Annotated in this window: 47 protein-coding genes (2 of these 47 cut by a window edge); 18 read left to right on the forward strand and 29 right to left on the reverse strand. The window is 65.5% G+C overall.

All coding sequences use genetic code 11. The features are described from left to right. From tal to pgi, 4 genes are all read right to left on the reverse strand, one after another. Window positions 1–457 carry the start of a transaldolase gene (tal, locus tag ACP92_RS05470; protein WP_013233125.1) on the reverse strand. It extends 479 nt beyond the left edge of the window, so the window shows 457 of its 936 coding nt (coding positions 1–457); its start codon is at window positions 455–457; its stop codon lies beyond the left edge, outside the window. Window positions 458–558: 101 nt separating this feature from the next. Further along, on the reverse strand, window positions 559–1,413 hold the full coding sequence (locus ACP92_RS05475) for an SIS domain-containing protein (RefSeq protein WP_034310514.1): 855 nt from the start codon (window positions 1,411–1,413) through the stop codon (window positions 559–561). A 43-nt stretch (window positions 1,414–1,456) separates the two neighbouring features. Next, window positions 1,457–2,923: a glucose-6-phosphate dehydrogenase gene (gene zwf / locus ACP92_RS05480; RefSeq protein WP_013233126.1), complete on the reverse strand. Its 1,467-nt coding sequence runs from the start codon at window positions 2,921–2,923 to the stop codon at window positions 1,457–1,459. Window positions 2,924–2,999: 76 nt separating this feature from the next. Beyond that, window positions 3,000–4,664 (reverse strand): glucose-6-phosphate isomerase, encoded by a 1,665-nt coding sequence (gene pgi, locus ACP92_RS05485; protein WP_013233127.1) that lies wholly within the window; start codon window positions 4,662–4,664, stop codon window positions 3,000–3,002. Between the two features lie 353 nt (window positions 4,665–5,017). On the opposite strand from pgi, the gene edd reads away from it, so the two are divergent. Next, a complete protein-coding gene (gene edd / locus ACP92_RS05490) occupies window positions 5,018–6,889 on the forward strand; it encodes a phosphogluconate dehydratase (RefSeq protein ID WP_013233128.1) in 1,872 nt (623 codons plus the stop codon). Further along, entirely contained in the window at window positions 6,886–7,515 is a 630-nt protein-coding gene (locus ACP92_RS05495) for a bifunctional 4-hydroxy-2-oxoglutarate aldolase/2-dehydro-3-deoxy-phosphogluconate aldolase (protein WP_013233129.1), read from the forward strand. Before edd ends, ACP92_RS05495 begins: the two co-directional genes overlap by 4 nt. 214 nt (window positions 7,516–7,729) lie before the next feature. On the opposite strand, the gene lgt is transcribed toward ACP92_RS05495, so the two are convergent. Together lgt and ACP92_RS05505 are read right to left on the reverse strand one after the other, a co-directional pair. Then, window positions 7,730–8,566, reverse strand: coding sequence for a prolipoprotein diacylglyceryl transferase (lgt, locus tag ACP92_RS05500; protein WP_013233130.1), 837 nt, complete (start codon window positions 8,564–8,566; stop codon window positions 7,730–7,732). Window positions 8,567–8,660: 94 nt separating this feature from the next. Next, entirely contained in the window at window positions 8,661–9,563 is a 903-nt protein-coding gene (locus tag ACP92_RS05505; RefSeq protein WP_013233131.1) for a LysR family transcriptional regulator, read from the reverse strand. Window positions 9,564–9,793: 230 nt separating this feature from the next. Here ACP92_RS05505 and ACP92_RS05510 point away from each other — a divergent pair, with 230 nt between their 5' ends. Next, complete coding sequence (locus tag ACP92_RS05510) at window positions 9,794–10,108, forward strand: c-type cytochrome (protein ID WP_013233132.1); 315 nt, start codon at window positions 9,794–9,796, stop codon at window positions 10,106–10,108. Between the two features lie 63 nt (window positions 10,109–10,171). Here ACP92_RS05510 and ACP92_RS05515 read toward each other — a convergent pair whose 3' ends face one another. From ACP92_RS05515 to ACP92_RS05535, 5 genes are all read right to left on the reverse strand, one after another. After that, window positions 10,172–11,176: a transketolase family protein gene (locus tag ACP92_RS05515; RefSeq protein ID WP_013233133.1), complete on the reverse strand. Its 1,005-nt coding sequence runs from the start codon at window positions 11,174–11,176 to the stop codon at window positions 10,172–10,174. Next, window positions 11,173–12,018: a transketolase gene (locus tag ACP92_RS05520; RefSeq protein WP_013233134.1), complete on the reverse strand. Its 846-nt coding sequence runs from the start codon at window positions 12,016–12,018 to the stop codon at window positions 11,173–11,175. The genes ACP92_RS05515 and ACP92_RS05520 overlap by 4 nt, the downstream gene beginning before the upstream one ends. 40 nt (window positions 12,019–12,058) lie before the next feature. Then, window positions 12,059–13,915 (reverse strand): TRAP transporter large permease, encoded by a 1,857-nt coding sequence (locus tag ACP92_RS05525; RefSeq protein WP_013233135.1) that lies wholly within the window; start codon window positions 13,913–13,915, stop codon window positions 12,059–12,061. Then, on the reverse strand, window positions 13,912–14,958 hold the full coding sequence (locus ACP92_RS05530; protein ID WP_013233136.1) for a TRAP transporter substrate-binding protein: 1,047 nt from the start codon (window positions 14,956–14,958) through the stop codon (window positions 13,912–13,914). The genes ACP92_RS05525 and ACP92_RS05530 overlap by 4 nt, the downstream gene beginning before the upstream one ends. Before the next feature lie 73 nt (window positions 14,959–15,031). Next, window positions 15,032–15,781, reverse strand: a complete 750-nt coding sequence (locus tag ACP92_RS05535) for an SDR family NAD(P)-dependent oxidoreductase (RefSeq protein WP_013233137.1) — start codon at window positions 15,779–15,781, stop codon at window positions 15,032–15,034. 226 nt (window positions 15,782–16,007) lie between these two features. On the opposite strand from ACP92_RS05535, the gene ACP92_RS05540 reads away from it, so the two are divergent. Further along, window positions 16,008–16,895 carry a LysR substrate-binding domain-containing protein gene (locus tag ACP92_RS05540; protein WP_013233138.1) on the forward strand — a complete coding sequence of 296 codons (888 nt, stop codon included), beginning with the start codon at window positions 16,008–16,010 and terminating at the stop codon, window positions 16,893–16,895. 309 nt (window positions 16,896–17,204) lie between these two features. On the opposite strand, the gene ACP92_RS05545 is transcribed toward ACP92_RS05540, so the two are convergent. From ACP92_RS05545 to ACP92_RS05565, 5 genes are all read right to left on the reverse strand, one after another. Beyond that, complete coding sequence (locus ACP92_RS05545; protein WP_013233139.1) at window positions 17,205–18,140, reverse strand: hypothetical protein; 936 nt, start codon at window positions 18,138–18,140, stop codon at window positions 17,205–17,207. 33 nt (window positions 18,141–18,173) lie between these two features. Then, window positions 18,174–19,592: a cardiolipin synthase gene (gene cls / locus ACP92_RS05550; protein WP_013233140.1), complete on the reverse strand. Its 1,419-nt coding sequence runs from the start codon at window positions 19,590–19,592 to the stop codon at window positions 18,174–18,176. Between the two features lie 248 nt (window positions 19,593–19,840). Continuing rightward, on the reverse strand, window positions 19,841–22,393 hold the full coding sequence (locus ACP92_RS05555; RefSeq protein WP_013233141.1) for a sulfite reductase flavoprotein subunit alpha: 2,553 nt from the start codon (window positions 22,391–22,393) through the stop codon (window positions 19,841–19,843). Window positions 22,394–22,554: 161 nt separating this feature from the next. After that, window positions 22,555–23,388: an alpha/beta hydrolase gene (locus ACP92_RS05560; protein ID WP_013233142.1), complete on the reverse strand. Its 834-nt coding sequence runs from the start codon at window positions 23,386–23,388 to the stop codon at window positions 22,555–22,557. A 23-nt stretch (window positions 23,389–23,411) separates the two neighbouring features. After that, on the reverse strand, window positions 23,412–24,332 hold the full coding sequence (locus ACP92_RS05565) for a LysR family transcriptional regulator (RefSeq protein WP_013233143.1): 921 nt from the start codon (window positions 24,330–24,332) through the stop codon (window positions 23,412–23,414). A gap of 202 nt (window positions 24,333–24,534) precedes the next feature. Between ACP92_RS05565 and ACP92_RS05570 the strand changes: the two genes are divergently transcribed. Genes ACP92_RS05570 through maiA form a run of 4 tightly spaced genes read left to right on the forward strand, consistent with a single transcriptional unit; the run spans window position 24,535 to window position 29,238 of the window. Beyond that, window positions 24,535–25,878 carry an MFS transporter gene (locus ACP92_RS05570; protein WP_013233144.1) on the forward strand — a complete coding sequence of 448 codons (1,344 nt, stop codon included), beginning with the start codon at window positions 24,535–24,537 and terminating at the stop codon, window positions 25,876–25,878. Continuing rightward, the gene (hmgA, locus tag ACP92_RS05575) at window positions 25,875–27,212 is read left to right on the forward strand and encodes a homogentisate 1,2-dioxygenase (protein WP_013233145.1); all 1,338 of its coding nucleotides are present in this window, start codon (window positions 25,875–25,877) and stop codon (window positions 27,210–27,212) included. Before ACP92_RS05570 ends, hmgA begins: the two co-directional genes overlap by 4 nt. After that, a complete protein-coding gene (fahA, locus tag ACP92_RS05580) occupies window positions 27,209–28,555 on the forward strand; it encodes a fumarylacetoacetase (RefSeq protein WP_013233146.1) in 1,347 nt (448 codons plus the stop codon). The genes hmgA and fahA overlap by 4 nt, the downstream gene beginning before the upstream one ends. Before the next feature lie 35 nt (window positions 28,556–28,590). After that, window positions 28,591–29,238 (forward strand): maleylacetoacetate isomerase, encoded by a 648-nt coding sequence (gene maiA, locus ACP92_RS05585; protein ID WP_013233147.1) that lies wholly within the window; start codon window positions 28,591–28,593, stop codon window positions 29,236–29,238. Between the two features lie 15 nt (window positions 29,239–29,253). On the opposite strand, the gene ACP92_RS05590 is transcribed toward maiA, so the two are convergent. From ACP92_RS05590 to ACP92_RS05630, 9 genes are all read right to left on the reverse strand, one after another. Further along, the gene (locus tag ACP92_RS05590; RefSeq protein WP_013233148.1) at window positions 29,254–29,766 is read right to left on the reverse strand and encodes a MaoC family dehydratase; all 513 of its coding nucleotides are present in this window, start codon (window positions 29,764–29,766) and stop codon (window positions 29,254–29,256) included. A 134-nt stretch (window positions 29,767–29,900) separates the two neighbouring features. Further along, the gene (gene fliD, locus ACP92_RS05595; protein ID WP_013233149.1) at window positions 29,901–31,931 is read right to left on the reverse strand and encodes a flagellar filament capping protein FliD; all 2,031 of its coding nucleotides are present in this window, start codon (window positions 31,929–31,931) and stop codon (window positions 29,901–29,903) included. A 328-nt stretch (window positions 31,932–32,259) separates the two neighbouring features. After that, a complete protein-coding gene (locus tag ACP92_RS05600; protein ID WP_013233150.1) occupies window positions 32,260–32,754 on the reverse strand; it encodes an Lrp/AsnC family transcriptional regulator in 495 nt (164 codons plus the stop codon). A 143-nt stretch (window positions 32,755–32,897) separates the two neighbouring features. Continuing rightward, window positions 32,898–34,274, reverse strand: a complete 1,377-nt coding sequence (locus ACP92_RS05605) for an aspartate aminotransferase family protein (RefSeq protein WP_013233151.1) — start codon at window positions 34,272–34,274, stop codon at window positions 32,898–32,900. 179 nt (window positions 34,275–34,453) lie between these two features. Next, window positions 34,454–35,356 (reverse strand): GNAT family N-acetyltransferase, encoded by a 903-nt coding sequence (locus ACP92_RS05610; RefSeq protein ID WP_013233152.1) that lies wholly within the window; start codon window positions 35,354–35,356, stop codon window positions 34,454–34,456. A 49-nt stretch (window positions 35,357–35,405) separates the two neighbouring features. After that, window positions 35,406–36,887 (reverse strand): NAD-dependent succinate-semialdehyde dehydrogenase, encoded by a 1,482-nt coding sequence (locus ACP92_RS05615; RefSeq protein WP_013233153.1) that lies wholly within the window; start codon window positions 36,885–36,887, stop codon window positions 35,406–35,408. Between the two features lie 75 nt (window positions 36,888–36,962). After that, window positions 36,963–38,255, reverse strand: a complete 1,293-nt coding sequence (locus ACP92_RS05620) for an NAD(P)/FAD-dependent oxidoreductase (RefSeq protein WP_013233154.1) — start codon at window positions 38,253–38,255, stop codon at window positions 36,963–36,965. A 214-nt stretch (window positions 38,256–38,469) separates the two neighbouring features. Then, the gene (locus ACP92_RS05625; protein ID WP_013233155.1) at window positions 38,470–39,396 is read right to left on the reverse strand and encodes a 2-hydroxyacid dehydrogenase; all 927 of its coding nucleotides are present in this window, start codon (window positions 39,394–39,396) and stop codon (window positions 38,470–38,472) included. 20 nt (window positions 39,397–39,416) lie between these two features. Beyond that, on the reverse strand, window positions 39,417–40,304 hold the full coding sequence (locus ACP92_RS05630) for a GNAT family N-acetyltransferase (protein WP_013233156.1): 888 nt from the start codon (window positions 40,302–40,304) through the stop codon (window positions 39,417–39,419). Between the two features lie 628 nt (window positions 40,305–40,932). Between ACP92_RS05630 and ACP92_RS05635 the strand changes: the two genes are divergently transcribed. The 7 genes from ACP92_RS05635 to ACP92_RS05665 all read left to right on the forward strand — a co-directional run bounded on the left by ACP92_RS05635 (window position 40,933) and on the right by ACP92_RS05665 (window position 49,650). Then, complete coding sequence (locus tag ACP92_RS05635) at window positions 40,933–41,601, forward strand: haloacid dehalogenase type II (protein ID WP_013233157.1); 669 nt, start codon at window positions 40,933–40,935, stop codon at window positions 41,599–41,601. 142 nt (window positions 41,602–41,743) lie between these two features. Further along, complete coding sequence (locus ACP92_RS05640) at window positions 41,744–43,366, forward strand: ABC transporter substrate-binding protein (protein ID WP_013233158.1); 1,623 nt, start codon at window positions 41,744–41,746, stop codon at window positions 43,364–43,366. Between the two features lie 215 nt (window positions 43,367–43,581). Continuing rightward, window positions 43,582–44,538: an ABC transporter permease gene (locus ACP92_RS05645; protein ID WP_013233159.1), complete on the forward strand. Its 957-nt coding sequence runs from the start codon at window positions 43,582–43,584 to the stop codon at window positions 44,536–44,538. Beyond that, window positions 44,535–45,416, forward strand: coding sequence for an ABC transporter permease (locus ACP92_RS05650; RefSeq protein WP_013233160.1), 882 nt, complete (start codon window positions 44,535–44,537; stop codon window positions 45,414–45,416). Before ACP92_RS05645 ends, ACP92_RS05650 begins: the two co-directional genes overlap by 4 nt. A gap of 4 nt (window positions 45,417–45,420) precedes the next feature. Continuing rightward, a complete protein-coding gene (locus tag ACP92_RS05655; RefSeq protein WP_013233161.1) occupies window positions 45,421–47,358 on the forward strand; it encodes an ABC transporter ATP-binding protein in 1,938 nt (645 codons plus the stop codon). A 230-nt stretch (window positions 47,359–47,588) separates the two neighbouring features. Beyond that, window positions 47,589–48,323, forward strand: coding sequence for a cupin domain-containing protein (locus ACP92_RS05660; RefSeq protein ID WP_013233162.1), 735 nt, complete (start codon window positions 47,589–47,591; stop codon window positions 48,321–48,323). 1 nt (window position 48,324) lies between these two features. Continuing rightward, window positions 48,325–49,650: an NAD(P)/FAD-dependent oxidoreductase gene (locus ACP92_RS05665; RefSeq protein WP_013233163.1), complete on the forward strand. Its 1,326-nt coding sequence runs from the start codon at window positions 48,325–48,327 to the stop codon at window positions 49,648–49,650. Between the two features lie 6 nt (window positions 49,651–49,656). Here ACP92_RS05665 and ACP92_RS05670 read toward each other — a convergent pair whose 3' ends face one another. Continuing rightward, the gene (locus tag ACP92_RS05670; protein ID WP_013233164.1) at window positions 49,657–50,601 is read right to left on the reverse strand and encodes a LysR family transcriptional regulator; all 945 of its coding nucleotides are present in this window, start codon (window positions 50,599–50,601) and stop codon (window positions 49,657–49,659) included. 127 nt (window positions 50,602–50,728) lie between these two features. Between ACP92_RS05670 and ACP92_RS05675 the strand changes: the two genes are divergently transcribed. The 3 genes from ACP92_RS05675 to ACP92_RS05685 are packed head-to-tail and all read left to right on the forward strand — an operon-like array spanning window position 50,729 to window position 53,910. Next, window positions 50,729–51,145 (forward strand): RidA family protein, encoded by a 417-nt coding sequence (locus ACP92_RS05675; RefSeq protein WP_013233165.1) that lies wholly within the window; start codon window positions 50,729–50,731, stop codon window positions 51,143–51,145. Between the two features lie 55 nt (window positions 51,146–51,200). Next, entirely contained in the window at window positions 51,201–52,661 is a 1,461-nt protein-coding gene (locus tag ACP92_RS05680) for an aldehyde dehydrogenase family protein (RefSeq protein WP_013233166.1), read from the forward strand. A 37-nt stretch (window positions 52,662–52,698) separates the two neighbouring features. After that, window positions 52,699–53,910: a M20 aminoacylase family protein gene (locus ACP92_RS05685; RefSeq protein WP_013233167.1), complete on the forward strand. Its 1,212-nt coding sequence runs from the start codon at window positions 52,699–52,701 to the stop codon at window positions 53,908–53,910. Here ACP92_RS05685 and ACP92_RS05690 read toward each other — a convergent pair. The 3 genes from ACP92_RS05690 to ACP92_RS05700 all read right to left on the reverse strand — a co-directional run. After that, the gene (locus ACP92_RS05690; RefSeq protein WP_013233168.1) at window positions 53,897–55,027 is read right to left on the reverse strand and encodes a DSD1 family PLP-dependent enzyme; all 1,131 of its coding nucleotides are present in this window, start codon (window positions 55,025–55,027) and stop codon (window positions 53,897–53,899) included. The two genes, ACP92_RS05685 and ACP92_RS05690, sit on opposite strands and share 14 nt — an antisense overlap. Before the next feature lie 121 nt (window positions 55,028–55,148). Continuing rightward, a complete protein-coding gene (locus ACP92_RS05695; RefSeq protein WP_013233169.1) occupies window positions 55,149–56,696 on the reverse strand; it encodes a methyl-accepting chemotaxis protein in 1,548 nt (515 codons plus the stop codon). A gap of 381 nt (window positions 56,697–57,077) precedes the next feature. Beyond that, window positions 57,078–57,671 carry the 3' end of a glucarate dehydratase family protein gene (locus tag ACP92_RS05700; protein ID WP_013233170.1) on the reverse strand. It continues 681 nt past the right edge of the window, so only the last 594 of its 1,275 coding nucleotides appear in the window; its start codon lies beyond the right edge, outside the window; it ends in the stop codon at window positions 57,078–57,080.

The raw sequence follows: 57,671 nt of genomic DNA on the forward strand, positions 1-57,671 counted from the left end.
AGAACAGCAGGGTCAGGTTGCAACGGATGCCGTCCTTTTCCAGGATCTCGGCGGCGCGGATGCCTTCCCAGGTGGAGGCGATCTTGATCAATACGCGCTCGCGGGCGATGCCGGCTTCTTCGTACAGGCGGATCAGTTCGCGGCCCTTGGCCACCGTGCCTTCGGTATCGAAGGACAGGCGCGCGTCGGTCTCGGTGGAGACACGGCCCGGGATGAGCTTGAGGATTTCCAGCCCGAAGGCGATCAGCAGGCGGTCGATGATCGCATCGGTGCTCTTGCCGGCATGGGCCTTGACGACGGACTCCAGCAGCGGCTTGTACTCGGCCTTCTGCACGGCCTTCAGGATCAGCGAGGGATTGGTGGTGGCGTCCTGCGGGGCGAAGGCCTTCATCGCCTGGAAGTCGCCGGTATCGGCCACGATGGTGGTGTATTGCTTCAACTGTTCAAGCTGGCTCATGGGAAAATCCTGTTGCTAAGTTGGAAGAATGAATGGTTCAGCATTGTACGCAATCGCGGCGGCTTGTCTGTCGGGCAATGGCTGACAGTTGAGCTGGCGCATCAGCGGAAGAAGGAATCGAACTGCATGTCGAATTTCTGCAGCGACTTCTGCGCGTTCTGCATCTTCTTGCGGAATTCCGGCCCGCGTCGCAGGGCTAGTCCCACCGCCAGGATGTCGATCACCACCAGGTGCGCCAGGCGCGCCGAGATGGGGGTATAGGGGTCGATGTTGAAGGACAGGTCGATGGGCACCAGCACCGTGGCCAGTTCGGCCAGGGGAGTACCCGACGGACCCAGCACGATGATGTCGGCGCCGCCCTTGCGGGCCAGCTGGATCGAGCGCAGCAGGGCGGCATTGCCGCCGCGCTGCGAGATGGCCACCACGCAGTCGCCAGCTTTCAACAGCGAGGCGGCAATGCTGTGGATGTGCGGGTCGGAATAGGCCACCGTGGGCACGCCCGAGCGGAAGAACTTGTGCTGGGCGTCGTTGGCCACGATACCGGAGGTGCCTTGGCCGTAGAACTCGATCTTGTTGGCCCGCGCCAGCACGTCCAGGGCCAGCTGGATGGCGTCCGGATTGAGGTGGTTGCGCAGGTCCAGCAGGGTATTGATGGAGCGGCTGCAGATCTTGTTGACCAGGTCGGCGGCCAGGTCGTCCTGGGCCAGCGTCTCGTCGGCGCCGGGCAGGGCCAGGGCCAGGCTCTGCGCCAGTTTCAGCTTGAAGTCATGCCAGCCCTCATAGCCGATGGCGCGGCAGAAGCGGATCACGGTCGGTTCCGACACTTCCGCATTCTTGGCCAGCGCCGTCAGGTTCTCCGCCAGCGCCAACTGCGGATTGGCGAGGATGGTCGCCGCCACCTTCTTCTCCGACTTGGAGAGGGAGTTGATGTGGGTGCGGATGGAGTCGAGCAGCATGGACATGATGGTCTATCGGTCTAGCGGTCTGGCGCAGCCGGCCTCAGACTTCCGGCAGCGCTTCTTCGCGCCATTGCAGGCCGTCGCGGCCGATCAGGGCGCTGGCCGCCGCCGGGCCCCAGGTGCCGGCGTTGTAGGGGACCGGATCGGCCTCCTGCTGGTCCCAGTGGTTGAGGATGGGCTCGACCCATTCCCAGGCGGCTTCCAGCTCGTCGCTGCGCATGAACAGGGTCAGGTGGCCGCGCAGCACGTCCAGCAGCAGGCGCTCATAGGCATCCATGCGCGGGGTCTTGAATTTCTCGCGGAAGTCCAGTTCCAGCTCTACCGGACGCAGGCGCATGCCGTCGCCGGGCTGCTTGGCCATCAGGTTCATGTGCAGGCCTTCATCGGGCTGCAGGCGGATCACCAGGCAGTTGGGCGTATCGTTCTGGTGCGCGAAGATGGAGTGCGGCACGCTCTTGAAACGCACCACGATCTCGGCCAGCGAATCGGCCATGCGCTTGCCGGTGCGCAGGTAGAAGGGCACGCCGGCCCAGCGCCAGGTGTCGATCTCGGCCTTGACCGCGACATAGGTCTCGGTGCGCGAGTCGGGATTGGCGTCGGCTTCCTTGCGGTAGCCCGGCACGGCCACGCCATTGACGTGGCCGGCGCGGTACTGGCCGCGCACCACGTTCATGGCCAGCGTGGTGGGGGTAAAGCGCTTGAGCGAACGCAGCACCTTGAGCTTTTCGTCACGCACGGCGTCGGCCGAGTTCGATACCGGAGGCTCCATGGCGACGATACACAGCAGTTGCAGCAGGTGGTTCTGCAGCATGTCGCGCAGCGCGCCGGAGGTGTCGTAGTAGTCGAAGCGGCCACCCACGCCGAGCTCTTCGGCGATGGTGATCTGCACATCCGAAATCCACTCACGGCGCCATAGCGGTTCGAACAGCACATTGCCAAAGCGCAGCGCCAGCAGGTTCTGCACCGCTTCCTTGCCGAGGTAGTGGTCGATACGGAAGATCTGCGATTCCTGGAAGTAACGGCCAACCTGGGCGTTGATGTCGCGCGCGCTGGCGAGGTCGCGGCCCAGCGGCTTTTCCAGCACCACGCGCGAAGCGGGCGTCACCAGGCCGCCCTTGGAGAGGTTCTCGCAGATGGAGGCGAACAGGCTGGGCGGTGTGGCCAGGTAGAACACGCGCGCCAGGCCTTCGGTGTCGCGCAGCGCTTCCTTGAGGTGGACAAAGCTGGCGCCATCCTTGGCATTGACCGAGGCGTATTGCAGGCGGTTGCAGAAGCGTTCCCAGACCGCCTTGTCCAGATTGGCCGCCGGCACGTGGGGTTTGGAATCCTTCTCGACGATCTGGATGAATTCCTCGCGGGTCTTTTCATCGCGGCCCAGGCAGACGATGCGCGCCTCAGGCGGCAGGTCGCGTGCGCGGTCGCGGGCGTACAGGGCGGGCAGCAGCTTGCGCATCGACAAGTCGCCGGTGCCGCCAAACAAAACCAGATCGAAATCGGAAATAGCCATGGTGTGGATTCTCTTGTCTCTTGTGCGTCGTCTTCGTTGATCAAGGCGCGGCGTGCCGCTGCGCTCTGCTACGTGTTCAGTGCTGCTGGTCTGCTTGCCTTGCCTGCCGCGCCAGCGCGATCAAGGCGTTGGTGGAGGCGTCGTGCAAGGCTGGGTTGGGTTCGCTGCGCAACTCGCCGTGGATGGTCTTGGCCAGCACCTTGCCCAGCTCCACGCCCCATTGGTCGAAACTGTTGATGCCCCAGATGGCGCCTTGCACGAAGGTCTTGTGCTCATAGAGCGCAATCATCGCACCCAGCGCATGCGGGCTCAGTTCCGGCAGCAACAGGGTATTGCTGGGACGGTTGCCGTCGAAGGTTTTGTGCGGCAACAGCGCGGCGAGTTCCGCAGCGTCCACGCCCTGGCGTTCCAGGTCGGCGCGCACCTCATCGGCCTGTTTGCCGCGCATGAAGGCTTCGGACTGGGCGAAGCAGTTGGCCAGCAGCACATCCTGGTGCTCATCAATGCCGTGCGAGGGCTTGAGCACGGCAATGAAATCGATGGGCGTCACATTGGTGCCCTGGTGCAGCAACTGGAAGAAGGCGTGCTGGCCGTTGGTGCCGACATCGCCCCAGATGAAGGGGCAGGTGGCTACACCCACCGGCGTGCCGTCGCGGGTGATGCGCTTGCCGTTGCTCTCCATGTCCAGCTGTTGCAGGTAGGCCGGGAAATAGCGCAGCCATTGGTGGTAAGGGGCTACCGACAGCGATTCGCTGTTGAAGAAGTTGCGGTTCCAGATGCCGATCAGGGCCTGGATGACGGGCATGTTGGCTTCCAGCGGCGCGTCGCGGAAATGGCGGTCCATCGCATGGGCGCCGGCCAGGAAGGCTGAAAAATGCTCAAAGCCGATCAGCAGCGCAATGGGCAGGCCAATAGCCGACCACACCGAATAGCGTCCGCCGACCCAATCCCAGAAGGGGAACATGTTGTCGGGGTCGATGCCGAAGGATTCCACCTCGGCGGCATTGGTGGACACGGCCACGAAGTGACGCGCCAGATCGGCTTGCTGGCCATGGCGCAGGAACCAGGCCCGCGCCGACTTGGCGTTGAGCATGGTCTCCTGCGTGGTGAAGGTCTTGGAGGCGACGATGAAGAGAGTGGTCTCGGGATCGACGCGGGAGAGCACCTCATCGAGGTCATGGCCGTCCACGTTGGAGACGAAATGCGTAGTCAGCCGTGCGTGGCGGTAGTTGCGCAGGGCCGTGCAGACCATCTGCGGGCCCAGGAAGGAACCGCCGATGCCGATGTTGACGATGTCGGTGATCTCGCGTCCGGTGTAGCCGCGCCAGGCGCCGCTGCGCACGCGCTCGGAAAAATCGCGGATATGATCCAGCACCGCATGAACCTCCTGGCTCACAGGCTGTCCGTCCACTTGTGCATCACAGGCCTGGGCCGGTGCGCGCAAGGCCGTGTGCAGCACGGCGCGATGTTCGGTAAAGTTGATCTTCTCGCCCCGGAACATGGCCTCGCGTAGCGCTTCCACGCCGCGCTCGCGCGCCAGGCTCATCAGCAGCGCCAGGGTCTCGGACTCGATGCGGTTCTTGGAATAGTCCAGCAGCAGGCCGGCAGCGCGTACATGCATGCGCTCGAAACGGTCGGGCTGTTGCGCGAAGAGTTCGCGCATGTGCCAGGTGACGGCCTTGGCATGATGGTGTTGCAAGGCCTTGAAGGCGGCCGTGTCGGTCAGTGCAGTGGTATGCATGGTCTGGTGTCGGTTGGCGGTCGGGCCGGGCCTGCGGACCAGGCAGCAGCTTGCTGGCTGGCAAGGATGGGCGGGCGGCCGCGAGTCTTGGTCTTTCTTGGTGCAACGATTGGACTATACATCATTTTCGACAAAATGGTAATTTCACTACAGTTTATGACGTCGTCGTTACATCGTTGCGCCAGCACCGTCGCCGCCCGGTAATCCAGACTGATACGGCTTTTTGCGCAGATTTTGTAAGGCCAATGAAAAAACGCATGGTTGCGGCATGTTGCAGTGCTCTAAGTGTATGATTTCATTCGTTGAAAATTGTGTAGTAAAATTACATTGTTAACGCTAACAGGAACCCGACAATGCCTCTCAACGCTACCTTAGCCAGCGTCACCCAACGCATCGCCGAACGTAGCCGTCCCTACCGGACCGCTTACCTCGAACGTCTGGAAGCGGCCCGCCGCAAGGGCGCACAGCGCGGCGCGCTGGCCTGCACCAACCTGGCCCACGGCTTCGCCGCCTTCCCCGCCAACGACAAGCTCAAGCTCAAGGAAGACAAGGCGCCTTCGCTGGCCATCGTCTCGGCCTACAACGACATGCTCTCGGCGCACCAGCCGTTCGAGCGCTTCCCCCAGATCATCAAGGACGCCGCCCGTGAAGCCGGTGCGGTGGCCCAGTTCGCCGGCGGCTCGCCGGCCATGTGCGATGGCGTCACCCAGGGCCAGGCCGGCATGGAACTGTCGCTGTTCTCGCGCGACGCCATTGCCATGGCCACCGCCATCGCGCTGTCGCACAACATGTTCGACGCTGCGCTCTACCTGGGCGTGTGCGACAAGATCGTGCCGGGCCTGCTGATCGGCGCGCTGCACTTCGGCCACCTGCCGGCCGTGTTCGTGCCGGCAGGTCCCATGACCAGCGGCATGAGCAACAGCGACAAGGTCAAGATCCGCCAGCTCTACACTGCCGGCAAGATCGGCCGCGCCGAGCTGCTGGAAGCCGAATCCAAGTCCTACCACGGCGCTGGCACCTGCACCTTCTACGGCACCGCCAACAGCAACCAGATGCTGATGGAAGCCATGGGCCTGCACCTGCCGGGCGCGGCCTTCATCACCCCCAATACCCCGCTGCGCGATGCGCTGACCGCAGCGGCCGCCAAGCAGGCCGCCAAGATCACCGACCTCGGTACGCAATACACCCCGGTGGGCCGCATGATCGACGAAAAGTCCATCGTCAACGCCATCGTCGCGCTGCACGCCACCGGCGGCTCCACCAACCACACCCTGCATCTGGTCGCCATCGCCAAGGCGGCCGGCATCGTGATCGACTGGGACGACTTCGACAAGCTCTCGGCCGTGGTGCCGCTGATCACCAAGATCTATCCCAACGGTACGGCTGACGTGAACCACTTCCATGCTGCCGGCGGCACCGGCTTCGTGCTGCGCGAGCTGATCGATGCCGGCCTCATGCATGACGACGTCACCACCATCCTCGGCCAGGGCCTGCGCCAGCACTGCAAGGAGCCGATGCTGGCCGCCGAGGGCGAGAATGGCCGCCCCGGCATCGTCACCTGGCACGACGCCCCCGCGCAGAGCGGCGACGAGGGCGTGCTCGGCACGGTGGCCAAGCCTTTCGCCGCCGACGGTGGCTTGAAGCTGCTGCAGGGCAACCTGGGCCGCGCCGTCATCAAGATCTCGGCAGTCAAGCCCGAGCATCGCGTGGTGGAAGCGCCCGCCGTGGTATTCCATTCGCAGGAGGCTTTCATGGCCGCCTTCAAGGCTGGCCAGCTGGACCGCGACTTCGTCGCCGTAATCACCTTCCAGGGCCCGCGCGCCAACGGCATGCCCGAGCTGCATGCGCTCACGCCAGCGCTGGGCATCCTGCAGGACAAGGGCCGTCACGTAGCGCTGGTTACCGATGGCCGCATGTCGGGTGCATCGGGTAAAGTACCGGCAGCCATCCATGTCACACCGGAAGTGCTGGGTGGAGGTCCACTGGGCCGGGTGCGCGACGGCGACATCATCCGCCTCGATGCCGAGGCCGGTACGCTCGAAGCCAAGGTCGACGCCACCGAATGGGCGGCACGCAGCCAGGACAGCAGCGACCTGTCGGGCAACCAGCATGGCATGGGCCGCGAATTGTTCAGCCTGTTCCGCAACGCGGTGGGAACCGCAGAAGAGGGCGGCGCCACCTTCGGCCTGCCGCCGATTTTTGAGAAAGAGAAAGTCACGGTATGAAGACCACACTGGAAATCATGCGCGCCTCGCCGGTCATCCCGGTGATCGCCATCGACAAGTTCGAACACGCCGTGCCGCTGGCGCGCGCCCTGGTCGCAGGCGGTATCCGCGTGCTGGAAATCACCCTGCGCACCGAACATGGCCTGCCGGCCATCCGTGCCATTGCCGAGTCGGTGCCGGACGCCATCGTCGGCGTGGGCACGCTGACCTCGCCCGAAGAGTTCACCGCTTCGCGTGATGCGGGCGCGGTCTTTGGCGTCTCGCCGGGCCTCACGCCCGCGCTGATCGAAGCCGCCAAGCGCAGCGGCCTGCCCTTGCTGCCGGGCGTGATGACGCCCTCCGAAGTGATGGCCGCGCGCGAAGCGGGTTTCCGTCAGTTGAAGCTGTTCCCGGCCGTGCCGGCCGGCGGCGTGGGCATGCTCAACGGCATCGCCGGTCCCTTGGCCGACGTGTCCTTCTGCCCGACCGGCGGCATCACGCAAGAGACCGCGCCGCAGTTCCTCGCCTGCAAGAACGTGGTCTGCGTGGGCGGCTCCTGGCTGACCCCCAAGGCGGCCATCGAGGCGGGTGACTGGGACAAGATCACCGAGATTGCCAAGGCGGCCAGTGCGTTGAAGAAGGTTTGACGGCTGCCTGACGACTGCTTAACGGTTGCGTAACGGTTAATTACGCAGATGCAATGACTACCGTTCGCACTGAGTAGCGGCATCGCCGCGTATCGAAGGCGCGCTTTCGATACGCTGCTTGCGCGGCGACTCAATCCGAACGGGCGGTGGATGCAGAAAAGAAAAGGGCGGTACCGAATCATCGGTACCGCCCTTTTTCATGCGCAAGACGGGATTACTTCTTGCCCGCCAAGGCTGGTTCCGCAGGCGCCTGCGCCTGCTGCCTGAGCCTGTAGGCCAGCACCAGCAAGATGATCCCCAGCACGATCATCGGCACCGACAGCATCTGCCCGGCCGAGATGGTGATGCCGCCGAAGTGCACCTCATAGTCCGGCACGCGGAAATACTCGGTGAAGAAGCGCGCGCAGCCATACAGCAGCGAGAACATGCCCGCCACCGCCATGCGCGGCCGGGAGTGGCGCGAGAAGATCCACAGGATGATGAACAGCAGGATGCCATCGACCAGCATCTGGTAGATGGGCGAGGGATGGCGCGGGATGTTGTCCACATTGGGCCAGATCATGGCCCAGGGCAGCGAGGGATCGGCAGGACGGCCCGGCAGTTCGGCATTGATGAAATTGCCCAGGCGGCCCGCGGCGTAGCCCAGCGGCACCATCGGGGCGATGAAATCCATGATGTCCATCAGGTTGCGACCACGCTTGCGGCCCCACAGGTACATCGCCAGCATCACGCCCAGGAAGCCGCCGTGGAAGGACATGCCACCCTTCCAGACCGCGATCATGTCGGCCGGATGGGCAAAGTAATAGGCCGGGTTGTAGAACAGGATCTCGCCCAGCCGCCCGCCCAGCACCACTCCGAGCACGCCATAGAAGAGCATGTCGTCCAGGTCTTCCTTCTTCCAGCCGACGGCGGCGATGTGCGGTTGCTTGATGCGCAGGCGGCCCAGCGCGATGAATTGGGCGAAGGCCAGCAGGTACATCAGGCCATACCAGTGGACGGCCAGTGGCCCGATGTGGACGGCGATCGGGTCGGGCATGGGGTGGACGAGCATGAGTTTGATCTTTCTGTTGTTGGGCGGGACGGCGATTGGAACGCGGTGGGCAGCGCAAGTTCGCACAGGGCTTCCCGGCGCGCGGGAGGAGCGCTCAGGCCGGCTCGTCCAGCAGTTCCAGCAGCGCCCGCAGGACGCTGGAGGGACTGTCGCGCCGCCAGGCCAGGCTGGTCTGGATGGCCGGGGCCGGGTCGCTCAGCCGTCGGTAGTCCACACCCGGGCGTTTCAGGTTCGACACGGATTGTGGCACAAGCGCCATTCCCATGCCAGCCGACACCAGACCGACGATGGTCTGCATCTGGATGGCTTCCTGGCCGATATGGGGCGTCACCCCGGCATCGCGGAAGCACGACAGGATGGTGTCATGGAAGGCCGGCGCGATGCGGCGCGGGAAGATGATCAGCGGCAGCTCGCGCAGGCTCTTGAGTGACACCGGTCCGCGCTTCCTGACCGCGCCCTCGGGCAGCGCTGCAATCAGCGGTTCGGACAGCACCGGCCGCACCTCCAGCAGGGCGGCCGCCTTTTCGGGCAGCGGCGGCAGCAGCAGGCCGGCGTCGATCTTGCCTTGCAGGAGGTCTTCCAGCTGGACGTCGGTGGTGGCTTCGCGCAGTTCGATCTGCACTTGCGGGTAGTGGGCGCGGAAACGCTGCAGCAGCGGCGGCAGGATGCTGTAGTCGGCGCTGGAGATGAAGGACAGGGACAACAGCCCCGACGCCCCGCTGGCGGCGCGCCGCACCAGGTCGGGCAGGGCGGCGGCCTGCTGCAGCAGGCGCTGGGCTTCCGGCAGCAGGGCTGCGCCCGCCGCGGTCAGCGCCACGCTGCGCTTGGTGCGCTGGAACAGCGGCGTGCCCAGCAGTTCTTCCAGCGCAGCGATGGTCTGCGACAGCGGTGGCTGGGTCATGTGCAGGCGGGCGGCGGCGCGGCCGAAGTGCATCTCTTCGGCGACGGCGGCAAAGTAGCGCAGCTGGCGCAGTTCCAGGCGGGGCAGGTCGGACATGGCTGATATCGGATCCGAATCAATCGGGCCCTCATGATATCCCCGCGCGATATCAAGCGACAAGCCGCCGCGCTGGGGGGACGATCGCGCAGGAGATTTGATCTATGACAGATATACGTCCGGGCAGATAGTGGCGGTCCGGGGAAGCCGGGTAGAATAGCCCCGCCTGCGAAAGCGGCGGCTAGACCCTTGCCGCAGGCCCGTCGTTCACCGCTAGCTGAGGAGCCTCCATGAAATACCTGTTGTTGATCGCCACCCTGGTGGCCGGTTCGGCCATTTCCGCCGAAGCCATGGCCAATGCCCAACTGGCCAAGTCCAAGAATTGCATGGCTTGCCACTCGGTGGACGCCAAGATCGTCGGTCCCGCCTTCAAGGAAGTGGCCAAGAAATACGCCGGCCAGAAGGATGCCGAAGCCAAGCTGACCCAGAAGGTGCTCAACGGCGGCGGCGGCGTCTGGGGCGCAGTGCCGATGCCGGCCAACAAGGGCCAGGTCAGCGAGGCCGAAGCGCGTGAGCTGGTGAAGTGGGTGTTGACGCTGAAGTAAGTGATCGGCGCTGTGAGGTAAGACGAAAAGGAGACCTAGGTCTCCTTTTTTTGTGCACAGAGCTTACTTCAACCACTCCTTGATCCGCCTTCCCAACACCTCGCAACTGATCCCATAACGATCATGCAAGGTCGGCAGCGCGCCGGCGTCCAGGAAGGCGTCCGGCAGGCCGGCCAGCTGGAAGCCGGCCGGCTGCACGCGGTGGCGCATCAGCGTGGTGGCGACGATCTCGCCCAGGCCGCCGACCACCGAATGGTTCTCGGCCACCACCACCAGACGGTTCTTCTTCTTGACCTGCGCCACTACCGTGGCTTCGTCGAAGGGCTTGATGGTCGGGCAGTGCAGCACGGCCACGCTCACCTTGTCGGCTTCCAGCGCCTTGGCCACTTCCAGCGCGCGCATGGTCATGAAGCCGCTGGAGATGATCAGCACATCATTGCCGTCGCGGATTTCCTTGGCGCGACCCAGCTCGAACCGGTAGTCGTATTCATCCAGCACCAGCGGCACATTGCCGCGCGCCAGGCGCATGTAGACCGGACCCTGGTGCGCGGCGATCTGCGGCACGGCCTGTTCCAGGTCCAGCGCATCGCAGGGGTCGACGATGGTCATGCCGGGGATGGCGCGCATCATCGCCAGGTCTTCGGTGGCCTGGTGGCTGGGGCCGTAGCCGGTGGTCAGGCCCGGCAGGGCGCAGCAGATCTTCACGTTCAGGTTTTCTTCGGCAATCACCTGGTGGATGAAGTCATAGGCGCGCCGGGTGGCGAAGACCGCATAGGTGGTGGCGAAAGGCACCAGCCCTTCCTTGGCCATGCCGCCGGCGGCGGCCATGAGCAACTGTTCGGCCATGCCCATCTGGAAGAAGCGCTCGGGATAGGCCTTCTGGAACAGGTGCAGGTCGGTGTACTTGGCCAGGTCGGCGGTCAGGCCGACGATCTCGGGACGGTCGGCGGCATAGTCCACCAGCGCCTTGCCGAACGGGGCCGCCTGCACGCGCTGCCCCTCGGCGGCGATGGAGGCGATCATGGCCGAGGTGGTCAGGCGCGGTTTCTTGTCTGCGACGGTGTTCATGCTTGGCTTCCTTGTTGATAAGACTGGTCGAGGATGGACAGCGCCTGCTGCCATTCGGGCGGATCGACACGGATGAAGTGGTTCTTCTCGCGCTGCTCCAGGAAAGGCACCCCCTTGCCCATCAGGGTGTCGAACAGGATCACGCGCGGCTTGGCGTCCTTCAGGTTGCGGGCGTTGTCGAAGGCCTGCACTACGGCGGCCAGGTCGTTGCCATCGACGCGCTGCACATACCAGCCAAAGGCCGCCCATTTGTCGGCCAGCGGCTCGAAGCCCATGATCTTGCCGGAGGGGCCATCGGCCTGCTGGTTGTTGATATCGACCAGGCAGATCAGATTGCCCAGCTGGTGATGCGCCGCGCCCATGGCGGCTTCCCAGGTCGAGCCTTCATCCAGCTCGCCATCGGACATGGAGTTGTACACAAAGGCCGGGTTGTTGTTGTAACGCAGGCCCAGCGCCATGCCCACGCCGATGGCCAGGCCCTGGCCCAGCGAGCCGCCGGAGATTTCCATGCCCGGCGTATAGGTGGCCATGCCCGACATGGGCAGGCGGCTGTCATCGCTGCCATAGGAGTCCAGCTCTTCGTCGGGGACGATGCCGGCTTCGATCAGCGCGGCATACAAGGCGATGGCGTAGTGGCCGTGCGAGAGCAGGAAGCGGTCGCGGCCGCTCCACTGCGGGTCGTCCGGGCGCAGGCTCATGGCGTGCTTGTAGGCCACGGCCAGCACGTCGGCCCAGCCCAGCGCCTGGCCGATGTAGCCCTGGCCCTGGACCTCGCCCATGCGCACGGCATTGCGGCGGATGCGGTATGCGCTGGCGCGCAGGTTTGCCAAATTGTCAGACATTGCGAATCCTTGCTTGTGGATGAGTGTGTTCGGAAAAAGATCAGAGGAAACCGATAGAGAACCAAGGCACGAAGGCCACGATCAGCAGGCCCACCACCAGCGCACCCAGGTAAGGCCAGATGCGCTTGACCGCCACGTCCGGATGCACGCGGCCGATGGTGCAGGCGGCGTAGTAGCCCAGACCGAAGGGCGGCGCGAACAGGCCCACGCCCATGGAAAGGATGATGACCATCGCGTAATGCACCTCATGCACGCCAATGGCCTTGGCCACCGGGAAGAGCAGCGGCGCGAACAGCACCATGGCGGGGATACCCTCCAGCACGCTGCCCAGCACGATGAAGGCCGCGATGGACACCAGCAGGAAACCATACTTGCCGCCCGGCACGCTGGTCATGGCTTCGGCCAGCGCATGCGAGAAGCCCGACTGCGTCAGCGCCCACGACATGCCGGTGGCCGTGCCGATGATGAAGAGGATCGCGCCCGACAGGGCTGCGGTATCGACCAGCATCGGATAGAGCCGCTTCCAGTCGAACTTGCGGTAGACCAGCAGACCCGCCACCACCGAATAGGCGATGCCGATGGTGGAGACTTCGGTGGCGGTGGCGACGCCTTCGACCACCGCTGTGCGGATCAGGATGGGCAGCAGCAGCGCCGGCAGGGCGATGATGAGCGTACGCAGCACCACGCGGCCCGGGGCGCGCTGGATGCCTTCCATGATCTCGGCGCTGCGCCAGCGCGCCAGGATCGCCAGCAGCACGGCCAGCACGATGCCCGGCATGATGCCGCCGGTGAAGAGCGCCGCAATCGACACGCCCGCCACCGACCCGATGGTGATCAACACCAGCGAGGGCGGAATGGTCTCGGCCATGGCGCCGGAAGCGGCCAGCAGCGAAATGAGCTCCCCCTCGTGATTGCCACGGCGCTTCATCTCCGGCAGCAGCACCGGCGCCACGGCCGCCATGTCGGCGGTCTTGGCGCCGGAGATGCCCGACACCAGCAGCATCGCGCCCAGCAACACATAGTTGAGGCCACCGCGCACATGGCCCAGGAGCGAGGCCAGGAAGTCCACCATGGCCTTGGCCATGCCGGTCATCTCCACCAGATGGCCCAGCAGGATGAACAGCGGCACCGCCAGCAGGATCAGCGAAGACATGCCTTCATCGAAACGTCCGGCCACCACCGCCAGCGGGCTGGTGGTCACGGTCAGCATGAAGGCCACTGTCGCCAGGCCAAAGCAAAAGGCGATGGGAATGCCCAGCAGCACCGACACCGCCAGCACCAGGCCGAAGAACACCACCAGGTTCCAGTTGCCGATGGCCTGCAGCCAAGCCGCGCCGAGGTACATCGCCCCGGCCACCACCGCCAGCAGGGCCAGCACGCCGACCAGGTCCACCAGCTTCTGGCGCGAGATGCGCAGCAGTGAGAGGGCGATCATCAGCGCCGCACCGACAGCCACGGCGGCGGCGCGTACGGTATTGGGCCAGCCCAGGGCAGGGGTCTGCACGAACATTTCGTCTTCGGCGTATTCCCACATCGGATGCATCAGGATCAGCAGCATCACGCACGGTGCGATGATGGCCAGGGCTTCGGCCCACGCCTTGCCGCGTTCGCTCATGAAGCCCACCAGCACCGTGGTGCGCATGTGGGTACCGCGGCGCAGGGCCACGGCGGCGCCGAGATTGGCCAGCCAGAGGAAGAGGATGGAGGCCAGTTCATCGGCCCAGGGGATGGGGTTGTTGAAGATGAAGCGCATGATCACGCCCGCCAGCAGCACCGCTACCTCGCCCACCACCAGCGCCGCGGCGGGGATCTCGATGGCCAGGCCCAGCCAGTGTTCCAGGCGCGCAGCCAGCGAGCGCTCATCCGCCACCGGCTGCTCCAGCGACAGGGCGCTCATCCCAGGCTCCCTACGCTGTTCTGCAACAGCTTCCAGGCGTCATCGCCGAACTTGGCGCGCAGGTCCTTGTAGAAGCTGCCACGGGCCAGCGCTTCCTTGAAGGAATTCTTGTCGGCTTCGATGATCTGCACGCCCTTGCCCTGCAGATCGTTGCGGGCAAAACCGGACAGCGAGGCAATGTCGGCGCGTTCGTCGGTGGCGGCCTTGTCCAGTTCGCGGCGCACGATTTCCTGGATGTCCTTGGGCAGTTTTTCGAAGGCGCGGCGGTTGCCCAGGATCCAGTAGGCGTCCCAGACGTGGTTGGAGATGGTGCAGAACTTCTGCACCTCGTACAGGCGCGCCGTGCTGATGATGGCCAGCGGGTTTTCCTGGCCTTCGACCAGCTTGGTCTGCAGCGAGGAATAGACCTCGTTGAAGTTGATCGGCGTCGGGCTCGCGCCCAATGCGCTGAAGAGCGAAGTCAGCATCGGTGCGGCCGGTACGCGCAGCTTCAGGCCCTTGAGGTCGGCGGCGGTCTTGATCGGCTTGGTCGAGGTGGTGATCTGGCGGAAGCCGTTATCCCAGGGCTTGGACATGGTCAACAGGCCGACCTTCTCGATCTGCGCGCGCACATAGGCGCCCAGCGGGCCATCCATGGCTTGCCAGACTTCCTTGTAGTCGTGGAAGGCGAAGCCGGTGTTGACGATGCCGGCCGCCGGCACCAGGGTGGAGAGCACCACGCTGGCCTGGTTGAAGAATTCCACGCCGCCATTGCGGATCTGCGACATCAGGTCGGTATCCGAACCGAGCTGGTTGGCCGGGAACAGCTTGATGTCCAGCCGGCCGCCGGTGGCTTCGCGGATGCGATCGATGGCCTGCTGCGCACGCTTGTTGACCGGGTGCGACGGATCCTGGCCGGTGGCAAACTTGTAGTTGAACTCGGCCGCATTGGCCGGACGGCTCATGATGGAAAACAGCGGCAGCGCCGCGCCCACGGCGCCGGCCTTGAGCAGCTGGCGGCGGCTCACGCTGGTCTTGCCGGGTTTGCTGTTGTCTTGGTTCATGTCTGGTCTCCTGTTTGTTCTGATGTCGGGAAAGAGGCCGGCCAGGCCGGCGTGTGCGAGCATTAAGCTGCGTTTAATGAATCAGCATTCCACCATTAACGTCCAGCGTGATGCCGGTGCAGTATTGTGAGAGGTCGCTGCCCAGAAAGACGCAGGCGCCGCCGATGTCGTCGGCACGGCCCAGGCGCGCCAGCGGAATGGTCTCGGCGATCTCGGCCTTCTTTTCTTCGGTGAGCTTGCCCTTGATGATGTCGGTGCCGATCAGGCCCGGGGTGATGCTGTTGACGCGGATGCCTTCCGGACCGAACTCGCGCGCCATGGCGCGGGCCAGGCCGAGCACGCCGGCCTTGGCCGCCGAGTAGTGCGGACCGCCCAGGATGCCGCCGCCGCGCTGGGCCGACACCGAGGAGATGCAGATGATGGAACCGTTCTGCTGCGCGCGCATGGCCGGCAGCACCGCCTGCGACATGTAGAGCGTGCCGCGCAGGCTGACGTCGAGGATGCGGTCGTAGTCGGCGCCGGTGATCTCCAGCGTCTTGACCGGCTGGGTGATGCCGGCATTGTTGACCAGGATGTCGATGCGGCCGAACTGCTGGAGGATGGCCGCCGCTGCCGTTTCGCAGGAAGCCTTGTCGGTCACGTCGGCCACCAGGCCCAGATGCTGGCTGCCGATGCGCGCAGCGGCCGCCGCCGGATCGGCCTGGGCCAGGTCCAGCACCACCACGCGGGCGCCTTGCTCGGCCATCAGGCGCGCCGTGGCGTAACCCAGACCATTGATTCCTGCACCGCCGGTGATGACGGCAACCTTGTCCTTGAGCAGCATGTCGTGTTCTCCAGATGTTTGCGTTGATGTGCGGAACACCGGAGACAAAGCGGGTGCGTGTCTGCGCCAGGCGCAGCATGCGTAGGGGGCGATGCAGCCGCCAGGCTGTGCACCGTTGTCTCCGTTTTTGTTCTGATGCGCATGGTCGGACTTTCCTCGCCTGACGACAAGCGAAGTCTCGTCATGTTAAAGTGACGGATCATCATCTTAGCTGCAGAGCCCGCCCATGGCCGTTCTCCCGCCCTTGCCCAACCTCCAGGCCTTCGAAGCGGTGGCCCGGCGCAAGAGTTTTGCGCTGGCCGCTGCCGAACTGCATCTGACCGCCTCGGCGGTGAGCCACCAGGTGGCGCGGCTGGAGTCTTACCTGGGCATCCGGCTGTTCGAGCGCAGCGCCCATGGCGTGCGCATCACCACGGCAGGGGAGGCCTACCTGGCGCGCATCCAGGGCGCGATCTCGGCCATCACGGCGGCGTCCATGGATGTGCGCCAGGGCGTCAGCAACACGCTCTACATCCATTCCGCGCCCAGCATCGCCAGTCTGTGGCTGATGGCGCGGCTCAATGATTTTGCGCGCAGCTATCCGGAAATCACCTTCAATCTGTCGGCGGCGCATTCGCAGAGCAATTTCGAGCTGGGCGAGGTGGATATCGATATCCGCTATGGCATTCCCAACTGGCCGGGGCTGGTGGTGGAGCCCTTGTTCGAAGAGCGCATCGTGCCCCTGGCCAGCCCCGCCTTCATCCGTGAATACCGGCTCAGGAAGCCGGCTGACCTGCTGGGCGTGAAACTCATCCGCAGCAATGTCAGCGTGGTGCAGTGGGCCGACTGGTTCGGGGAATTTGCGGACGTGCGGGCGCCCGAGCAGTTCGCGGTGCGGTTCGACCGGGCGCAGATGTCACTGGATGCGGCCACGCAGGGACTGGGCGTGGCGCTGGAGAGCGCCACTGTGGCGGCGCGCCACCTCGAGGAAAAGAAACTGAAACCCATCTTCGGGCTGGAGCGCGCCATCAAGGTCAAGGCGCACTTCGCCGTCTATCCCGCCCACCATGCGCGGCGGCCGGCGGTGGCGGCGTTCCTGGAATGGCTGCGGGAGCAGGCGGATGGGCAGGGGTGAGTGGCTCATGCAATCCGCATAACGTTCGACCTGATCCATCCTTTGGCGCTGTATCGAAGTCTGTCCTGAGGCTGTTGATCGGGGGGGGGGCGGACGGCGCGCCTTCGATACGGCCCCTGCGGGGCCTACTCAGGTCGAACGGTGGTCGGGGTGATTGCGTAAACGGCTCCTTGACGCCAACGCTGGTCATTTGCCGGATGACTCGACTCCCGTTCGGCCTGAGTAGCGGCGCAGCCGCGTATCGAAGGTTCACCGGCGGCGCAGCCCTTCGACAGGCGCAGGGCGAACGGTCGTTGGCAATCGTGGACATTAACTCCCCGGCTTTTGCTGCCGTGCGACTTCCTTGCGCTTCATCGATAGATACTCTTCCCGCGTGAGCTCATGTAACTGCCGGGGATATTGCTCGGTCGCGCCATACCAGGCTGCCAGGCGCTTCTCCAGCCGCTCGCCGGCGGGCGCCTCTAGTGCGGCCAGGTAGGCATCGATGGCCAGGTAGTAGCGCATGGTGTTGCGCTCCACCGTGGCGCGGCTGCCCGAGACATACTGCGCCTGGCCGTTGGCGTCACGCTTGACGACGCTGAAGCCGACCTTGTCGCGTCCCACCGTCATCAGGTAGGCGCGCAGGGCCAGCCTGCTGGCCATGCCATAGGAATAGGCATAGCTGAAATGCAGGAAGGAACGGCGCTCGTCCAGCGGGATGGCTTCGATCTCGATGCGATAGTTGGAGGTGTCCAGCGGCCCCTTGTCCGCCAGCATCGAGGAGGAGAAATACTCCGCCGCGCTGCTCCCGCCGTGGTAGCGCAGATCGACCCGGTAGGTGTCGTTGAGGTCCTGCTCGGTCTTCTTGCCGACCTGCATGCGCAGGGTGGTCTTGCCGCCTTCGCGCAGCAGCCGGCAGTACTTGGTGTTGAGGTGCAGGATCAGGATGTCGCACCAGTGTTCGGGACCGTCCAGCGCCTCGCGCACCTGGGCAAAGGGATAGGCCAGCACGGCGTAGATATCGCCCTTGACGGTGCTGTCCTGCTCACGCGAATTGAGATACAGCGGGCGCTGGTAGGCATTGTTGCTCAGTTCGCCCTGCAGCTCTTCATAACGGCTCTTCATGGCCGCCATACCGGCCTGGGTCTGATTCTGGGCCTGGGCCTGCGCAGCACCGCAGAGGACCAGCGCCAGTGCGGCGCAGGCCATCAGGGGCCGTGACAGACGGGACAACGTGGATCGCAAACGGGACTCCTCTCTCTCCATTCAAGCCTGCCAATTCAGCCAATTGGCGGGCGGTTACAGCAGCCGCGCCCAGACGCTGGCGCCGAATTCCTTCATGCGCTCGCTGATGGGACGCTGCTCCCATTGTTCCTTTGTGATCTCCTTGGACGCGCCAAGATCCCGGTCGAACATGCTTTTCATCTGCACACCGAATTGCGGGCTCAGGATCACCGCGTTGATTTCCTGGTTGTAGACGAAGCTGCGCCAGTCCAGGTTGGTCGATCCGATGGTGGACCAGACGCCATCGATGAGTGCGGTCTTGGAGTGCAGCAGCGCATCCTGGCGCTCGTAGATGCGGATGCCTGCCTCCAGCAGTTCCTGGTAGAAGGAGCGCGAGGCGTACAGCACCAAGGACGAGTCGCTGTGCGAGGGCAGGATCAGGCGCACATCGACACCGCGCCTGGCCGCGTCCTTGAGCGAATCGCGCAATTGCGGGTCCGGCACGAAGTAGGCATTGGTGAGGTAGATGGCCTTTTCCGCATGCTGGATGGCGGAGATGAAGGTGGCGTAGATGACACTGTAGGGGTCATCGGGAGAACTGCCGATGGCGCGCACGATCTCGTTGCCAGCCGGCGCCACCGTCGGGAAGTAGCGATGATCGCCCAAGGCGGGACCGCGCTGCTTGTTCCAGGTATCGACAAAGAGCTTCTGGAATTCCAGCGCCACCGGACCATCGATGCGCACCTGGGTGTCGCGCCAGGGAATCTGTTCACCCTCGGCATTGACACGCGGCTTCTTCTTGCGCGTGCTGAAGGAACCGCTGGAATAGACGCTGCTGATGTTGATGCCGCCCACGAAGGCGGTCTTGCCATCGACCACCAGCAGCTTGCGGTGGTCGCGCTGGTTGACTTCCCAGTCCTTGCGCAGCTGGGTCGGGTTCAGCGGGTTGTATTCCAGCACCTGGATGCCGGCATCGATCATGGGCTGGAAGAAGGTGCGCGGCGTATTGAGCGCGCCCACGCTGTCATACATCAGGTTGACCTGCACGCCCTTGTTCTGCATGGCGATTAGCAGGTCGGCGAACTGGCGGCCGACCTCGTCGTCTTCCATGATGTAGGTTTCCATGTTGATGTGGTAGCGCGCCGCCTGGATAGCCTGCTGCATGGAGGCATAGGTGGCCGGCCCGTCGATGAGCAGGGTCACCTTGTTGCCCGTGACCAGGGGCGAGCCGGTGATGGCGCCTTCGATGGCCACGTGCCGGTCCAGCAGGGTGTTGTCGGCGTTCTGGGCGCGCAGCTTCTCCAGCACAGCCTTGGACTGCGCCTCCGAGAGCACGCCGCGGCCACCCTTCATCTGGATGGTGCGCGCCGACTGCGTGTCCATGTCGGGCACGATGGTGGGCAGCGAGCTGCACGACGAGAGCAGCGCCGACAGGCCGGCCAGCACGAGCAGGGTGGCGCACCAGCGCCTGGGCTTGATGTTCTTGTTGGTCATGGAAGGTTCCCGGTTCTACGCCGCCATCGACCGTGACGCTGTCTCGCAGGGGGAGTAAGGCAACGCAGTGTCGATGAGTATATGCCGCAGCCTGGCGCCACGGCACAGCCAGAGCGGCGAATCGGCACTGTCCTACAACGGAAAGCGGGAGCTGCCTACAGGAAAGCCGGCGCGCTGTGGCGCCTGGGCCCGAGGTGGAAAGGAGAAGGGAAGCGAGGGCGGGAAGGGGCGGGCCCCTCCCGGGGGATTCAGTAGACGTCGCGGCGATAGCGGTTCTGTTCGATCAGGTCTTGCAGACCCGTCTCGCCGAGGAGGCTGGTCAGCACCGCGTCCACGCCGGCGGCCATGCCATCGAGGCTGCCGCAGACATACAGCACCGCACCCTGGTCCAGCCAGTGGCGCAATTCGCCAGCGGCCTCGCGCAGGCGATCCTGAACGTAGATGCGGGCTTCCTGGTCACGCGAGAAGGCCAGGTCCAGGCGCGCCAGCTGGCCCTGCTGCAGCCAGGCTTGCAGTTCCTCGCGATAGAGGAAATCGTAACGTTCGTTACGTTCGCCGAACAGCAGCCAGTTGCGCGTGCCGCCGGCGTGGATGCGCTGGCGCAGATGGCCGCGCAGGCCGGCCATGCCCGAGCCGTTGCCGATGAAGATGGCGGGCGTGTCGGCGGACACCGGGGCAAAGCCAGCATTGTCCACCAGTCTTGCCTGCAGGCGCGCGCCGAGGGGGGCGTATTCGGTCAGCCAGCCGGAGGCCAGTCCCAGGCCGTCTTCGTGCCGCTGCTGGCGCACCAGCAGTTGCACCGTGCCATCCTGCATGGCCGAGGCCACCGAATAGGAGCGCGCTGTGAGCGGCTGCAACTGTTGCGCCAGTGTCTGCGCATCGGCCGCTGCCTGCATCGGCAGCACGCTGCAGGCCAGTGCATCGGCCAGGCTGCAGCGCATGCCACGGCAGTGGACTTCGGTCGCACCATCCAGCCCCAGCCGCTGCAGCACCAGGGCCACACGATCCGGCGCATGGCGCGGCATCACTTCCAGCAAGGCGCCGGCTTGCCAGGCCGGCGCCGGCTGGCTGCTGTCGGCGCTCTGCAAGACCAGATGGAAGAGCGGCTCGCCCTGGCTGCCGGCATTGAGATGGTGGCGCTCCACCAGCACCCATGAGGGCCAGGTCGGGCTGCTGGTGGGCAGGAGATCGCTCACGGCGGCGTCCAGGCCATGGCTGGCCAGTTCGCTCTCCCACTTGCGCAGGGCCGCGGCGTCCATGCGGTCCACTTCCACCAGCGGGAACATCGGCTTGGCCCCGCACTGGCGCAGGCCATGGTCGAGTGTATGGCCGAAGCCGCAGAAGCTGGTGTAGTGGCGATCGCCCAGCGCCAGCACGGCATAGTGCAGATGCGCCAGCGACTGGCCGGCGGCCTGGCGCAGGCGGCGTTCGAAGCCGCGCGCACTGTCGGGCGCGTCGCCCTCGCCGAAGGTGCTGGCGATGAGCAGCAGGCGGGGATGGTGGCGCAGCGTTTCGGCAGTGGTCTGGGCCAGCGCCTGCAGGGTCACGGCCACGCCGCTGCGGCGCAGGCGCGCTGCGGTATGCAGGGCGATGCGTTCGGCCTGGCCGGTCTGCGAGGCATAGGCCACCAGCAACTGGCCGCCGGCTTGCTGCTGCGGCTCTCCCAGGGCGGCGCGTTCGGCGCGCAGGGCGGCCTTCTTGCGGCGGCGGTCGAGGTAGAGCATCCAGCCGGTGATGCCGAAGAGCGGCATCATCAGGCTGGCGATGGCCATGATGATGCGTCCGGGCAGGCCGAAGTAGGTCCCCATGTGCAGCGGATAGATGGCGGCGATGAACCTGCCGCCGGTGCTCTTGTCTTCGTAGCGTTCCAGCTGTTTGATCTCGCCGCTCTGTGGCAGCACCACCATACGGCTGCGGGCGCGCTCATGCGGCGCGTCGTGGCCGAGGAAGAAGATCTGCAGCGGCTGCGTACCTTGTTCGGGCAGGCGCAGCTGTGCGCTCTGGTAGTCCGGCGCCTTGGTCAGGAAGGCGTTCCAGGCCTGGGTCAGGTCCAGGGCGACCGGGGTCTGGTTGTTGGGGCCGTCCTTTTTCTTGCCCTCGCCGCGCGCCATGGGGGCGCGACGGGTTTCGCCGGCCAGCGTGTTGACGCCGTCCTTGAACCAGTCCAGCGCCCAGTAGGCGCCGGTGGTGGCGAAGATCACGTACATCACCAGCGACCAGGTGCCGATGACCGAATGCAGGTTCCACAGCAGGGAGCGGCCCTGCAGCTGGAAATCCAGACGCAGCCAGGCGCGCAGCGACAGCGCCCGGCGCGGCCAGCGCAGGTACAGCCCCGACAGCGCCAGCATCAGCAGGCACAGCGCCAGCGTCCCCAGGACGATCTTGCCGATCTCGGTGGGCAGCAGCAGCCAGCGGTGGAAGCGCTCGGTGAACTCGAAGAATTCCATGCCCGTCACCGGCGGCAGCAGAGCGCCGGTGTAGGGATCGACATAACGCGCCTGGCCGCGCCGCTCGCCCGGAGGCGGCGCGAACACCACGCGCACCGAATCCCCCGGCTCGGCCGACAAGGTCATGGTGGTGATGCGGCGTTGCGGCTCTTCCTGGCGCAGTTTCTCCAGCACTTGCTGCGGCGTGAGCGTGGCTTGCTGGCGCACCTGGACGTGCATCACCCCGGGGCTGAGCAGATCCATGATTTCTTCACGGAAAGCCAGCAAGGCGCCGGTCACGCCGATGGTCATCAATACGGTGCCGGCGGTGATGCCGATGAACCAGTGGAGTTGGAACCAGATCTTCTTGAACATGCGATGGCTTGGCGGATGGCGGGCGTGGGGCCCTGTTGTTGTTCGGGGCCGGGCCGCAGCAGAGCGACCGGGGCTGGGTAAGCCCGGTATTATAAAGCAAATGAAAATGATTCCCATTGGTATTCAGAGTCTTGCCATCACAGGGAATCGGAAGGATGCATTCAGTCCTGCATCATCCTCAACACCGTCCGCGTGAACGCACTTTGCCCGTCGGCCGCCACGTCGATGATGCTGAGGTGATGGGCCTGCGCGGCCTCGACCACTTCGACCTGGTGTCCGGATTGGCGCAGGTTGGCGGCGTACACGTCACGCTGGCGCAGGAATTCCTCGCTCTCCTGGCCGCCCGCGCACAGCACGGCGCGCACGCCGTCCGGCATGGCCAGCAACAGGGGGCTGGCCTGCTGGACGTCCGCGGGCGACAGGTGCAGGGCTTCGTTGAGATAGCTCAGCCGTATGGGCTCCAGGTCGTACAGCCCCGACAGTGCGCAGACGCCGCGCACCGGCGCGGCGCGCAGCGCGGCGATCACGCAGGCCAGATGGGCGCCGGCGGAATGGCCCATGAGCCAGATGGCGTTGGCGTCCACGCGCAGGGCAGGGGCCTTGGCGTGCAGCAGGCGCAGCGCCCGGCCGCAGTCAGCGGCGATGTCGCCCATCCTGACCTGGGGCGCGAGGCGGTAATTGATCAACGCCACATTGATGTCCTGCTCCAGGTAGGGCAGGGCCAGATGGCTGAACTGGTGCTTGTCCAGCGAGCGCCAGTAGCCGCCGTGGATGAAGACCAGCAAGGGCCTTCCATTGCTATGGGCAGGAAAGAAGTCGATGCTCTGCAGCGTCTCTTCCCCGTAAGGCAGGTCGGCCAGGTGCGGATGGGCCTGGCGGGCGGCCTCGCCCTGCCGGGCGAAGCGGTCGAAGTAGTCCTGGAAATCCGGTACCCGGGCGCGTACGTTGTACTGCGCATCCAGTTCTTCAGACGTGTAGTCGCGGTAGATCTTCATGGTCTCTCCTCCCCGGCGGGTTCTTATTCGGCGAAATGTTCCGAGATGAATCCACGCAGCCAGACATTGCCTTCATCCTGGTTGTAGCGGCGGTGCCAGAACATATTGGTCTGCAACGAAGGCAGTCGCAGCGGCGGCTTGATGTAGCGCAGCCCGAACGGGGCGGCGGCGCTCTCGGCGAGCTTGCGCGGCACCGTCACGACCAGGGCGGTGCTGCTGACAATATACGGCACGGCGGTGAAATGCGGCACACGAAAACGCACGCTGGGCAATATACCGGCCTTCTCCAGATTCTGGTTGATGCGGTCGTAAGGGCTCTCCTGGGAAGACACCATCAGATGCTCGGCGGCAAGAAATTCCTTCAGGCTGACCTCGCCCCGCCCCGGCTTGTCCAGCGCATGGCCGATGCGGAACATGCTCACGTATTCCTGCCGGAACAGCCGGCGCTGGTACAGCGCTTCGGAAAGATTGTCGAAGGCGCCGATGGCCAGGTCCACCCGGCCCGATTCCATTTCACTCTTGAGGTCGATGGCGCCGGCGCGCACCGTACTGATGCTCACGCCCGGCGCACAGCGCGCGCAGGCTTCGATCAGGGCCGGCATGAAATACACCTCGCCCACATCGGTCATGGCGATGGTGAAGCGGCGCGCGCTGGTCTGGGGCGCAAAGCCTTCCTGCAGGTTCAGCGCCCGCGCCACCTGCTGCAATGCCGCAGCCACCGGCTCGGCCAGTTGCTCGGCAAAGGGCGTGGGCTGCATCCCCTGCGCAGTGCGCACGAACAGCTCATCCTCGAAGCTGCGCCGCAGCCGCGCCAGGGCATTGCTCACGGCGGGCTGCGACAGGCCCAGGCGGCGCGCCACGGAAGAGATCTGGCGTTCCTGGAAGACTTCCTGGAAGACCACCAGCAGATTGAGGTCGATATCGCGCGGTTCGATCAGGGGCATGGTGCGATGCGCAATGCTGCGCCAGGGTGGGCATTATTCATGAAATGAATGGATCGTATTTTTGCATTTATATCGTAAAAGAAGGGCGATTGCACTACAGTGTGACCGCAACAAGAACAATATCGCGAGACGGCCCGCCCCCACATTGCTGGTGCGGCGACGGCCCAGATAAAAAAACGTAAAGACAGACGAGGAGAAGACAATGAGCATCCACACCAGTGGCGCTCTCCCCACGGTCCATGTGGACCAGGTGGTGGAGCAGGGCCGTTTTGGCGCTTTCCAGTTCGGCCTGCTGCTGCTGTGCGGCCTGTGCCTGATCATTGATGGCTTCGATGTGCAGGCCATGGGCTATGTCGCGCCGGCCATCATCGCCGACTGGGGCGTGAGCAAGGCCAGCCTGGGGCCGGTGTTCGGCGCGGGCCTGTTCGGCATGCTGCTGGGCTCGCTGGTGCTGACCCCGGTGGGCGACCGTTATGGTCGGCGTCCGGTGCTGATCCTCTCCACCCTGTTCTTTGCCCTGTGCATGCTGGCCACGCCCATGGTGACCACGCTGGACCAGTTGCTGGTGCTGCGTTTCATCACCGGCTTCGGCCTGGGCAGCATCATGCCCAACGCCATGGCGCTGGTGGGTGAATTCAGTCCCTCGTCCTCACGGGTCACGCGCATGATGCTGGTGTCCTGCGGCTTCACCGTGGGCGCGGCCGCAGGCGGCTTCGTCAGCGCCGCGCTGATCCCGGCCTATGGCTGGCATGCGGTGTTCTGGGTCGGCGGCGCGGTGCCGCTGGTGCTGGGATTGGCCATGCTGGTCTGGCTGCCGGAGTCGATCCAGTTCCTGGTGCTGCATCGCCGCCCGCGCACACAGGTGGCGCGCTGGCTGCGCAAGCTCGACCCGAACATCGTCATCGATGACAAGACCGAGGTGGTGGTCAAGGAAACCAAGGCCGAAGGCATGCCGGTGGCAGCGCTGTTCCGCGATGGTCGGGCTGGCGTGACGGTGCTGCTGTGGCTGATCAGCTTCATGAACCTGATCAACCTGTACTTCCTGTCCAATTGGCTGCCTACGCTGATCCGCGATGCCGGCTACTCCACCAGCATGGCCGTGTTGATCGGTACCTCGCTGCAGGTCGGCGGCGTGATCGGCACGCTGTCGCTGGGCCGCTTCATCCAGCGCTTCGGCTTCACCCGCGTGCTGGGCAGCTGCTTCCTGCTGGCCTGCCTGTCCATCGCCTTGATCGGCAAGCTCGCCACCGTGCCGGCCTTGCTGTTTGTGGCCGTGATCGTCGCCGGATTCTGCATTGTCGGTGGACAGCCGGCGGTCAATGCGCTGGCCGGCACCTTCTATCCGACCACGCTGCGTTCCACCGGCATCGGGTGGGCGCTGGGCATCGGCCGCATCGGTTCGGTGGTGGGCCCGGTGATCGGCGGCCAGTTGATTGCCCTGCAGTGGACCAATGCCTCGCTGTTCCTGGCCGCCGCTGTGCCGGCGCTGATTTCCGCGCTCACCATTGCGCGACTGCATCGTACTGCCCAAGGAGTGTCTGCATGAATACCGCTACCGATTTTTCCGTCAGCCACCACGTGCATACCCGTGGCTACCAGTCCGGCTTCGGCAATGAGTTCGCCACCGAGGCCTTGCCGAGCGCCTTGCCGGCGCATCAGAATTCCCCCCAGCGCGTGGCCTACGGGCTCTATGCCGAGCAGATCTCCGGCACCGCCTTCACCGCTCCACGCGGCCACAATCGGCGTTCCTGGCTCTATCGCATCCGCCCGGCGGCCATGCATCATCCCTTCGAGGCCATGTCGCAAGGCCTGCTGGTGAGCCGCTTCGATGATGTTGCCCCGCCTCCCAACCAGTTGCGCTGGGATCCGTTGCCCATGCCGACCACGCCCACCGATTTCATCGACGGCCTGGTGACCATGGCCGGCAATGGCTCACCGCAGGCGCAGAGCGGTTGCGCCATCCACCTGTATGCGGCCAATTGCTCCATGACCGACCGCTTCTTCTATTCGGCCGATGGCGAACTGCTGATCGTGCCGCAGATGGGCCGCCTGCAATTGCGCACCGAGATGGGCGTGATCGATATCGAACCGCAGGAGATCGCCGTCATCCCGCGCGGCGTGCGCTTCCAGGTGCGCCTGCCCGGTGGTGAAGCGCGCGGCTATATCTGCGAGAACTTCGGTGCGCTGCTGCGCCTGCCGGACCTGGGCCCGCTGGGTTCCAATGGCCTGGCCAACCCGCGTGATTTCGCCACGCCCCATGCCTGGTACGAAGACCGCGAGGGCGACTTCCAGCTCATCGCCAAGTTCGGCGGCCAGCTCTGGCAAGCCAGGATCGGCCATTCTCCGCTGGATGTAGTGGCCTGGCATGGCAACTACGCCCCCTACAAGTACGACCTGCGGCACTTCAACACCATCGGCTCGATCAGCTACGACCACCCCGATCCGTCCATCTTCCTGGTGCTGCAATCGCAGAGCGATACGCCCGGCGTGGATACCATCGACTTCGTGATCTTCCCGCCGCGCTGGCTGGCCGCCGAAAACACCTTCCGCCCGCCCTGGTTCCATCGCAACGTGGCCAGCGAATACATGGGCCTGATCACTGGCCAGTACGACGCCAAGGAAGGCGGCGGCTTTGTGCCGGGCGGTGGCAGCCTGCATAATTGCATGAGCGGCCATGGACCGGACGCCGCCACCTTCGAGAAGGCCAGCCGCATCGATACCAGCACACCGAACAAGGTCGATCACACCATGGCCTTCATGTTCGAGACCCGCAACATCCTTTGCCCGACCCGCCATGCGCTGGCGTCGCCCGCCTTGCAGCGCGACTACCAGGATTGCTGGCTGGGCATCCAGAAGAACTTCAACCCGGAGCACCCATGAGCCTGTCTAGCCTGACCCTGAACGAAACCCACGACACCGAACTGCGCAGCTGGGTGCCCAGCGCCAATGCCGACGGCTGCCCCTTCCCGATCCAGAACCTGCCCTATGGCGTGTTCCGCCGCGCCGGTAGCGAGGAGGATTTCCGCGTGGGCGTGGCCATCGGCGACCAGATCCTGGACTTGCCCGCCGCGCAGTCCGCGGGCGCCTTCTCGGGCTTTGACGAAGCCACCCGCCAGGCCGCCCACGCGGCCTGCAGCGGCTCCCGGCTCAATGCCCTGATGGCGCTCACGCCTGCGTCCTGGTCGGCGCTGCGGCTGGCCCTGTCGCACCTGCTGCGCACCGCTTCGCCGCACCAGACCGAGCTGGCCGCCTGCCTGGTGCCGCAGGCCCAGGCCGAGTACGATGTCCCGGCCGCCATCGGCGACTACACCGACTTCTACACTTCCATCCATCACGCCACCACGGTGGGCAAGCTGTTCCGCCCGGACAATCCGCTGCTGCCCAACTACAAGTGGGTCCCCATCGGCTATCACGGACGGGTCTCTTCCATCGCCGTCTCGGGCCAGCAGTTCCGCCGCCCGCTCGGCCAGACCAAGGCCCCGGATGCGGATGCGCCCACCTTCGGCCCCTGCAAGCGGCTGGACTATGAACTGGAAATCGGCATCTTCATCGGCGGCGGCAACGCCATGGGCGAGCCAGTGCCCATGGAAGAGGCCGAAGACAAGGTGTTCGGCCTGTGCCTCTTGAACGACTGGTCCGCGCGCGATGTGCAAGCCTGGGAATACCAGCCGCTGGGGCCCTTCCTGTCCAAGAGCTTTGCCTCCACCATCTCGCCCTGGATCGTGACCCTGGAAGCGCTGGCGCCCTACCGTTGCAGCTGGAGCCGCCCCGACGGCGATCCGCAGCCGCTGCCTTACCTGGACGCGCCGACGCTGCGCACGCAGGGCGCCTTCGACGTGCAGCTGGAAGTGCTGATCCAGACCGCCGCCATGCGCCAGGCCGGACAGCCGCCGCAGCGCCTGTCGCTGTCCAATTACCGTGATGCCTACTGGACCGTGGCGCAACTGGTGACGCATCACACCGTCAATGGCTGCAACCTGCGGCCGGGCGATTTCCTGGGCTCGGGCACCCTGTCCGGTCCCGCCCCGGACGAGGCCGGGTCGCTGCTGGAGCTGACCACCGGCGGCAAGTCGCCGTTGACGCTGGCCAGCGGCGAGAAGCGCGTGTTCCTGGAAGATGGCGACACCATCATCCTGCGCGCTGTGGCCCGTCGCGACGGCCTGCCGCTGATCGGTTTTGGCGAGTCGGCAGGAACCGTGCTGCCGGCGCGCAGTCAGGGATAAGGGATAAGACAACAGCTCCAGGAGAAAGCCCGATCATGACGACGCTCTACAGCTATTTCCGCAGTTCAGCCTCCTACCGCGTGCGCATCGCCTTGCATCTCAAGGACCTGCCCTACGAGACCGTGCCGGTGCATCTGCTCAACCAGGGTGGGGAGCAGTTGCTGCCAGCCTTCACCGAGATCAATCCGCACGCCCTGGTCCCGGTGCTGGCCGAGGAGGGGCATTACGTGAGCCAGTCGCTGGCGATGCTGGAGCTGCTGGAGGAGCGTCACCCGACGCCCTCGCTCTTGCCCGGGGACGCCTTCCAGCGCGCCCACATCCGCGCGCTGTCGCTGGCCATCGCCTGCGATATCCATCCGCTGAACAACCTGCGGGTGCTGAAGTATCTCAAGCGCGAGCTGGGGATGGATGACGAGCGCAAGAACGCCTGGATCGCGCACTGGATCAATCTGGGCTTCACCGCGCTGGAGCGGCAACTGGCCGCCGATACCACGCGCGGGCATTTCTGCGTCGGTGATGCGCCGACCATGGCCGATTGCTGCCTGGTGCCGCAGATCTTCAACGCCCGCCGTTTCGAGGTGGACATGGCGCCGTATCCGACGCTGTGCGCCATCGAGCAGGCCTGCCATGCCTTGCCGGCGTTCCAGCAGGCCCATCCGGCGCAACAGCCGGACGCGGCCTGAACAGCGCCAGGGCGCTCAGCCCTGGCTGCGGCGCGGCACCAGCAGATTGCCGGTCATGATCAGGACCGGCTCGTCGTGCTGGTTGTAGGTGGTCACGCGGTGATGGAGGAAGCCTTGCAGCGGCTTGGATTGCGAGGTCTTGATGCCCAGCACCTCGGCGTCGAGGCGCAGCGTATCGCCGGGGCGGGTCGGGCGCGGCCAGCGGAATTCATCGAAGCCCGCGCCGATCAGTCCGCCTTCGATGTTGAGCGTGTCCACCAGCAGGCGCATGGTCAGCGCCGCCGTATGCCAGCCGCTGGCGGCCAGTCCCTTGAAGAAGGTCTGCTGCGCGGCGGCCTCGTCGAGATGGAAGGGCTGGGGGTCGAACTGCGCGGCAAAGGCCTTGATGTCGGCGCTGTGCACGGTGAGGCTGCCCGGTGAACGGAACACCTGGCCGGGCTGGAAATCATCGAGATACTTGGGCTGCTCCACGTGTTCTCCCTGGTCACTGTTGTCGATACCGGATCGGTGTGCAACGATGGGCTGCATGCTGTCCAGTATAGCCAGAGAGTGGCCCTGCTGACGAGCAGGGCGGTGACGATCTTGCGTACGACAGCCCTTGCAATGACCACCCCGCACCGGCGGGGTTTTTCATTGGCGGCCCGGAAAGACCGCCAGAGCGCTCAGGAAGACTTGGACAGCTTGGCCAATTGTTGCGTCAGGTAGCTTTGGCGCGACTGCATGGTGGCCAGCGTGACGTTGAGGCGGTTGAACTGGTTGGTGTAGGTGTCCTTGAGATCCTGCAGACGTGCATTGGCCGCAGTCTGCTGGTCGGTCACGATCTTCAGGCTGTCCTGCAGACCCTTGGTCTTGGACGCCAGCACGCCCGACTCGCCCAGGATGCCATCCATGAGCTTCTGCAGCTTGGGCACCACGCCATTGGTGGCGGAGGTGAAGAGCTGGGTGATCCCGTCGAAGTCCTTGTTGGCGGCATTGGTGAGCTTGGTGGCGTCCAGCGCCAGGGTGCCGTCCTTCTGGAAGCTGATGCCGATCTGCGACAGATTGGTCGCGCCGTTATCGCCCAGTGCGCCCAGCATGGTGTTGCGCACCTGGCCCATCAAGGCCAGCACCGACGATTCCGAGGCCAGCGGCGAACCTGTGCTGGCCTGGCCCTTGGTGGTGGACGGGGTTTGCTTGGTCAGGTTGGCCACGGCCTTGGCCAGCGTGTTGTAGGCGGTGACGAAGGTGTTGGCGGCCGTGGAAAGGCCGCTGGTGTCATTGTTGATCGACAGCGAGAAATTGTCGGCGCTGGTAGTGACCTTGCTCAGGTTCAGGGTCACGCCGGAGATCACGTTGGTGACCTTGTTGCTGGTGCTGGTCACAGTCACGCCGTCCACGGTCAGCTTGGCGTCTTGCGCCTTGGCCAGCTGGCCCATGGAGCTGCCGGCCAGGTCGCTGTAGTCGCCAGCGCCAGTCAGCTTGACTGCGTCCGTGCCGCTGGGGGTGAGCACCAGATGGTCCTTGGAACCATCGTTGGTGATGGAGGCGGTCACGCCGGTGTTGGCGTCATTGATGGCCTTCATCACATCGTTGAGGCCGATGGCGCCGCTGCCGTCGAGGTCGGTGGGGTTGATGGTGAAGGATTTGCTGCCCACCTGCAGCGCCAGGCTGCCGCTGGAGTAGGTCTGGTTGGTCGCCACGCCCGTGGTGGTGATCGTGCCGCTGGGGTCGAAATTGAAGGCCGCGAAGTTGCCCGTGCCGGTCACGCGCAGGGTGTTGGCCGAGCCGGCGTCCTTGGCGGTGAGCACCAGGTGGTCATTGGTGCCATCGTTGACGATGGAGGCGTTGACCCCGGCGTCGCTGGCATTGATGGCGTCGCGCACGCCGGCCAGGGAGTTGGTCTTGGGCTGGATGATGGCCGTGGAGCCATTGCCGGTCTTGATGGCCAGCACGCCGTTGTCGAAGGTGCTGCCCGGGGCGATGCCGGCCGAGCTGACCTTGACCGCCTGCGCCAGCTGGTTCACCGCGATGTTGTACTTGCCCGCCGCCGCCTTGCTGGCGTCGCGCGGAGCCTGGATCTGCGTGACCGTGCTGGAGACATTGGAAGAGGGATCATAGGCCAGGCTGGAGAGGCTGTTGTTGGCCGTGATCTTGATGGTATTGGCGGTGCCGCCGGTGTTCGATTCCAGTACCAGGTGGTCGCCGCTGCCGTCGGTGGTGATGGAGGCCGTCACGCCGGCCTTGGCGGCATTGATGGCGTCACGCACCCCGGCCAGGGTGGCGTTGGCCTGCAGGGTGATGAAGGTGGGCTGGTTGGTGCCGACCTTGATGGCCACCGAGTCGCCCGCGTTGAAGGTCTGGCCGGCCGTGAAACCCGCCGATTGCAGCTTCTGGGCCAGCACCTTGGTCGATTCATCGGTGTTGGTATCGGCCGTGAAGGGATCGGTGGTCAGGTTGGTCCCGGTGCCGGCGTTGCTCAGCGTGGTCTTCTGGGCGCTGAAGCTGGCCGCGGTCAGGGTCTTGAGCGCGCTCTGGTAGCTGGTGAAGGCATTCTTGAGGCTGCCATAGGCCGAGATCAGCGTATTGAAGCTGCTCTCCTTGTTCTTCAAGGGCGTGAGCCGCGACTTGCTCTCGACCGAGATCAACTGGTTGACCAGCGTCGCAACGTCCAGCGGACCTGCCGACGTCGAAATGGTGCCTGTGGAAGTAGCCATGGTAGAGCCCCTGATGATGTTTTTATGATATGAAGCGCTGAGCTTGCCTCAGCATACCGCCGTTATCGGCAGGTCTTTGCAAAAGTAAAGGGTGATTTTGCTGACCAATACTGACGTTTGTCTGGTCTTTTTGTGGAGAATCGATGGAGATGCGGGAATTTGTGCGTTCAACGCCGCCGACTACCCGCCCGGATAATCCTGTGCAGTGAGACAGTGTGGTCGATCTTGAGAAAGCCGGAAGGTGGGATGGGCGGGACGGGAAGGAAGCGCAGCAAGGCAATGTGCGCCAGAGGCGGCGCGCCGGGCGTCCGGCGGGCCGTTGCCAGCCTCAGCTCTGGATGAACTTTTCCAGCGGGTAGTGATGCTTGACGAAGGGCGACTTGATGACGATGTAGCTGAAGTATTTCTCGATGCGCAGGTTCTGCTCCAGCAGCGATTCGATCACGCTCTGGTAATGCACCACGCTACGGGTCATGAACTTGAGCAGGTAGTCATAGCCGCCGCTGACCAGATGGCATTCGATGATCTCATCGACATTGCGGATGGTGGACTCGAACTTGGCGAAGTCTTCGCGTCGATGGTCCGACAGCGTCACTTCGGTGAACACGATCTGCACATCGGCCAGTTTCTCCAGCCGGATGTAGGCGCCATAGCCGCTGATGTAGCCGGCCTTCTCCAGGCGCTTGACGCGGATCAGGCAGGGGCTGGGCGAGAGGCCCACCGCGTCGGCCAGGATCACATTGGTGATGCGGCTATTCTGCTGCAGGTGACACAAAATCCTCAGATCGATCCGGTCCAGTTTCAACGCGCCGTTAGTCATCATGTTGCCTCGGGTTATTCGACTCAGCCTGCCGGCCTTGCCCGCGTATGGCACGCAGGCAAGGCCGGCAGGAGGTTGCAGGGCATTTTAACCCCTCCAGCCACGATTTCCCCATCGGGATGGAGGCGATACTCGCATTGGCCTGCTCAGCGCACGGCCTGGCGCACTTCGGGTTGGGCCAGTACTTCGTCGAGGATGGCCTTCAGACGCGCAAACATCAGCGCAAAGTCCTCTTGCGTGTAGCACAGCGCAGGCGCAAAGCCGAGGATGTTGTCGCCGAAGGCGCGGAACACCAGCCCATGACGATAGGCCGCCTGGAAGATGCGATCATGCAGCTTCAGTTCCGGCGCGAAGCGCGCTTTCGTCTGCTTGTCAGCCACCAGCTCCAGCGCGCCCAGGAGGCCACGGCTGCGGGCGTCGCCCACCAGCGGATGCGCCAGCAGGGCGCGCAGGCCGCCGGCGAAGACCGGCTCCAGCCGACGACCGTTGTCGAGCAGACCGCCTTCCTCATAGAGCCGCAGGACTTCCAGCGCCACCGCCGCACTGACCGGGTGGGCCGAGTAGGTCTGGCCATGGCCGACCACGGTGCTCATCGGCGCGCCATCGGCAATGCCGTTGTAGACGCGGTCCGACATCATCACCGCACCCATCGGCGCATAGCCGGCGGTCAGCCCCTTGGCCATGGTCATCAGGTCGGGCTGCACGTCTTCGTCCAGGCAGGCGAACATCGGGCCGGTGCGGCCAAAGCCGGTGATGACCTCGTCCACCACGAAGAGGATGTCCAGTTCGTTGCAGGCCAACTGCATGGCCTTCAGCCAGCCCTTGGGCGGCACCACCACGCCCCCCGAGCCCTGGATGGGCTCGCAGAAGAAGGCCGCCACATTGTCCGCACCCAGTTCGGCGACCTTGTCGCGCAGCGCCTGCACCGAGGCCGCGATGATGGCCTCGTCACCTTGCAGCTCGCTGCGATAAGGATAGGGCGAAGGCAGGTAATGCTGGGTCGGCAGCGGCAGGTTGAAGTGGTAATGGAAGTTGGGCAGTGCGGTCAGGCCCGCGCCCACCGAGGACGAACCGTGATAGCCGCGCTGCAGCGAGATGAAATGCTGCTTGCCCGGCTTGCCGATGGAATGGTGATAGTGCGTGATGTAGCGGATGGCTGCATCCACCGCATCCGAACCGCCGAGGGTGAAATAGACGTGTTGCAACGAGGCCGGGCTGATGTCCACCAGCTTCTTGGCCAGCAGGATGGCCGGTTCCGAGGCGAAGTGGAAATAGCCGGTGGCGTAGGGCAGGCGCTGCATCTGCTCGGTGGCGGCGCGGATCACGCTCTCCTGGCCATAGCCGGTGTTGACGCACCACAGGCCCGAGAAGGCGTCCAGCAACTGCTTGTCCTGGTGATCGGTCAGGTAGGCGCCCTGGCCGGACTTGAGGATGAGGGGGCCCAGCTCTTCATGCTCGCGCAGGCTGGTGACGGGATGGATAAGGTGGCGGCGGTCGAGCGCGGCCAGGGCGGAAGTTTGCATAGAGAGGGGCTCGCTGAAGATGCGTTGAACAAGGCCGTGCAGGCAAACGGCACAACCGGCATGGCTTCTATGCTAGGTCCACGCCCGCGCAGGCGATGCGCGAGATGCAGGCTTGAAAAAGCATCTTCATGGGTTTTGCGGGCGGCTTTGGCATTTTCTGCGGTCGCGTGCGGCGCCGTTCAGCCCAGCGCCTGGTTGACGATGGAGAACAGCTGCATGCCAGGGTCGCGCACCGGCGGCTCGCCCTTGCACATGCGCGTGACATGGTCCACGCAGGTCAGGCCCAGCTTGTCCAGCCAGGAGGGCAGGCCGGTCGATTCGAAGACATCGAGGCGGATGAAGGAATCCGAATAGGTATTGATCCAATGCGCGATCAAGCCCTTGGCGCGCTCGGCGTCGGGTGCGACCACCGGTCCGATCACGCGGCCATGGCCGAAGCGGCGCACCAGCGCAAAGCCCAGCATCTCGCCATCGCGGTCCAGCGCCACGGCTTCGGACATGTCCAGCAGCGCCAGCAAGAGCTTGCTGCGATCCATGCCGGTGGCTTGCGCATCCAGCGCCAACAGCCGCGGCACATCATTCTTGCCCATCGGGCGCACGCGCTCGCCCGGCGGCAGCGACACCAGCACCGGCTGCGCCGAGCTGCCCTGGAACTGGTGCAGCACATCCTGCTGCACGAAACCCAGCTGCTTGTAGAGCGGCATGCCGGCGGCCGTGGCGTTGACGATCAGGCTGTGCCCCTGGACCGCGCTGGCCGCCTGCTGCATCAGTCGCCGCCCCAGGCCGCGTCGCTGCAATTCGGCCTGCACCAGCAGCATGCCGATGACCGCGTGGTGTGCGCCATAAGGAGTGCAGACCACGCTGCCGACCACCCGTAGCGGCGCCTCCGCGTCCGTGTTTTCCAGCAGGTAGCCTTGTCCCCGCTGCAGCAGGAAATTCCAGTCTTCCAGCCGGTGCGGCCACTTGAAGCGCAGCGAGAGCCGGTGGCAGTGAGCCAGGTCATCCGCTTCCATGGGGCGCAACAGCAGGTCGGGCAAGGGCGCGCGGACAGTCTGGGGGTCATGGGTGGACGGCGCGGGCATGGGAGCTCCTGTTCGTTTCAATGAAAGGGACGGCGACAGCCAGGACCACTCAGAGCTGGCCCTGGCAAACGTATTTGGTATGCAGGTAATCGTCCAGGCCATGTACCGAGCCTTCGCGGCCGTAGCCCGATTCCTTCACGCCGCCAAAGGGCGCGGCCTCGGCCGCCAGGGCGCCTTCGTTGACGCCCACGATACCGCTTTCCAGCGCATCGGTGACGCGATGGATGCGCCGCACATCGGTGGAGTAGAAGTAGGCCGCCAGGCCGAAGGGCGTGGCATTGGCGGCGGCAATCACTTCGTCTTCGGTGGCGAAGCGGGTGATCGGGGCGACCGGGCCGAAGGTCTCTTCGCAGCTGCATTGCATCGCGCCGGTCACGTCGGCCAGCACGGTCGGGGCATAGTAGTTGTCGCTGCCGAAACCGGGACCCTGCAGCCGTTTGCCGCCGGTGATCACGCGCGCGCCGCGTGCGATGGCATCGCGCACGTGCTGGTCGATCTTGGCGATGGCGCGGGCATTGATCATGGGGCCGATCTGCGAGGCCGGATCGGTGGCCGGGCCGACCTTCAAGGCGGCCACGCGCGCGCCCAGCTTGTCCACGAAGGCGTCGTACACCTTCTCCTGCACGTAGATGCGGTTGGGACTCACGCAGGTCTGGCCACCGTTGCGGAACTTGGCCGCCATCACGCCATCGATGGCGGCGTCCACGTCCGCATCGTCAAACACGATGAAGGGCGCATTGCCGCCCAGTTCCAGCGAGAGCTTCTTGAGGGTGTCGGCCGAATGGCGCGCCAGGTGCTTGCCCACGGCGGTCGATCCGGTGAAGCTGATCTTGCGTACCCGTCCATCGGCCAGCCACACGTCCACCACCTCGGGCGTGCGTTCGCGCGAGGCGGTGACGATGTTGATGACGCCAACGGGCACCCCCGCTTCCTGCGCCAGGCGGACCAGCGCCAGCGACGTCAGCGGCGTATCCTCGGCCGGCTTGCACACCACCGTGCAGCCTGCGGCCAGGGCTGGAGCGATCTTGCGGGCGATCATCGCCGCCGGGAAATTCCACGGCGTGATGGCGGCCACGACACCGACCGGTTCCTTCAGGGCCATCATGCGGCGGCCCGTGACGGGTGCGGGAATGATGTCGCCGTTGGCGCGCGTGGCTTCTTCGCCAAACCATTCCACGTAACTGGCGGCATAGGCCACTTCCCCCTTGGCTTCGGCCAGGGGTTTGCCTTGCTCGCGCGAGATCAGGCGGCCCAGGTCGTCCTGATGCGCCAGCAGCAGATCGTTCCAGCGCTTGATGATGCCGGCGCGCTGCTTGGCCGGCGTGGCGCGCCAGGCCGCAAAGGCGGCCACGGCCGCCTCCACGGCGGCGCGGGCATCGGCCGCGCCGCCATCGGGCACCGAGGCGAACACCTGGCCGGTGGCCGGGTCGCTCACGTCGAGCTGGCGGCCATCGGCCGCGCCGCGCCAGTCGGCGCCGATCAGTTGGGCGCCGGGCATGAGGTCCTGGCGTTGCAAGGTAAGAGAGGTCATGGTGAGCATTCAGCAAAAGTTAATGCAACTGGCAACAGACATTCATGGATATTTAATGCAGCAAGCCGGACATGGTCACGCCAGCTTGTCCTTGAGCCGGTAGTACAGGCCGACTAACGGCAGGAACCAGGGCGCCCCGAAGTGACCGGGGATGGCCGGCCACTCGCGTTCGCGCCAGGGGTTGGCCAGGGCGTCGCCGGCCATCACCTTGGCCATGCACTGGCCCATGTGCACCGACATCTGGGTGCCATGGCCGCTATAGCCCATCGAGTAATACAGGCCGTCGCGCTCGCCGGCCTGGGGCAGGCGGTCGCGCGTGACGTCCACCAGTCCGCCCCAGCAGTAGTCCAGGCGCACCTGGCCCAGTTGCGGGAAGGTCTCGTGCAGGCCGCGGCGCAGCACCTCGCCGCTGGCCGCATCGGACTGCGGACTGGAAATGGCAAAGCGCGCGCGCCCGCCGAAGACCAGGCGGGTGTCCGGCGTCATGCGGAAATAGTGATGGATGTTGGCCACCGTGGTGTAGGTGCGCTGGTGCTTCAGCAGCGTGGCCGCGCGCTGCGCGCCCAGCGGTTCGGTGACCACGATGAAGCTGCCGATGGGCACGATGCGCCGACGCAGCCAGCCGAAGCTGCCATAGGCGCCGTGGCGGCTGGCCCCCGTGGCCAGCAGCACCTGCCGCGCCAGCACCGCGCCGCGCGTGGTGTGCAGGCGATGGCCGTGGGTCTGGCCGATGCGTTCCAGGCGTCGCACCTCCGTGCCGGTATGGATGGCCGCGCCCTGGCGTTCGGCCGCCATGGCCAGGCCGTAGGCGAAGCGACCCATGTGCATCTGGCCGCTGCGCTTGTAGAGCAGTCCGCCGTGGAAGCGCTCGCTTTGGACTTCGGCCTGCACGCGCTGGGCGTCGAGGATCTCCACATCCAGGTCCACCCCATCGGCGATGAGCCGGTCCGCGCTGCGCTGCAGGGCGTCCATCTGATAGGGCCGGGTGGCCATCTTGAGCTTGCCGTGGCGCAGGAAATCGCAGTCGATCTGCTCTTCCTGCACCAGCCGCGCCACCGTATCGACCGCATCGTCATACGCGTGATACCAGGCCCGCGCGCGTTCCACGCCGACCTTGGCGGCGAGCTCGGCATAGTCCACCGCCAGGCCGTTGTTGACGTGGCCGCCGTTGCGACCCGAGGCTTCCGCGGCCACATGCGGGCCGGCTTCCAGCACGACCACCGAGGCCCCGCGCCTGGCCAGCGCCAGCGCCGCCGACAGGCCCGTGAAGCCGCCGCCGACGATGGCCACGTCGACCTGGGCGGGCAGATCGCGCGTGGGGGAAATGTAGAGCGGGGCAGAATCGGTCCAGTAGGATTCCAGCTTCATGGTCGGGGCTTCAGGCAAGTGGATGGGGCAGGGCGCGGTCGTCTGAGCCGGCCCAGGGCCTGACGCAGTTCGCCATGTCATCAAGGATAGAACGCATCGGCCAGGCCGGTGACGCGAACTGCCCGTCGCCAGCGGCATGGCATGCCGTTGTGGCGGGGGCGTTCGGCATTTTGTTTGCCATGCGGCATCTCCGGGACGGTGGAGGGGAGGCGGATCAGTAGCCGCGCTGCCGGTCGATCAGGCCCAGCAAGGGCAGGCCTTCGCGATAGCGGCGCAGGTTCTCCAGCACCGCATCGACCGCGCCATCCGGCTGGGTCATGCTGGCGATGTGGGGCGTGAGCACGATGTCCGGATGCGTCCAGAACGGGTGCCCCGGCGGCAAGGGTTCGACCTCGCACACATCCAGGACGGCGGCGCTGAGCTGGCCATCGTTGAGGGCGGCCAGCAGATCGTCTTCCACCAGGTGGCCGCCGCGCCCGACGTTGATCAACGCCGCACCGCGCGGCAACTGCGCAAACAGGTCGCGGCACAGCAGGCCGCGCGTCTCTTCGGTCAGCGGCACCAGGCACACCAGCACATCGGTGCGCGCCAGGAAGGCGCGCAGACCTGCGCTGCCGCTGTAGCAGTCGATGCCGTCCATCTGGTGCGCCGAACGGCTCCAGCCGGCGCAGGGAAAGCCCAGGCCGTGCAGCTGTTGCAGCACGGCCCGTCCGAGCATGCCCAGTCCCAGCACACCCACGCGGCAGGCCGAGGCTGGCCGCACGCGGTGCGCGCGCCAGACCTGGTCGCGCTGCTGGCGCGCATAGACGCGGCTGTCGCGATGCAGGCCCAGCACGGCATGCGTGACGTACTGCACCATGCCGGCGGCGATGCCCGGTTCGGTCATGCGCACCACCGGCAGCGCCGGCGGCAGGGTAGACATGTCGAACTGGTCGATGCCGGCACCCACCGAGAACAGGATTTCCAGCTTGGGGAAGCGCTCTGCGATATCGTCCGGCGGCGTCCATGCCGCCAGGTAGCGCACGCTGGCGCCGTCGCCGTCATGCGGCCAGATCTGGAAGGGGAGTTCGGGCGCCTTTTGCGCAAACAGTTGCGCCCATTCGGCCCCGCGCACCGGGTCGGCCTTGTAGAGAAAAGTCATAGTGGGTGTGGGCCGGCGGGTCAGCCAAGCGCCTGGTTGATCATGGAATAGGTGCGCCACGGCGTGGCGGGCGAGGGCGGTGTGCCACGACACATGCTGACCACGTTGTCCACGCAGGTCAGGCCGATCTCCTCCAGCCAGGGCTTGAGGCCCGTGCGGCCGGGCACGTCGATACGCAGATAGGCGCCAGGATAGGCATGGACCCAATGCGCGATGAGCGCCTTGGCGTCTTCGACCTGGCTGGCGATCACCGGCCCGATCACCCGGCCCCGACCGAATTCGCGCAGCATGGCCACGCCCTTGACCTGGCCGGCCTGTTCCAGCACGGCCACCTCGGCCGTGGCCAGCAGCGGCTGCAGTAGCGTACTGCGGTCCATGCCGCTGGCCTGGCGATCCAGCGCCAGGAAGGCCGGCGCTTCTTCCTTGCGCAGCGGGCGGATGCGGGCGTCGGCCGCCAGCACTGGCTGGGCGCGGGCAGTGGTGCTCTGGTGCTGGCTCAGGGTATCGGTGACGGCAAAGCCCAGCTTTTCATAGAGCGGGCGGCCGGCGTCGGTGGCGTTGAGGATGACGTTGCGCGACCCCGCGTCCTGCAGCAGGCGCTGCATCATGGCCCGGCCCAGGCCACGGCCCTGCAGGGCATCGGCAATGATGACCAGGCCCAGCGAGGCGTAATCCTCGCCCAGCGGGCAGAGCATGCCGCTGCCGGCCACGCTGCGCGCGCCATCGGGCTGTTCCAGCTCGACCGCCCAGCTGCTGCTGACCTGGTGGTGGAACTGCCAGTCCGCCAGGCGATGCGGCCAGTGCAGATGAAGGCTCATGGCGTGGCAGCTGGCCAGGTCCTCGGGGCGCATGGGGCGCAGCGTGGTCTGGGCGGCCTGCCCGGCCGTGAGGGTGCTGTCGGTATGCATGAAGCGTGTCCTTGTCAATACGATGGTGACGGCGATGAAGCCGATGAAGCCGATGAAATCAAACGGCAGCCAAGACCTGCTGCCGGTAAATCATATAAAACGTTTAGATCATTGCGCCTTCGCGACGCGCTGCGCTGCGCTGGCCAGGTACGCCAGCCGACCGCAGCGCTACCCCAGCGATGATGCACGCGGTGCGACGCAGAACGGCAGTCTTCCCATGCGTGAATTCGCAATCTTATGGCGATCTGCCCCCTCTTCTCGGCACAAAATTGGGCGGCGTCGGCATTAGCATGGAGCAGCCCCGCAGACGCTGGTCCGGCAGTGCGGCGAGGTGGCGCAAGCCGGTAGCCATGGGGCCTTGCCGGCGCAGACGATCCGCACCAAGTTGGTGAAATTGCCCCAAAGCAGCGCACCCGGATCGCATTGCTGCACTGCTCGGCAAGCTATGCTGATTGGGCCGTCCAAAACACATATTTCTGTTTCGCGGCCCGGTCAAAAAGGAATAAATCGCAAGTTTCGCTATGTTGTAATCCTCCTCATGCACTGAACCGCAATCACGCAAACGAGCAGCATCCAGCGCAGGGCCGACAGGTGATGCGCCTCCCTTTTTTTGACAGGACGACTTTCCATGAGCACTTTCAAGCCCAAGTTCATTACCTTCGATTGCTACGGCACCCTGACCCGCTTCCAGATGTCGGAAACCGCACAGAAGATCTACGCCGACCGTGTCTCTGCCGAAGACATGCCCTTCTTCCTGCGCCAGTTCGCTGCCTATCGCCTCGATGAAGTGCTGGACCAGTGGAAGCCCTACGAGCAGGTCTGCAAGAACGCCATCACCCGCACCTGCGCACGCTGGGGCATCCAGACCAACGACGAGGAAACCGGCGCCTTCTACAAGGCCGTGCCGACCTGGGGGCCGCATGCCGACGTGCCGGCGGGCCTGTCCAAGGTGGCCAAGGAATTCCCGCTGGTGATCTTCTCCAATGCCGACGACAGCCAGATCATGCACAACGTCGAACAGCTGGGCGCTGCCTTCCACAAGGTCTTCACGGCCCAGCAGGCCCAGGCCTACAAGCCGCGCCTGCGCGCCTTCGAATACATGCTCGACAACCTGAACTGCAATCCGGAAGACGTGCTGCACGTCTCCTCCAGCCTGCGTTACGACCTCATGCCGGCCGCCGACATGGGGATCAAGAACAAGGTCTTCGTCGCGCGCGGCCATGAACCTTCCACACCCTTCTACGGCTACACCGAGATCAAGGATATCTCTGGCCTGCCGGGCGTGCTCGGTCTGTAAGTGTAAGGGGCTGTCGCTGCCGTCAGCACTCGCCGTCCCTCCTTGCCTGCTGGTATCAAGCTTGCAAGGAGGTGATGCCCGAGCAATGGGCGGCGGCGCAGCCGGTGGTCTTCGTGGTTGAACTTTTATCGTGAGGCATTTCATGAGCAAGCAGGAAAACGGACGTCACCCCCAAGAGGGTTCCATCATTACCAGCCACACGCTGGAACACGCCCAAGGCGGCTTCAGCCGCCGCGACATGATGCGCACCCTGCTGGCCGGCAGCCTCATGACGGTAGGCGGCACGGGTCTGCTCACGGCCAGCGGCAGCGTCATGGCCCAGACCGGCAAGCGCGGCGGCAAGATGCGCATCGCCACCCAGACCAGTTCCACCGCCGATACCCTGGACCCGGCCAAGACTGCGCATTCCACCGACTACACGCGTGTGCACATGTTCTACAACGGCCTGACCAAGCTCGATGGCAAGCTCGGGCCGCAGATGGTGCTGGCCGAGGAAATGCTGACCAACGACGCCGTCACCTGGACCGTCAAGCTGAGAAAGGGCGTGAACTTCCACGACGGCAAGCCGCTCACGCCAGCCGACGTGGTCTATTCGATCATGCGCCACAAGGATCCGGCCACTGCGTCCAAGGTCAAGGTCGTGGCCGACCAGTTCGAATCGGTCAAGGCCACCGGCCCCAACGAAGTCCAGATCAAGCTCACCAGCGCCAATGCCGACCTCCCGGTGATCCTGGCCACGGCGCAGTTCCTCATCATCCGTGACGGCACCACCAATTTCAGCACGCCCAATGGCACCGGCGCGTTCAAGCTCAAGGAGTTCACTCCGGGCGTGCGTACCATCGGCGTGCGCAACGAGAATTACTGGAAGCCGGGGCTGCCCTACCTGGACGAGGTGGAACTGTTCGGCATTCCCGACGAAGCTGCGCGCGTCAATGCGCTGCTCTCCGGCGATGTGCACTGGATCAACGACGTCAATTCCCGCTCCACCGGCCGCGTCAAGAACACGCCGGGCTACACCGTCATGGAAACCAAGTCCGGCCAGTACACCGACCTGGTGATGCGCCAGGACGTGGCGCCAGGCAACAGCATGGATTTCACGCTGGGCATGAAGTACCTGCTGGACCGCGAGCAGATCAAGATGGCCGCCTTCCGTGGCTACGCCGTCATCGCCAACGACCAGCCCATCGATCCCACCAACCGCTTCTACTTCGCCGGCCTGCCGCAGCGTCCCTATGATCCGGACAAGGCCAAGTTCCACCTGGGCAAGGCTGGCGTGCTGGGCAGCACCATCCCCATCGTGGCCTCGGTGGCCGCGACCGGCTCGGTAGACATGGCCGTGCTGATGCAGCAGAGCGCCGCCAAGATCGGCCTGAAGCTGGATGTGAAGCGCGTGCCGGCGGACGGTTACTGGTCCAACCAGTGGATGAAGGTGCCGGTCGGCTTTGGCAACATCAACCCGCGCCCCAGCGCCGACATCCTGCTGACCCAGTTCTTCAAGTCGGATGCGCAGTGGAACGAATCGGGCTGGAAGAACCCGCAGTTCGACCAGCTGGTGGTGGCGGCGCGCGGCGAGACCGACTTCACCAAGCGCAAGGCTATGTACGCGGACCTGCAGACCATGATCCACGAGAAGTGCGGACTGGGCATCCCGGTCTTCATCATCAACCTGGAAGGCATCAGCACCAAGGTCAAGGGCATCGACCCGGTGCCGCTGGGGGCTTTCATGAACTACACCTGTGCGGAGTACGTCTGGCTGGACGCGTGAGTGCGGGAATTGGCTTGCCTTTGCGATTCGTTCACCGTTCGTACTGAGTAGGCCCGAAAGGGCCGTATCGAAGGCGCGACGTCGGTGCGCCTTCGATACGCGGCGATGCCGCTACTCAGTCCGAACGGGATGAGAGGGGGGCAATCGTGTATGTACATTCGGACGTGTCGTTCAGTGCAAGCGCAAGTCCCAGTAGTCTGTTACCGAGGAAAGCTATGAATGGAATGGTCCTGCGTCTGATCGCGCGCCGCCTCCTGCAGGCGGTGCTGACGCTGCTGCTGGTGTCGGCCGGCGTGTTCTTCATCACCAACCTGCTGCCGGGCGATGCCGCCCAGACCGCCCTGGGCCAGGCCGCCACGCCCGAGACTGTGGCCGCGCTGCGCCTGCAGTACGGGCTGGACCTGCCGGCGCCGCTGCGCTACGCCCACTGGCTGGGCAACCTGCTCTCGGGCAATCCCGGCATGTCGCTGGTCAACAATGTGCCGGTGGCGCAGATGATAGGCGGCCGCTTGCCGGCCTCGCTCATGCTGGCCGCCGTCACCGCCCTGGTGTCGGTGCCGCTGGCGCTGTTCCTGGGCATCTTCTCGGCCATGTATCGCGGCTCCTTCTTTGACCGCGCCGTCAACGTCAGTGCGGTGTCGATGGTGTCGGTGCCGGAATTCCTGGTGGCGACGGTGGCCGTGATGATCTTTGCGGTCAAGCTGCGCTGGCTGTCGGCGCTATCGCATGCGGGTGACGCCGCCACCCTGGGCGCCTTCATCAAGGCCTATGCCATGCCGGTGCTGACCCTGTGCTGCGTGATCGTGGCCCAGATGACGCGCATGACGCGCGCAGCCGTGATCGACCAGCTGCGCTCTTCCTATGCCGAAATGGCCCTGCTCAAAGGCGTCAAGCGCACCCGCATCGTGCTGCGCCACGCCTTGCCCAACGCCATCGGCCCGATTGCCAATGCGGTGGCGCTGAGCCTGTCCTACCTGCTGGGCGGCGTCATCATCGTCGAGAGCATCTTCAATTACCCCGGCATCGCCACCTTGATGATCGACGCCGTGACCACCCGCGACATGCCGCTGGTGCAAGCCTGTTCCATGATCTTCTGCGCCGGCTATCTGCTGCTGGTGCTCACCGCCGATGTGCTGGCCATTGTTTCCAATCCAAGGTTGAAGACCCGATGAAAGCCCTCCACGACTCCACCGGCAGCCAGGCGGGCGCGCCCGCACCCGCAGCCAGCGCACCCGCCAAGCGTGTGCGCCGCCATTCGACCATGGCCTGGATCGGCATGGCCATCGTCGGCTTCTGGATCCTCATGGCCATCCTCGGGCCCAGCATCTCGCCCTATGACGCCACGGCCATCGTCGACACCGACGTGTTCTCCGGCATGAGCCACAAGTTCCTGCTGGGCAGCGACTACCTGGGCCGCGACATGTTGAGCCGCATCCTCTTCGGCACCCGCGCCACCATCGGCCTGGCGCTGGCCGCCACCGTCCTGGCCAGCGCCACGGGCACGGCCATCGCACTCTTCGCAGCCTTCTCGGGCGGCTGGCGCGACGCCGTCATCAGCCGCGCACTCGACGCCCTGATCTCCATTCCCAGCAAGATGTTCGCGCTGATGATGGTGGCCACCTTCGGTTCATCCATGCTGCTGCTGGTGCTCACCGCGGCCATCACCTACATGCCCGGCGCCTACCGCATTGCGCGCTCGCTGGCGGTCAACGTGCAGGCCATGGAATACGTGCAGGCCGCACGCGCTCGCGGCGAGGGCGTGTGGTACATCATGACCGTGGAAATGCTGCCCAACATGATCCGCCCGGTGCTGGCCGATTTCGGCCTGCGCTTCGTCTACGTGGTGCTGCTGCTGTCGGGCCTGAGTTTCCTCTCGCTGGGCGTGCAGCCGCCGGACGCCGACTGGGGCTCGCTGGTGCGGGAAAACATTTCCGGCCTGGGCGAGGGTGCGCTGGCGGTGATCATGCCGGCCCTGGCCATTGCCTCGCTGACCATCGGCGTGAACCTCTTGATCGACAACCTGCGCAGCAAGCGCGCTGCCAAGGAGTAAGCCTGTGAAGCAATTCGATATCTTCCTCGGCAAGGAAAGCGGCGCTGGGGCCGGAGGCGCCGGCAGTGGCGCGGCATTGCGACCACTGGTGGAGGTGCAGGGCCTGCGCGTGAATGCGCGCAAGGAAGACGGCAGCCAGGTCGAGATCGTCAAGAACGTCAACTTCACCGTCGCACGGGGCGAGGTGCTGGCCCTGATCGGCGAATCCGGTTCCGGCAAGACCACCATCGCGCTCTCGCTGCTGGGCTATGCCCGTGCCGGCTGCCATATCGCCGGCGGCCAGGTGCGCATCGGCGAGCGCCAGATCGACCAGATGGATGAAAAGGCGCTCCTGGCCATGCGCGGCCACCACGTGGCCTACATCGCCCAGAGTGCGGCAGCGGCCTTCAACCCGGCGCGCACGCTGATGGACCAGGTGATCGAGAGCGCCCTGCAGCACGGCGTGATGGACAAGGCCAGCGCCATGCGCAAGGCCGTCGAGCTGTTCCGCGCGCTGGCGCTGCCCAACCCCGACAAGATCGGCGAACGTTATCCCCACCAGGTCTCGGGCGGACAGTTGCAGCGCGTGATGGCGGCCATGGCCTTGGTCACTGGCCCGGAACTGGTGATCCTGGACGAACCCACCACGGCCCTGGACGTGACCACCCAGATCGAAGTGCTGCGCGCCTTCAAGAACGTGGTCAAGGAACTCGGCACCACCGCCGTCTATGTTTCGCACGACCTGGCGGTGGTGGCGCAGATGGCCGACCGCATCATCGTGCTGCGCGATGGCGCGGTGCGCGAAACCGGTTCGACCAGCCAGGTATTGCACGCGCCCGCCGACAGCTATACCCAATGCCTGCTGGCCGCCGCTTCGCCGGCTGCGCGCGTGGTGCAACTGCGCGAGATCCTGCCCGCGACCCTGCCGGCCGAAGCGCGTGCGCCGCTGCTGCGCATCAGCGGACTGGTGGCGGGCTATGGCGCACCGGACCGGCTGGGCCTGCCGGGCGTACGTATCCTGGACGACATCAACCTCACCATCCAGCGCGGCAGCACCGTGGGCATCATCGGCGAATCCGGTTCCGGCAAGACCACGCTGGCGCGCGCCGTGGCCGGCATGATCGCGCCGGCGCGCGGCAGCATCCAGCTCGATGGCGAAACGCTCTCGCCCACGCTCGAAGGCCGCACCCGCGAACAGTTCCGCCGCGTGCAGATCGTGTTCCAGAACGCCGATACGGCGCTCAATCCCTCCCACAGCATTGGCCGCATCCTGAACCGGCCGCTGTCCTTCTATCACGGCTTGAAGGGTGAGGCCATGCGGCGTCGCACGGCTGAACTGCTGGACCTGGTCCAGCTGCCCGCGACCGTGATCGACCGCCTGCCAGCCGAACTCTCAGGCGGCCAGAAGCAGCGCGTGAACCTGGCCCGCGCACTGGCGGCCAAGCCCGACCTGATCCTGTGCGACGAGGTGACCTCGGCCCTGGATACGGTGGTGGCCGCCGCCATCCTGGAGTTGCTGGCCGAACTGCGGCGCGAGCTGCAGGTGTCCTACATGTTCATCAGCCACGACATCAGCACGGTGCGCGCCATCTGCGATGACATCGTGGTGCTCTACGCCGGCCGCATGGTGGCCAACCGCCCGCGTGAGGCGATGATGGCGCCGCCCTATCACCCGTATTCGCACCTGCTGCTGTCGTCGGTGCCGGCCATGCAGCAGGGCTGGCTGGAACAGGTGGCCGGGGCAGGGCAGCACAAGCTGCCGCCCATCGGTGCTGTCGATCCCTCGCCGGACATCTGCGCCTTCCTGCCGCGTTGCGCGCAGCGCGTCGATGGCGTGTGCAACGTGGTGCCGCCGCGCCGCCGCAACATGGAACATGGCGGCGAGATCCTCTGCCATCGCTCGGATGCCGATCTGCAGCAGTCGCAGACGCCGCTGGTGCCGGTGGAGGGTGTGACGGTCTGAATACGATGCTGCAGGGTGACGGCAGCCCAAGCAGGAACGGAGCATTAAGCCAGATTTAATGCCGGATTCCATGAGTATTAACCACAGCGTCCGACGCGGGACCTAGCATCGTCAGGCATGGCGTGCTGGCCGCCAGCGGTCGGACCAGGAAGAAAAGATCCGGGCAGGACGGGAACAGGTAAATCGCACTGACTCCGTCGTCCTCCCACCCCAAGGAAACAGGAGAAAAAATGACTGCAGCGTTGGTGTTGTACCGTGCCTCTGGCGACCCCGTATCCACCGCATTCCGCCCCGGCGCGCTGGGCGCCGCCGATCCCTTTGCGGCCTTGCGCGAGATCGCCTGGCAAGGCATCGGCGGCATGAGTGCAGGCCGCCTGCGCTTCGATGGCGCTCTCGAGATCGCCCGCTTCCCGCACCAGGAAACCCTGGTCGTGGTGCAAGGTGAACTGATCCTTGAAACCGAAGGCGCAGCACCCCTGGTGCTCAAGCCCGACAGTGGCGTGGTGATCGCCACGGGCGCGGCGCTGCGCATCTCTGCCACGCAGCCGACCCTGGCCGTGTTCTGCGCCGCCGACTGCCCGCAGCCGGTGCAGCCGGGCGTGTTCCCGCTGGTGGCCGAGGCCGACTTCAAGCCCTCGCTCAATGCGCTGCCCAAGGAAATCCTGCTGGGCGATGCGCCCCAATGCCGCAGCGACAACGTCGTCGATGAAAGCTCCATCGGCTGCAAGATCGGCACCTGGGATTCCACCCCTTACCACCGCATCGTGCGCGCCCATCCGGTCAATGAGTTCATGCACATCCTCGATGGCGGCGTGCGCTTTGCCCAGACCGATGGCAGCGTGGTGACGGTGGAAAAGGGCGATGCCCTGTTTGTGCCCAAGGGCGAGGCTGTCGGCTGGGAGAGCAGTGAGCGGGTGGCCAAGTTCTACGTGGTGCAGACCGTGCCGGCCGAAGGAGGCAAGTAAGATGTCGCCTCCGCTCGTCCAGGTCCAGAGTCCTACCATTCCCCCGGCGTCGGCCGATGTGGTCGTCATCGGCGGCGGCATCATCGGCATCTTCACCGCCTACTTCCTGGCCAAGCGCGGCATCTCGGTGGCGGTGGTCGAGAAGGGTCGCATCGGCGCCGAACAATCCAGCCGCAACTGGGGCTGGTGCCGCCAGCAGAACCGCGATGCGCGTGAACTGCCGATGGCCACCAAGAGCATCGACCTGTGGGAACAGTTCTCCGCCGAGACCGGCGAAGACACCGGCTTCAACCGCTGCGGCCTGCTCTATCTGTCCAACGACGAGGAAGAGATCGCCCGCTGGGCCGCCTGGGGCGACTTCGCCAAGACCGCCGGGGTGACCACCTACATGCTCGATTCCAAACAGGCTGCCGAACGTGGCCATGCCACCGGACGCGCCTGGAAGGGCGGCGTCTTCTCGCCCACCGACGGCACTGCCGACCCGGGCAAGGCGGCACCCGCCGTGGCGCGCGCCATCATGAAGCTGGGTGGCCACGTGATCCAGCAATGCGCCGCACGCGGCATCGACACCGAAGGCGGCCGTGTCTCGGGCGTCATCACCGAAGCCGGCGTCATCAAGACCAAGGTCGCGGTCATGGCTGGCGGCGCCTGGGCCTCGTCGTTCTGTCATCAACTGGGCATCCGCTTCCCGCAGGCCTCGGTGCGGCAATCCATCATGAGCGTGGCGCCCATGGAGGCGCCCTTGCCGGGTGCGCTGTACACCTCCGGCGTGGCCGTCACGCGACGCAGCGACGGTTCCTATGCATTGGCCATCAGCGGCCGCGCCCGGGTCGATCCGACCATGCAGTTCCTGCGCTTTTCGCCGCAGTTCCTGCCGATGTTCGCCAAGCGCTGGCGCAGCCTGTCGCCGGGCGGGCTGGAAGCCTGGCGCAGCGGCCACGAGACCCTGTCGCGCTGGCGCATGGATGCGCCCACGCCGATGGAACGCATGCGCATCCTGGACGCCTCGGCCGATCCGGCATCGATACGCGCCACCCATCGCCGTGCGGTCGAGTTGTTGCCACAGCTGGCCCAGGCCAAGGTCACCCACACCTGGGCCGGCTATGTGGACAGCACGCCTGATGGCGTGCCGGGCATCGGCGAATTGCCGCAGACACCAGGACTGATCCTGGCCGCCGGTTTCTCCGGTCACGGCTTCGGCATCGGGCCGGGCGCCGGTCACCTGATCGCCGACCTGGCCAGCGGCGCTGCGCCCATCGTCGATCCGCGGCCCTATCACCCGAATCGATTCAGCGATTCGTCCTGGGGCAAGGTGGCCGATTTCTGAAGCAGGTCAACGCCGCCAGGGGATAGGCTGGAAAGCCCGCTTGGCGGCCTCGAGGAAGACGCGCTGGCGCAGCGTCAAGCCCTGGCGGCCAGGCAGCAGGGCCATGATGGGCGCGGGATCGAGCTGCCAGCCGGGCAGCACGCGCTTGAGGCTGCCGTCGGTCAGCAGGTGGGCGCAATCCCATTCGGAACGCGCCACGAAGCCTTCGCCATCCAGCGCCCAGTCGCGCGTGATGGTGCCGTCGTTGGAGGAGAGCGCGCCGTTGAGCTTGACGGTCAGCGCCTTGCCGGTGCGGCGGCCGGCGCTATCGACGGGGGTGAAGCGCAGGCGGCTGAGGTCGTCGTCGTTTTCGCGCAGGCTCAGGTAGGGATAGTCGGCCAGCTCGGAAGGGTGCCGGGCGCGGTTCATGCGCCGCGCCAGCGCCGGACTGGCGCACAGGAAACGCTCATTGGGCGCGAGGAAGTGTCCGACCCAGGACGAACCCTTGACGCGTCCGATGGAAATGATGGCGTCAGCCCCGCTGGCGGCGGCCAGCGGACTCTCGGCCAGCAGCAGCGAGATCGCCAGGCGCGGATGGTTGCGATGCAGGTCGCGCACCAGCGGGGCGACGTAGCGGCGGCCGAAGCCGAAGGGCGCCACCACCCGCAGCGAACCGCTGACGTTGGCCAGGCTGGCGTGCTCGCCGCGGTCCGATTCACGCGAGACGCTGGCGGTGATGGCCTCGATGCGTTCGAGGATGTCAGTGGCTTCCTGCACCAGGCGCTGGCCCTCATCGGTGAGCGCGAAACCGCGCGCGGCACGGTTGGCCAGGCGCACGCCGATGCGGTCTTCGATGCGCTGCAGGCGCACCGTCACGGCCGGCGGCGTCAGGTCGAGCAGGCGGGCCGCGCCCGCCAGCGAGGCGGACGAACCCAGCGCACGCAGCAGTTGCATGTCATCGAGTTGCAGCATTAAAGACCTCTTAATGGTGGATTGAACGAACATTAAACATCGCTGACCGCATTTTGGCTACAGTCCATCCGGGGAATTGCGCGGCTCCTCACGCTCCCTAGTCCCGCTCATCACACACCGACACGCCATGAACCACGACCAACATCACGCCGACCCTGCCGCTACGTATCCAGTCACCCACAACCCCGCCGGTCTGGCCACGCCCGGCGGCCACTACAGCCATGTCGCCACCGGCAATGGCATGGCCTTCATCTCCGGCCAGCTTCCCATCGACGCGCACGGCAACAAGCTTGCCGAGGCCTCCTTCGACGTGCAGGCCCGGCAGGTGCTGGCCAATGTCGAGGCCGCCCTGGCCGGCGTCGGCAGCGAGATCGGCAAGCTCTTGCAGGTGCGCGTGTACCTGACCGACGTGGCGCACTGGCCGGCCTTCAACGACCTCTATGCCGCCTGGGCCGGCAGCGCCCGTCCGGCGCGCGCCGTGGTGCCGGTGCCGGCGCTGCACTTCGGCCTGCAGATCGAGGTCGAGGCCACGGCGCTGCTGTGACCCTTCGCGGCACGCGAGACCAACTAAGACACAAGGACAGGAAGGACACCCCGACATGACCAGTTCCCCTCTGACGCATTTGACGCGCAACGCCCGCCTGGACCACTTCTACATCGATGGCAAGTGGCAGCCTCCGCAGGGCAGCGAGCGGGCTGCCGTGGTCGCGCCCGCCACCGAAGAGCGCGTCTGCGAGATCGCACTGGGCAATGCCGCCGATGTGGATCAGGCGGTACAGGCCGCGCGCCGGGCGATTCCGGCCTGGGCCGCGACCTCGCCGCTGGAACGCGCCGCGCTGCTGGGCCGTGTGCATGCGCTGCTGCTGGAGCGCAGCGAACTGTTCGCCCAGGCGCTGACGCTAGAGATGGGCGCACCCATCAGCTATGCGCGCACGGCCCATGTGCCGCTGGCCGCCGAACACCTGCGGGTGGCGCGCGACAATCTGGCCGACTACCCCTTCATCCGTCCACGCGGCACCACCGCCATCGTGCGCGAGCCGATCGGCGTGTGTGCGCTCATCACGCCCTGGAACTGGCCGATCTACCAGATCACCGCCAAGGTCGGCCCGGCGCTGGCGGCCGGTTGCACCGTGGTGTTGAAGCCGAGCGAGCTCTCGCCGCTGTCGGCCCTGCTCTTTGCCGAGATCGTCCATGAGGCGGGTGTCCCGGCCGGGGTCTTCAACCTGGTCAATGGCAGTGGCGCCGAGGTCGGTGCGGCCCTGTCTGCGCACCCGCAGGTGGACATGATTTCCATCACCGGTTCCACCCGCGCCGGCGTGCTGGTGGCGCAGGCAGCCGCCGTCACCGTCAAGCGCGTGGCCCAGGAGCTGGGCGGCAAGTCGCCCAACCTGGTGCTGCCCGATGCCGATCTCGAACGCGCCATCCCGCCCGGGGTGGCCGCCGCCTTGCGCAACATGGGCCAGTCCTGCAGTGCGCCCACGCGCCTGATCGTGCCGCGCGCGGCGCTGGCGCGGGTGCATGAACTGGCGCTGGCGACGCTGGCGCAGATGAAGGTGGGCGACCCGAACGATGCGGCCACCACCCACGGCCCGCTGGCCAATCGTGCGCAATTCCTGCGCGTGCAGCAGATGATCGAAGCGGGGCTGCAGGATGGCGCGCGCCTGCTGGCCGGCGGCCCCGGACGTCCGGATGGCCTGGCGCAGGGCTACTATGCGCGACCCACGATCTTCTCGGAGGTGCACACCGACATGGTGATCGCCCAGGAAGAGATCTTCGGACCGGTGCTGGCCATCCTGCCCTATGACACCGTGGAAGAAGCCATTGCCATCGCCAACGACACCGTCTATGGCCTGGGCGCGCATGTGCAGGGCCGCGACAAGGACCAGGTGCGGGCGGTAGCGGCGCGCATCCAGTCCGGCCAGGTCCACCTGAACTATCCGGCCTGGGACCCGCAAGCCCCCTTCGGCGGCTACAAGCAATCCGGCAACGGGCGCGAGTATGGCGTGGAAGGGATGGAAGAATACATGGAAGTCAAAGCCATCCTGGGCTATTACGCCTGACGGCGCACTGCGCTGGCAACCCATCCTCATCCGCATCATGGAACACACTGGACATCAGCACGACACCTTGCACCAGCACCGCGCCCACTGGGCCGGCCTGCGCCGCGACCTGCACGCGCATCCCGAACTGCGCTTCGAAGAACATCGGACGGCCGACGTGGTGGTGCGGGAACTGCAATCCCTGGGCTACACCGTCACCCGCGGCCTGGGCGGCACCGGCGTGGTGGCCAGCCTGGCGGGCGCCGACCCGCAGCGCGGCATCGTGCTGCGCGCCGACCTGGACGCCTTGCCCATCGTCGAGGCCAACGATTTCGCCCATGCCTCCTGCACGCACGGCGTCATGCACGCTTGCGGCCATGACGGCCACACCGTCATGCTGCTGGGCGCGGCGCGCCTGCTCAAGCAGGGGCCGATGCTGCCGGGCAGCGTCCATTTCGTGTTCCAGCCGGGTGAAGAGGGCGGGGCGGGGGCGCGCAAGATGATCGATGACGGGCTCTTCGAGCAGTTTCCCACCGAGGCCGTGTTCGGCATGCATAACTGGCCGGGCTTGCCGGCCGGGCAGTTCGGCTTGCGCCCCGGCCCCATCATGGCGGCGGGTTCGCGCCTGAAGATCACCATCACCGGCAAGGGCGCCCACGCGGCCCAGCCGCACCTGGGACTGGACCCGATTCCGCTGGCCTGTTCCATGGTCCTGCAGTGCCAGACCATTGCCGCGCGCCACAAGGACCCGGTCGATCCGGCGGTGATCTCGGTGTGCATGTTCCATGCGGGCGATACCGACAACGTCATTCCTGACCGGGCAGAACTGCGCGGCACCATCCGCACGCTGTCGTCCACCTTGCAGCAGAAGCTGCAGGAAGACATCCGCCGCATGTGCCATGCGTTGGCCGAGGCGTATGGGGCCAAGGTGGAGGTGGAATTCTTCCAGTACTACCCGGCCACCATCAACACACCGGCCGAAACCGACTTCTGCGAACGCGTGATTCGCCAGACCTTCGGCGATGATCGCATCCGTACCGGTATCCCGGCCAACATGACCTCCGAGGATTTCGGCTTCATGCTGGAGGAGCGGCCCGGCGCCTATGTCCTGATCGGCAATGCGCCCCAGGACCGCGCCTCGCATTCGCTGCACCACCCGCACTACGACTTCAACGACGACATCATCGAAGCCGGCGTGCGCTACTGGGTGGCGCTGGCGCAGGGCTATTTCGGCAGTGGCCTCAAGGGCGAGGCGGTCACCAGCCGTTGAAGCGCGGCCAGGTGGCCACGCTGCCGTCGGCGGCGATGGCGTGGTAGTGCTGGTGCTGCGCGCCGGTGGCGCAGGCGTGGTTGGGCAGGATGCGCAGGCGCGTGCCGATGGGCAGGTGCTCTGCGATCTGGGCGTCGGGCGTTCCCTGGCGCGAGAGGATGCCGTGCTCCTGGTTGGCGCCGCTCATGAGGTAGCCCTCCAGCACCTGACCTTCTTCCGTGCAGACCTGGCCATAGCCGAAGTCGTGCTTGCGTCCCTGGGTGCCGCGGTCGCGGCTCATGGCCATCCAGCCGGCATCGACGATGGCCCAGCCTTTTTCGGGCTGGTGGCCGATCACGGTAGTCAGCACGCTCAGGGCGATCTCGTACATGGTATTGACGCCCACGTTGTGCATCACCAGGTCGAACATGGCATAGACACCGGCGCGCACTTCGGTCACGCCGCGCAGGTGTTCTGCGCGCAGGGCGGTCGGGGTCGAGCCGATGCTGACCACGTCGCAGGGCAGGCCGGCTTCGCGCAGGCGCTCGGCGGCGCGCACGCAGCCAGCGCGTTCCTGTTCGGCCACGGCGATGAGGGCTTCGTCGTTGTCGTAGTCATAGCTGGAGCCGGCGTGGGCGATCACGCCGCCGATGCGCATGCCCCCTGCGTGGAGTACGTTGCCCACGGCCAGCAGTGTGGCGTCTTCCGGAGCGATGCCGGAGCGATGGCCATCGACGTCGATCTCGATCCAGACGTCGAAGCATTCCTCTTGCGCCTGGCCGAAGGCCACGATGGCTTCGGCACAGACCACGCTGTCGGCCACGATCTTGAGGTTGCAGCCCTGGCGGCGCAGCGCCAGCGCCTGGCCCAGTTTGGTGGGGGCCATGCCGACGGCGTAGACGATGTCGCTGATGCCGGCGGCAAAGAACTGTTCGGCCTCCTTCAGGGTCGAGACCGTGATGCCGCTGGCGCCGGCCTGCAATTGCGCCTGCACTACCTCATTGCACTTGGTGGTCTTGACGTGCGGACGAAAACGCACGCCCAGCGCATCCATGCGCTGCTGCATGCGGGTGATGTTGCGCTGCATGCGGGCAACGTCGATGAGGGCGGCGGGGGTGGGCAGTGACGCCAGGTTCATGGTGGACTCCTGAAATTGCTCTGGTGGAGCGATGACTATAGGAGATCGGCATCAAGACGTGCTTAATGCTGGATGAATCCAGCATTAAGCGTGGTTTAACACTGCGAGTGCTTGGGCAAGTTCAATCCAGCTTGAACTTGCCCACCACCGCCGCCAGGTTGCTGGCCTGGCCCTTGAGCGAATCTGCCGCTGCGGCGGCCTGTTCCACCAGGGCGGCGTTCTGCTGGGTGGTCTCGTCCATCTGGGTGATGGCCAGGTTGACTTCGTTGATGCCGCCGCTCTGTTCCTGGGTGGCGGCGCTGATTTCAGCGACCACATCGGTGACGCGTCGCACGCTGGCCACCACTTCGGTCATGGTGCTGCCGGCGCGTTCCACCAGGGCGCTGCCGGCGCTGACCTTCTGCACCGAATCGTCGATGAGTTCCTTGATTTCCTTGGCCGCGCCGGCCGAGCGCTGGGCCAGCGAGCGCACTTCGGACGCCACCACGGCAAAGCCGCGTCCCTGCTCACCCGCGCGGGCCGCTTCCACGGCGGCGTTCAGGGCCAGGATATTGGTCTGGAAGGCGATGCCGTCGATCACGCTGATGATGTCGGCGATGCGGCGCGAACTCTCGGTGATGCCTTCCATGGTCTGCACCACCTGGCCCACGACCTCGCCGCCCTGGCTGGCGATGTCCGAGGCGGTGGCGGCCAGCTGGTTGGCTTGGCGGGCGTTGTCGGCGTTCTGCGTCACGGTGGAAGTCAGTTCTTCCATGGCCGAGGCGGTTTCTTCGAGGGAGCCGGCCTGTTGTTCCGTGCGGTTGGACAGGTCCAGGTTGCCGCGCGCGATCTCGTGCGAGGCGGTGGTGATGGTGTCGGTGCCCTGGCGCACTTCGCTGACGATGTCGCGCAGGCTTTCATTCATGGCGCGCAGGGCTTCCATGAGGGCGCCGGTTTCATCGCGCCCGGCCGGACGGATGCGCAGCGTCAGGTCGCCGCGCGCCACGCGCTGGGCGATCTGCACGGCCTCCTTGAGCGGACGCGAGACATTGGTGGCCACCAGGAAGGCCAGCAGCGAAGCAATCAGCACGGTGGCTGCCAGCAGGCCGACGATCCAGCGCTGCGCCCCGCGAAACACGGTCGAGGCCTCTTCATCGGCCTGGGCGCTGCCGCTGGTGTTGATCTTGACGATGGCATCGAGGTTGCCGACCATGCTGCGATAGAGCTTGGCGGAGTCGCCGTTGAAGAGGGCGCGGGTCTCATCGTATTGCTGGTTGGCCGCCATCTCGGCCAATTGCTCGTCGACCTTGACGTAGGCCGTCAGGTTCTTGAGGAATTGCGCGTACTGTTCCTTTTCCTGCGGCTCCGACATGCGCTGTTCGAAGATGGCGCGCTGCCGGGTCAGTGCATCGAGCCTGTCCTTGATCGCCTTGTTGGCGGCGGCGCGCTCCTGGGGCGTGACGGCAGTGACCAGTTCCAGTTCGTTCAGGCGTAGCGGCGGCAGCGAGCCTTGCAGCTCGCGGGCCGCGTCCATGGTCGGCATCCACTTGCTGACAATCTCGCCAGAGGCCTTGTTGACCTGCTTGAGTTCCTTGATGGCGAACAGGCCCTGCAACAGGGTCAGCGCGATCACCACGGCAAAGGACAAGGCCAGCTTCTTGGCGATGTTGAGGTTGTAGAACCAGATCATGTCATCCTCGCATTCGATTTATCGTTGTCGGTATCGGTCCAGCCGACGTCATCGAAGCGGGCCGCCCGGTTGGCGTCCGGGCGTGTACAGGGAAGCATCCGGCCGGGGTGGCGGGGCGCGATGGTGCAATCAGAGTGCTGGTGATGTCATGCTGTCATGCCGTCACGAAGCGTCGGCTTCCTGCCCATCCTGTCTCTGTGTCATTTGCGGCGGGCTTCCCACTGCCCCTGGCGCTTGCTGGTCGATGGTCGCATGGCTGGATCGGGCTTGATATTAACCAGCGGCAAGCATTCCATCCAATGAAATTAATCGACCAGGCAATGCGGGATTTGATATCAATGCAGCGCTGCGCGGCCTGGGCCGGCGGCCTGCAGGGCGGCCTCAGAAACGCGGCTTGACGGTCTTCCAGTCCGGTTGGTACTTGCGCATCTGGCCCACGTCATCACGCTGGCGGATGCCGCACTCGAGGTAGAGCTGATGCAGTTTGCGCAACTGGTCCTGGTCCACTTCCACGCCCAGGCCGGGGGCGTCGGTGATCTGCACGCAGCCATTGCGGATGGGCAGCTTGCCGCCCTGGATGACTTCCTCATCCGGTTCTTGCCAGGGGTAGTGGGTATCGCAGGCATAGGACAGGTTCTCCACCGCTGCGGCCACATGCGACATCGCCATCAGGCTGATGCCCAGGTGCGAGTTGGAATGCATGGACACGCCCAGGCCGAACACATCACACATCTTCGCCAGTTGCTGGGTATCGCGCAGGCCGCCCCAGTAGTGGTGGTCGGCCAGCACGATCTGGACGCTGTCCAAGGCCACGCTGCGGCGCAGTTCATCGAAATCGGTCACCACCATGTTGGTGGCCAGCGGCAGCCCGGTGCGGCGGTGCAGTTCGGCCATGCCTTCCAGGCCGGGGGTCGGGTCTTCGTAGTATTGCAGGTCATCGCCCAGCAGCTCGGCCATGCGGATGGCGGTCTGAAG

The sequence above is a fragment of the Herbaspirillum seropedicae genome (assembly GCF_001040945.1).
Classification (GTDB): domain Bacteria; phylum Pseudomonadota; class Gammaproteobacteria; order Burkholderiales; family Burkholderiaceae_D; genus Herbaspirillum; species Herbaspirillum seropedicae.

Bases quoted from the DNA above. Each gene is read 5' to 3' on its own strand.
- ACP92_RS05475 (WP_034310514.1), bottom strand. From the start codon at position 1,413: ATGCTGCTCGACTCCATCCGCACCCACATCAACTCCCTCTCCAAGTCG.
- zwf (WP_013233126.1), bottom strand. From the start codon at position 2,923: ATGGCTATTTCCGATTTCGATCTGGTTTTGTTTGGCGGCACCGGCGAC.
- pgi (WP_013233127.1), bottom strand. From the start codon at position 4,664: ATGCATACCACTGCACTGACCGACACGGCCGCCTTCAAGGCCTTGCAA.
- edd (WP_013233128.1), top strand. From the start codon at position 5,018: ATGCCTCTCAACGCTACCTTAGCCAGCGTCACCCAACGCATCGCCGAA.
- ACP92_RS05495 (WP_013233129.1), top strand. From the start codon at position 6,886: ATGAAGACCACACTGGAAATCATGCGCGCCTCGCCGGTCATCCCGGTG.
- lgt (WP_013233130.1), bottom strand. From the start codon at position 8,566: ATGCTCGTCCACCCCATGCCCGACCCGATCGCCGTCCACATCGGGCCA.
- ACP92_RS05505 (WP_013233131.1), bottom strand. From the start codon at position 9,563: ATGTCCGACCTGCCCCGCCTGGAACTGCGCCAGCTGCGCTACTTTGCC.
- ACP92_RS05510 (WP_013233132.1), top strand. From the start codon at position 9,794: ATGAAATACCTGTTGTTGATCGCCACCCTGGTGGCCGGTTCGGCCATT.
- ACP92_RS05515 (WP_013233133.1), bottom strand. From the start codon at position 11,176: ATGAACACCGTCGCAGACAAGAAACCGCGCCTGACCACCTCGGCCATG.
- ACP92_RS05520 (WP_013233134.1), bottom strand. From the start codon at position 12,018: ATGTCTGACAATTTGGCAAACCTGCGCGCCAGCGCATACCGCATCCGC.
- ACP92_RS05525 (WP_013233135.1), bottom strand. From the start codon at position 13,915: ATGAGCGCCCTGTCGCTGGAGCAGCCGGTGGCGGATGAGCGCTCGCTG.
- ACP92_RS05530 (WP_013233136.1), bottom strand. From the start codon at position 14,958: ATGAACCAAGACAACAGCAAACCCGGCAAGACCAGCGTGAGCCGCCGC.
- ACP92_RS05535 (WP_013233137.1), bottom strand. From the start codon at position 15,781: ATGCTGCTCAAGGACAAGGTTGCCGTCATCACCGGCGGTGCAGGAATC.
- ACP92_RS05540 (WP_013233138.1), top strand. From the start codon at position 16,008: ATGGCCGTTCTCCCGCCCTTGCCCAACCTCCAGGCCTTCGAAGCGGTG.
- ACP92_RS05545 (WP_013233139.1), bottom strand. From the start codon at position 18,140: ATGGAGAGAGAGGAGTCCCGTTTGCGATCCACGTTGTCCCGTCTGTCA.
- cls (WP_013233140.1), bottom strand. From the start codon at position 19,592: ATGACCAACAAGAACATCAAGCCCAGGCGCTGGTGCGCCACCCTGCTC.
- ACP92_RS05555 (WP_013233141.1), bottom strand. From the start codon at position 22,393: ATGTTCAAGAAGATCTGGTTCCAACTCCACTGGTTCATCGGCATCACC.
- ACP92_RS05560 (WP_013233142.1), bottom strand. From the start codon at position 23,388: ATGAAGATCTACCGCGACTACACGTCTGAAGAACTGGATGCGCAGTAC.
- ACP92_RS05565 (WP_013233143.1), bottom strand. From the start codon at position 24,332: ATGCCCCTGATCGAACCGCGCGATATCGACCTCAATCTGCTGGTGGTC.
- ACP92_RS05570 (WP_013233144.1), top strand. From the start codon at position 24,535: ATGAGCATCCACACCAGTGGCGCTCTCCCCACGGTCCATGTGGACCAG.
- hmgA (WP_013233145.1), top strand. From the start codon at position 25,875: ATGAATACCGCTACCGATTTTTCCGTCAGCCACCACGTGCATACCCGT.
- fahA (WP_013233146.1), top strand. From the start codon at position 27,209: ATGAGCCTGTCTAGCCTGACCCTGAACGAAACCCACGACACCGAACTG.
- maiA (WP_013233147.1), top strand. From the start codon at position 28,591: ATGACGACGCTCTACAGCTATTTCCGCAGTTCAGCCTCCTACCGCGTG.
- ACP92_RS05590 (WP_013233148.1), bottom strand. From the start codon at position 29,766: ATGCAGCCCATCGTTGCACACCGATCCGGTATCGACAACAGTGACCAG.
- fliD (WP_013233149.1), bottom strand. From the start codon at position 31,931: ATGGCTACTTCCACAGGCACCATTTCGACGTCGGCAGGTCCGCTGGAC.
- ACP92_RS05600 (WP_013233150.1), bottom strand. From the start codon at position 32,754: ATGATGACTAACGGCGCGTTGAAACTGGACCGGATCGATCTGAGGATT.
- ACP92_RS05605 (WP_013233151.1), bottom strand. From the start codon at position 34,274: ATGCAAACTTCCGCCCTGGCCGCGCTCGACCGCCGCCACCTTATCCAT.
- ACP92_RS05610 (WP_013233152.1), bottom strand. From the start codon at position 35,356: ATGCCCGCGCCGTCCACCCATGACCCCCAGACTGTCCGCGCGCCCTTG.
- ACP92_RS05615 (WP_013233153.1), bottom strand. From the start codon at position 36,887: ATGACCTCTCTTACCTTGCAACGCCAGGACCTCATGCCCGGCGCCCAA.
- ACP92_RS05620 (WP_013233154.1), bottom strand. From the start codon at position 38,255: ATGAAGCTGGAATCCTACTGGACCGATTCTGCCCCGCTCTACATTTCC.
- ACP92_RS05625 (WP_013233155.1), bottom strand. From the start codon at position 39,396: ATGACTTTTCTCTACAAGGCCGACCCGGTGCGCGGGGCCGAATGGGCG.
- ACP92_RS05630 (WP_013233156.1), bottom strand. From the start codon at position 40,304: ATGCATACCGACAGCACCCTCACGGCCGGGCAGGCCGCCCAGACCACG.
- ACP92_RS05635 (WP_013233157.1), top strand. From the start codon at position 40,933: ATGAGCACTTTCAAGCCCAAGTTCATTACCTTCGATTGCTACGGCACC.
- ACP92_RS05640 (WP_013233158.1), top strand. From the start codon at position 41,744: ATGAGCAAGCAGGAAAACGGACGTCACCCCCAAGAGGGTTCCATCATT.
- ACP92_RS05645 (WP_013233159.1), top strand. From the start codon at position 43,582: ATGAATGGAATGGTCCTGCGTCTGATCGCGCGCCGCCTCCTGCAGGCG.
- ACP92_RS05650 (WP_013233160.1), top strand. From the start codon at position 44,535: ATGAAAGCCCTCCACGACTCCACCGGCAGCCAGGCGGGCGCGCCCGCA.
- ACP92_RS05660 (WP_013233162.1), top strand. From the start codon at position 47,589: ATGACTGCAGCGTTGGTGTTGTACCGTGCCTCTGGCGACCCCGTATCC.
- ACP92_RS05665 (WP_013233163.1), top strand. From the start codon at position 48,325: ATGTCGCCTCCGCTCGTCCAGGTCCAGAGTCCTACCATTCCCCCGGCG.
- ACP92_RS05670 (WP_013233164.1), bottom strand. From the start codon at position 50,601: ATGCTGCAACTCGATGACATGCAACTGCTGCGTGCGCTGGGTTCGTCC.
- ACP92_RS05675 (WP_013233165.1), top strand. From the start codon at position 50,729: ATGAACCACGACCAACATCACGCCGACCCTGCCGCTACGTATCCAGTC.
- ACP92_RS05680 (WP_013233166.1), top strand. From the start codon at position 51,201: ATGACCAGTTCCCCTCTGACGCATTTGACGCGCAACGCCCGCCTGGAC.
- ACP92_RS05685 (WP_013233167.1), top strand. From the start codon at position 52,699: ATGGAACACACTGGACATCAGCACGACACCTTGCACCAGCACCGCGCC.
- ACP92_RS05690 (WP_013233168.1), bottom strand. From the start codon at position 55,027: ATGAACCTGGCGTCACTGCCCACCCCCGCCGCCCTCATCGACGTTGCC.
- ACP92_RS05695 (WP_013233169.1), bottom strand. From the start codon at position 56,696: ATGATCTGGTTCTACAACCTCAACATCGCCAAGAAGCTGGCCTTGTCC.